General features: G+C 64.1%; 51 protein-coding genes (1 of these 51 cut by a window edge). 25 read left to right on the forward strand and 26 right to left on the reverse strand.

Annotated elements, in window-relative coordinates; translation table 11 throughout:
- Window positions 1-36: 36 nt before the first annotated feature.
- The 12 genes from AC1RKI_RS22495 to AC1RKI_RS22550 all read right to left on the reverse strand — a co-directional run bounded on the left by AC1RKI_RS22495 (window position 37) and on the right by AC1RKI_RS22550 (window position 16,389).
- Entirely contained in the window at window positions 37-555 is a 519-nt protein-coding gene (locus tag AC1RKI_RS22495; RefSeq protein WP_492797419.1) for a hypothetical protein, read from the reverse strand.
- 167 nt (window positions 556-722) lie between these two features.
- Window positions 723-2,483: a ShlB/FhaC/HecB family hemolysin secretion/activation protein gene (locus tag AC1RKI_RS22500; protein ID WP_492797417.1), complete on the reverse strand. Its 1,761-nt coding sequence runs from the start codon at window positions 2,481-2,483 to the stop codon at window positions 723-725.
- A 55-nt stretch (window positions 2,484-2,538) separates the two neighbouring features.
- Window positions 2,539-2,775 (reverse strand): hypothetical protein, encoded by a 237-nt coding sequence (locus tag AC1RKI_RS22505; RefSeq protein WP_492797415.1) that lies wholly within the window; start codon window positions 2,773-2,775, stop codon window positions 2,539-2,541.
- A gap of 111 nt (window positions 2,776-2,886) precedes the next feature.
- The gene (locus tag AC1RKI_RS22510; RefSeq protein WP_492797414.1) at window positions 2,887-3,345 is read right to left on the reverse strand and encodes a hypothetical protein; all 459 of its coding nucleotides are present in this window, start codon (window positions 3,343-3,345) and stop codon (window positions 2,887-2,889) included.
- Window positions 3,346-3,509: 164 nt separating this feature from the next.
- A complete protein-coding gene (locus tag AC1RKI_RS22515; RefSeq protein WP_084004321.1) occupies window positions 3,510-3,836 on the reverse strand; it encodes a colicin immunity protein in 327 nt (108 codons plus the stop codon).
- Window positions 3,837-3,931: 95 nt separating this feature from the next.
- Entirely contained in the window at window positions 3,932-4,180 is a 249-nt protein-coding gene (locus AC1RKI_RS22520; protein WP_061960118.1) for a hypothetical protein, read from the reverse strand.
- Window positions 4,177-5,373, reverse strand: coding sequence for a tRNase toxin domain-containing protein (locus tag AC1RKI_RS22525; RefSeq protein WP_492797411.1), 1,197 nt, complete (start codon window positions 5,371-5,373; stop codon window positions 4,177-4,179). The genes AC1RKI_RS22520 and AC1RKI_RS22525 overlap by 4 nt, the downstream gene beginning before the upstream one ends.
- Before the next feature lie 77 nt (window positions 5,374-5,450).
- The gene (locus AC1RKI_RS22530) at window positions 5,451-5,852 is read right to left on the reverse strand and encodes an imm11 family protein (RefSeq protein WP_490713313.1); all 402 of its coding nucleotides are present in this window, start codon (window positions 5,850-5,852) and stop codon (window positions 5,451-5,453) included.
- A gap of 173 nt (window positions 5,853-6,025) precedes the next feature.
- Entirely contained in the window at window positions 6,026-14,068 is an 8,043-nt protein-coding gene (locus AC1RKI_RS22535; RefSeq protein ID WP_492797409.1) for a hemagglutinin repeat-containing protein, read from the reverse strand.
- Window positions 14,069-14,376: 308 nt separating this feature from the next.
- Complete coding sequence (locus tag AC1RKI_RS22540) at window positions 14,377-14,988, reverse strand: hypothetical protein (protein ID WP_492797407.1); 612 nt, start codon at window positions 14,986-14,988, stop codon at window positions 14,377-14,379.
- 44 nt (window positions 14,989-15,032) lie between these two features.
- Window positions 15,033-15,617 carry a hypothetical protein gene (locus AC1RKI_RS22545; RefSeq protein WP_150979135.1) on the reverse strand — a complete coding sequence of 195 codons (585 nt, stop codon included), beginning with the start codon at window positions 15,615-15,617 and terminating at the stop codon, window positions 15,033-15,035.
- 121 nt (window positions 15,618-15,738) lie between these two features.
- Window positions 15,739-16,389: a hypothetical protein gene (locus AC1RKI_RS22550; RefSeq protein WP_490713309.1), complete on the reverse strand. Its 651-nt coding sequence runs from the start codon at window positions 16,387-16,389 to the stop codon at window positions 15,739-15,741.
- A 404-nt stretch (window positions 16,390-16,793) separates the two neighbouring features.
- Between AC1RKI_RS22550 and AC1RKI_RS22555 the strand changes: the two genes are divergently transcribed.
- From AC1RKI_RS22555 to AC1RKI_RS22565, 3 genes are all read left to right on the forward strand, one after another.
- Window positions 16,794-19,175 (forward strand): DNA polymerase II, encoded by a 2,382-nt coding sequence (locus tag AC1RKI_RS22555; RefSeq protein WP_492797405.1) that lies wholly within the window; start codon window positions 16,794-16,796, stop codon window positions 19,173-19,175.
- Between the two features lie 184 nt (window positions 19,176-19,359).
- Window positions 19,360-20,997: an MBL fold metallo-hydrolase gene (locus AC1RKI_RS22560; RefSeq protein ID WP_492797428.1), complete on the forward strand. Its 1,638-nt coding sequence runs from the start codon at window positions 19,360-19,362 to the stop codon at window positions 20,995-20,997.
- A 190-nt stretch (window positions 20,998-21,187) separates the two neighbouring features.
- Entirely contained in the window at window positions 21,188-21,631 is a 444-nt protein-coding gene (locus tag AC1RKI_RS22565; RefSeq protein WP_061960196.1) for a hypothetical protein, read from the forward strand.
- Window positions 21,632-21,716: 85 nt separating this feature from the next.
- Here AC1RKI_RS22565 and AC1RKI_RS22570 read toward each other — a convergent pair whose 3' ends face one another.
- Window positions 21,717-22,175 carry a hypothetical protein gene (locus AC1RKI_RS22570; protein ID WP_227459429.1) on the reverse strand — a complete coding sequence of 153 codons (459 nt, stop codon included), beginning with the start codon at window positions 22,173-22,175 and terminating at the stop codon, window positions 21,717-21,719.
- A gap of 330 nt (window positions 22,176-22,505) precedes the next feature.
- Between AC1RKI_RS22570 and AC1RKI_RS22575 the strand changes: the two genes are divergently transcribed.
- The 9 genes from AC1RKI_RS22575 to AC1RKI_RS22615 all read left to right on the forward strand — a co-directional run bounded on the left by AC1RKI_RS22575 (window position 22,506) and on the right by AC1RKI_RS22615 (window position 32,513).
- Window positions 22,506-22,670, forward strand: a complete 165-nt coding sequence (locus AC1RKI_RS22575; protein ID WP_167585507.1) for a hypothetical protein — start codon at window positions 22,506-22,508, stop codon at window positions 22,668-22,670.
- A 228-nt stretch (window positions 22,671-22,898) separates the two neighbouring features.
- Complete coding sequence (locus AC1RKI_RS22580) at window positions 22,899-24,191, forward strand: AI-2E family transporter (protein ID WP_223505737.1); 1,293 nt, start codon at window positions 22,899-22,901, stop codon at window positions 24,189-24,191.
- 260 nt (window positions 24,192-24,451) lie between these two features.
- Window positions 24,452-25,255 (forward strand): IclR family transcriptional regulator, encoded by an 804-nt coding sequence (locus AC1RKI_RS22585; RefSeq protein WP_492797402.1) that lies wholly within the window; start codon window positions 24,452-24,454, stop codon window positions 25,253-25,255.
- Between the two features lie 3 nt (window positions 25,256-25,258).
- Entirely contained in the window at window positions 25,259-26,317 is a 1,059-nt protein-coding gene (locus tag AC1RKI_RS22590) for a cyclase family protein (RefSeq protein ID WP_227459427.1), read from the forward strand.
- Window positions 26,318-26,399: 82 nt separating this feature from the next.
- A complete protein-coding gene (locus AC1RKI_RS22595) occupies window positions 26,400-27,638 on the forward strand; it encodes an ABC transporter substrate-binding protein (RefSeq protein ID WP_150979141.1) in 1,239 nt (412 codons plus the stop codon).
- The gene (locus AC1RKI_RS22600) at window positions 27,617-28,780 is read left to right on the forward strand and encodes a thiolase family protein (protein WP_223505739.1); all 1,164 of its coding nucleotides are present in this window, start codon (window positions 27,617-27,619) and stop codon (window positions 28,778-28,780) included. The genes AC1RKI_RS22595 and AC1RKI_RS22600 overlap by 22 nt, the downstream gene beginning before the upstream one ends.
- The gene (locus AC1RKI_RS22605) at window positions 28,777-29,130 is read left to right on the forward strand and encodes a Zn-ribbon domain-containing OB-fold protein (protein ID WP_492797399.1); all 354 of its coding nucleotides are present in this window, start codon (window positions 28,777-28,779) and stop codon (window positions 29,128-29,130) included. The genes AC1RKI_RS22600 and AC1RKI_RS22605 overlap by 4 nt, the downstream gene beginning before the upstream one ends.
- Before the next feature lie 27 nt (window positions 29,131-29,157).
- The gene (locus tag AC1RKI_RS22610) at window positions 29,158-31,254 is read left to right on the forward strand and encodes an acetate--CoA ligase family protein (protein ID WP_492797397.1); all 2,097 of its coding nucleotides are present in this window, start codon (window positions 29,158-29,160) and stop codon (window positions 31,252-31,254) included.
- Between the two features lie 143 nt (window positions 31,255-31,397).
- Entirely contained in the window at window positions 31,398-32,513 is a 1,116-nt protein-coding gene (locus AC1RKI_RS22615) for a porin (RefSeq protein ID WP_150979144.1), read from the forward strand.
- 224 nt (window positions 32,514-32,737) lie between these two features.
- Here AC1RKI_RS22615 and hglS read toward each other — a convergent pair whose 3' ends face one another.
- Window positions 32,738-34,105, reverse strand: a complete 1,368-nt coding sequence (hglS, locus tag AC1RKI_RS22620) for a 2-oxoadipate dioxygenase/decarboxylase HglS (protein ID WP_244787515.1) — start codon at window positions 34,103-34,105, stop codon at window positions 32,738-32,740.
- Window positions 34,106-34,261: 156 nt separating this feature from the next.
- Window positions 34,262-35,173: a LysR substrate-binding domain-containing protein gene (locus AC1RKI_RS22625; RefSeq protein WP_492797394.1), complete on the reverse strand. Its 912-nt coding sequence runs from the start codon at window positions 35,171-35,173 to the stop codon at window positions 34,262-34,264.
- Between the two features lie 220 nt (window positions 35,174-35,393).
- Between AC1RKI_RS22625 and AC1RKI_RS22630 the strand changes: the two genes are divergently transcribed.
- On the forward strand, window positions 35,394-35,723 hold the full coding sequence (locus AC1RKI_RS22630) for a CppA family protein (RefSeq protein ID WP_061957680.1): 330 nt from the start codon (window positions 35,394-35,396) through the stop codon (window positions 35,721-35,723).
- A gap of 113 nt (window positions 35,724-35,836) precedes the next feature.
- On the opposite strand, the gene AC1RKI_RS22635 is transcribed toward AC1RKI_RS22630, so the two are convergent.
- On the reverse strand, window positions 35,837-37,513 hold the full coding sequence (locus tag AC1RKI_RS22635) for a thiamine pyrophosphate-binding protein (protein ID WP_150979147.1): 1,677 nt from the start codon (window positions 37,511-37,513) through the stop codon (window positions 35,837-35,839).
- A 288-nt stretch (window positions 37,514-37,801) separates the two neighbouring features.
- Here AC1RKI_RS22635 and AC1RKI_RS22640 point away from each other — a divergent pair, with 288 nt between their 5' ends.
- The 5 genes from AC1RKI_RS22640 to AC1RKI_RS22660 are packed head-to-tail and all read left to right on the forward strand — an operon-like array spanning window position 37,802 to window position 42,559.
- Window positions 37,802-38,794 (forward strand): Bug family tripartite tricarboxylate transporter substrate binding protein, encoded by a 993-nt coding sequence (locus AC1RKI_RS22640; protein ID WP_061957682.1) that lies wholly within the window; start codon window positions 37,802-37,804, stop codon window positions 38,792-38,794.
- A 2-nt stretch (window positions 38,795-38,796) separates the two neighbouring features.
- A complete protein-coding gene (locus tag AC1RKI_RS22645) occupies window positions 38,797-39,891 on the forward strand; it encodes a malate/lactate/ureidoglycolate dehydrogenase (RefSeq protein WP_222156388.1) in 1,095 nt (364 codons plus the stop codon).
- Between the two features lie 14 nt (window positions 39,892-39,905).
- The gene (gene garL, locus AC1RKI_RS22650; RefSeq protein WP_150979150.1) at window positions 39,906-40,703 is read left to right on the forward strand and encodes a 2-dehydro-3-deoxyglucarate aldolase; all 798 of its coding nucleotides are present in this window, start codon (window positions 39,906-39,908) and stop codon (window positions 40,701-40,703) included.
- Between the two features lie 24 nt (window positions 40,704-40,727).
- A complete protein-coding gene (locus tag AC1RKI_RS22655) occupies window positions 40,728-41,624 on the forward strand; it encodes a 2-hydroxy-3-oxopropionate reductase (protein ID WP_061957685.1) in 897 nt (298 codons plus the stop codon).
- Entirely contained in the window at window positions 41,624-42,559 is a 936-nt protein-coding gene (locus AC1RKI_RS22660; RefSeq protein ID WP_061957686.1) for a LysR family transcriptional regulator, read from the forward strand. The genes AC1RKI_RS22655 and AC1RKI_RS22660 overlap by 1 nt, the downstream gene beginning before the upstream one ends.
- Window positions 42,560-42,743: 184 nt before the next feature.
- Here AC1RKI_RS22660 and AC1RKI_RS22665 read toward each other — a convergent pair whose 3' ends face one another.
- Window positions 42,744-43,082 carry a hypothetical protein gene (locus AC1RKI_RS22665; protein ID WP_061957687.1) on the reverse strand — a complete coding sequence of 113 codons (339 nt, stop codon included), beginning with the start codon at window positions 43,080-43,082 and terminating at the stop codon, window positions 42,744-42,746.
- A 325-nt stretch (window positions 43,083-43,407) separates the two neighbouring features.
- On the opposite strand from AC1RKI_RS22665, the gene AC1RKI_RS22670 reads away from it, so the two are divergent.
- A complete protein-coding gene (locus tag AC1RKI_RS22670) occupies window positions 43,408-43,893 on the forward strand; it encodes a GFA family protein (protein ID WP_244787523.1) in 486 nt (161 codons plus the stop codon).
- A 121-nt stretch (window positions 43,894-44,014) separates the two neighbouring features.
- A complete protein-coding gene (locus AC1RKI_RS22675) occupies window positions 44,015-45,343 on the forward strand; it encodes a PQQ-dependent sugar dehydrogenase (protein ID WP_244787525.1) in 1,329 nt (442 codons plus the stop codon).
- Between the two features lie 122 nt (window positions 45,344-45,465).
- Here AC1RKI_RS22675 and AC1RKI_RS22680 read toward each other — a convergent pair whose 3' ends face one another.
- Window positions 45,466-46,530, reverse strand: a complete 1,065-nt coding sequence (locus AC1RKI_RS22680) for a porin (RefSeq protein WP_150979152.1) — start codon at window positions 46,528-46,530, stop codon at window positions 45,466-45,468.
- 199 nt (window positions 46,531-46,729) lie between these two features.
- On the opposite strand from AC1RKI_RS22680, the gene AC1RKI_RS22685 reads away from it, so the two are divergent.
- Window positions 46,730-47,422 carry a response regulator gene (locus AC1RKI_RS22685; RefSeq protein WP_061957691.1) on the forward strand — a complete coding sequence of 231 codons (693 nt, stop codon included), beginning with the start codon at window positions 46,730-46,732 and terminating at the stop codon, window positions 47,420-47,422.
- Entirely contained in the window at window positions 47,419-48,807 is a 1,389-nt protein-coding gene (locus tag AC1RKI_RS22690; protein ID WP_492797389.1) for a sensor histidine kinase, read from the forward strand. The genes AC1RKI_RS22685 and AC1RKI_RS22690 overlap by 4 nt, the downstream gene beginning before the upstream one ends.
- Before the next feature lie 76 nt (window positions 48,808-48,883).
- Here the strand turns inward: AC1RKI_RS22690 and AC1RKI_RS22695 are convergent, their stop codons facing one another.
- Window positions 48,884-49,327 (reverse strand): MarR family winged helix-turn-helix transcriptional regulator, encoded by a 444-nt coding sequence (locus AC1RKI_RS22695; RefSeq protein ID WP_061957693.1) that lies wholly within the window; start codon window positions 49,325-49,327, stop codon window positions 48,884-48,886.
- A gap of 133 nt (window positions 49,328-49,460) precedes the next feature.
- Between AC1RKI_RS22695 and AC1RKI_RS22700 the strand changes: the two genes are divergently transcribed.
- Together AC1RKI_RS22700 and AC1RKI_RS22705 are read left to right on the forward strand one after the other, a co-directional pair.
- Window positions 49,461-51,008, forward strand: coding sequence for a DHA2 family efflux MFS transporter permease subunit (locus tag AC1RKI_RS22700; RefSeq protein ID WP_244787529.1), 1,548 nt, complete (start codon window positions 49,461-49,463; stop codon window positions 51,006-51,008).
- 41 nt (window positions 51,009-51,049) lie between these two features.
- Window positions 51,050-51,298: an FmdB family zinc ribbon protein gene (locus AC1RKI_RS22705; RefSeq protein WP_061957695.1), complete on the forward strand. Its 249-nt coding sequence runs from the start codon at window positions 51,050-51,052 to the stop codon at window positions 51,296-51,298.
- Window positions 51,299-51,348: 50 nt separating this feature from the next.
- On the opposite strand, the gene AC1RKI_RS22710 is transcribed toward AC1RKI_RS22705, so the two are convergent.
- Window positions 51,349-51,663: a helix-turn-helix domain-containing protein gene (locus tag AC1RKI_RS22710; protein WP_061957696.1), complete on the reverse strand. Its 315-nt coding sequence runs from the start codon at window positions 51,661-51,663 to the stop codon at window positions 51,349-51,351.
- The gene (locus tag AC1RKI_RS22715; protein WP_341249412.1) at window positions 51,641-52,003 is read right to left on the reverse strand and encodes a toxin; all 363 of its coding nucleotides are present in this window, start codon (window positions 52,001-52,003) and stop codon (window positions 51,641-51,643) included. Before AC1RKI_RS22715 ends, AC1RKI_RS22710 begins: the two co-directional genes overlap by 23 nt.
- 286 nt (window positions 52,004-52,289) lie before the next feature.
- On the opposite strand from AC1RKI_RS22715, the gene AC1RKI_RS22720 reads away from it, so the two are divergent.
- Complete coding sequence (locus AC1RKI_RS22720; RefSeq protein ID WP_150979158.1) at window positions 52,290-53,585, forward strand: Nramp family divalent metal transporter; 1,296 nt, start codon at window positions 52,290-52,292, stop codon at window positions 53,583-53,585.
- Window positions 53,586-53,658: 73 nt separating this feature from the next.
- Here the strand turns inward: AC1RKI_RS22720 and AC1RKI_RS22725 are convergent, their stop codons facing one another.
- The 5 genes from AC1RKI_RS22725 to AC1RKI_RS22745 form a co-directional block, all read right to left on the reverse strand.
- Entirely contained in the window at window positions 53,659-54,483 is an 825-nt protein-coding gene (locus AC1RKI_RS22725; protein WP_061957699.1) for a helix-turn-helix domain-containing protein, read from the reverse strand.
- Between the two features lie 15 nt (window positions 54,484-54,498).
- The gene (ku, locus tag AC1RKI_RS22730; RefSeq protein ID WP_227459415.1) at window positions 54,499-55,407 is read right to left on the reverse strand and encodes a non-homologous end joining protein Ku; all 909 of its coding nucleotides are present in this window, start codon (window positions 55,405-55,407) and stop codon (window positions 54,499-54,501) included.
- 152 nt (window positions 55,408-55,559) lie between these two features.
- Window positions 55,560-56,273 (reverse strand): LrgB family protein, encoded by a 714-nt coding sequence (locus AC1RKI_RS22735; RefSeq protein WP_244787536.1) that lies wholly within the window; start codon window positions 56,271-56,273, stop codon window positions 55,560-55,562.
- Window positions 56,270-56,665 carry a CidA/LrgA family protein gene (locus AC1RKI_RS22740; RefSeq protein ID WP_492880774.1) on the reverse strand — a complete coding sequence of 132 codons (396 nt, stop codon included), beginning with the start codon at window positions 56,663-56,665 and terminating at the stop codon, window positions 56,270-56,272. Before AC1RKI_RS22740 ends, AC1RKI_RS22735 begins: the two co-directional genes overlap by 4 nt.
- Window positions 56,666-56,878: 213 nt before the next feature.
- Window positions 56,879-57,508: the 3' portion of a LysR family transcriptional regulator gene (locus AC1RKI_RS22745; RefSeq protein WP_492797382.1), read on the reverse strand. It continues 315 nt past the right edge of the window; only the last 630 of its 945 coding nucleotides appear in the window; the start codon falls outside the window, past its right edge; the stop codon is at window positions 56,879-56,881.

Raw genomic sequence — 57,508 nt, forward strand, 5'->3', positions numbered from 1 at the left:
TCAGGTTCTGGCCAATCCCACGGACCGGCTTCCTGTTCAATAACTGAGGGGTGTTGCACTTCGCACTTGAAACCGCCGAGCAAAACGTTGGCTCTCCGCGTTAAAGGCCGCGGTGAAATGCCGGGTATATGCGTCATGCAGGACGGAAATCCGGCGATTGCAGATCAGGTAGTTGATTTTGGCGTTATAGGCGTGGTCACGCTGGATCCAGTCGCGCCGGATGCCGCCGTAATCGCCGAAGAACGGCTCGACGCGCGTCGGGTAGCGCGATAGCACGGTGCCATCGGGAAACGTGACGGGTTCCCCGACCAGGTAGTGCCAGATCTTTCCTTCAAAGAAAAAGCACGAGTGTCCGCGCCGCAGGCCGTCTGGCGCGCCATTGATCTGCACGATCACCCTGCCGCGCCGCACGTATTCCCAAAAATCCCCTTCGGTGGCCACGAGATGCCCGATACGCCCGGCAATCTCGCGGGAATCGTTCGCCACGTACCGTCGATCCTTGACAAAGGCGCGCCAGTTTTTCTGAATGAGGGTCGCGGCTTCAGTGGGTGTCATTGTGAGTGTGCATAAATTAGTCGATTGGCCACGCCCTTTGTGGGATCTGTCCAAGATAAGGGCGGCGCCTTGGGTGCGGGCGGGACCGGTGCGTCGCATGCTGTGGAGAACCGTAAAATCAAACAATGAAGTGCACAATGGCCCGCGATCAACGCCCCGCGTGATGATCAGTACTGGTAGACGACCTGCAGCCCCGCCGTGACGCTGGCGGTGTCGAACGACTCGGGCTTGTAGACGGGCATACCGAGGAAAACATCGTAGGACAGATTGCCCAGTTCCAATGCACCGACGCCACCGCGCAACCCCACCACGGCACCCGCCAGTTGCGTACCAACCTGCCCCGTGGTGGAGGGTCCATACACGCGGCCGTAGTCCAGTCCGACATACAGCGCATGCCCGCTGGCACCTAACGGTGCCTGCAACTCATTGCGCCAGTAGAAGCCCCGCTCGCCCGCCAGCGAATTCTCGCCATCGAAGCCGCGCACCGTGTATCGGCTGCCAATGCTCAGGTCGTCGACGAAGTACAGGCGATCGTTGGTGAACTGGCCGCGCACCGTCGTGACGTAGCGAAGGGCCTGATCGGCAACCTTGAAGGGCACCGAGAGGTTGGCATCGAGCACCATCATCCGATAGCGCCATGTGGGACCGCCGTCGGCCGCCAGCACGTCATCCTGTGCGCCAAATCCACCGGTGCCCTGCCGGAATGCCAGCGTGGCGTCGAGTTGGGACTGACCGAAATAGTGGCGATCGGTTACGCCGAATTCCAGGATCGTGTTATTGCGGCGCTGCTGCGGAATCTCGGTATCTTCGATAAAACTCTTGCCGAACCGGCGCGTCAGGCGCATCTGCACGCCGAACACATCATTCTGGCTGCGACGCAGTACGCGATGGAGCTTCAGGTCGACGTTCTCTGACTTGCCGCTCGAGACGAACGTTGTGTTAACGCCGGCAATCTGCTGGAAATAGTTGCTGCTATAGGCCGAAAGCGTCGCCGTCCAGTAGCCCCACGGCACCGAGTAGAAGCCATTCCACCCCTGCGTGCCGTGCGCCTTGTTGCTGAACATCAGGTCCTGGTTGTACCCGATATTGAGGATGTCATTCAGGCCGAGCGGATTGTCGACCCCGACGCTCACGTTGCCTTGCCATTTTCCCGTGGAGCGAGAGCCCGAATTGTCGATCGACGCAACGAGCGTCCAGGGCTTGTTGCGACGCACGGCAATCACCACGTCGCTCTGACCAGGCGTCGATGTGGGGACAATCTGCATGTCCACATCCTGGCTGGCCACACGCTTCATCTGCTCGAGCCCCTGCTCCAGATCGCGCAGATTCAGCAAGTCGCCCGGTCGGGCCGGAAACGCTGTTTTCCACGTGCCGCGGGAGTCCGGGTTGGTGAAACGCAGTTCGCCGATCACGCCAGGGATCAGCGTCAGTTGCAACGTGCCGGTACTCAGGTCCTGCTGCGGGAGCAGCAAGCGCGTCGTCACATAGCCACGACCGAGGATGGCCTGCGACGCACCTTTGAGAAGGATATCCAGCCCTTGCTTGCCGACGCACGCCGCTTGATAGCGGTCCAGCCATTGGCGCAAAAAGGCGAACGGATCCTGTGGCAAAGCCGATGCGCCCTGCGCACGAGACGCCGCGGGCAGGTTGTCAGGGACTTCGACGACGAACCGATCGATGCGGAAACACGGCGTTTCAGTGGGCAGCGACGGGTATTCGACTGGTCCGACCTCCTGCGCACGCAGCCCAGGGGATTGAACCGACTGCTGGCGCTCGCGGGCTTCCTGCTGCTGACGGGTGCGTTGGTCTTGTTCGATGCGGGTGGTCAGAGCCGAGACTGGCGCTGTTTGTGCGAATGCTGCGCGACTTGCAAGCAAAAGACTGGCAAAAAGCGGCCACAACCGTGTGGCCGGCGAATTATTTTTCATTTGTCTTGTGAAATGGCGATTCACCCCGGCGCGGAAGCCGGAGGATGCGGACGCGTTAGCTCACCAGGGTGAACCGTATCCCCGTAACGCCGTGCGAAATCAACAGATCGCGGATGCGCTCGGAGCATACGAGCCCGACCAACCAGCCTTTGACTCTAAATAGTTCGTGCCCTGCGGCTTTAGTAGGAACGATGCGCAGGGTGTTGATGCGATAGTCGCCCACTTTATCTGGCTGGCCGTCGTCTTCGGTCCAGCGCGGAAACATGGAGAACCCGGTCAGGTCCTCGTCCACGCAGTCGACAATTCCAGCACGTTGAGGATTTCATAGGGCTCATCTACACCTCAAGGCCAATTTTATAAAAAATGTTGGCGCTCATCTGTCCTGTCCACGAAATAATTGGCGCTAACATTGACGAAATTTGAGATGCGCAACCAAGTCATCGAATGAAACGTTTTGCGTACCGTCACTGCACCTTAACGTTGTACCGCCGTCATTGTTGGAAATAACCATGCCGGTATTACCAACCCATGCTTGCATGATTCCGTCGATTCGCCATACATTCCAGATTTTCAGCGTGTGCTCGGCCTTCCCGCTTACTTCGAAAGTAACCGTGTCAGGTGCTGTGTCTGTCCACAACACAAGATCCGTCAAGTGCTGATTCTCCACTTCGATTGACGCCTTCTCGATCCTTAAGCGGAGACCCTGAGTGGGCACTTTTTTTATGGCGAGGAACTGAATCTCACAGCGGAGATTTCCTGCATGCAGCGGAAGGAGAAAGATTTGCTCTACCATATCGTCTCCCCAAGCAATTGCCTGTCCCCTTGCTTGTTGGAATAACTGTGCGAGTGTTTTGGTAGTCACGATTTAATACACCGGTCTTCTGTACGGATCAACGGTAGCATGGTCCTGCGGCCAACGCGGGACGAAATCTTTGGCTCTCGCTGGGGTGATCGGTAGGCGGCAGCAACATCATGCCGAGAATTGTTGACGCAACAGAGCGCCACCGTTTCCGGAATTTGTCCCGTCTAACCTTCAAAACGCAGCGCCGTGATGACGAAGGTATCGTGTTCTGATTTTTCGTCATTGATGAAATCTCGGGCAGCTTTGTTATTGACCATCGCCACGTCACGACTCACGGGTGGATCTACGCCATCCCAAATACAATCGACTCTGGCCTCGAAGCCAGGATGGTGCCAGATGCCACCTTCAACGCGAGTGATGACAAGCCCACGAGCTCCCGCAGCGCGACAAATAGCTGTCGCTGAATCCGCAGACAGCTTCATAACGACGCTTCCGTCCAAATCAAAAAAGGATTCGGGTGATGCGTAACGACGTTGTGGATCAATCTTCATTTCGCTTTCTTGCCATCCTCGATCGTTAGAGATAAATAGCGTCGCAGGGTGCAAGGCGGGATTTCAACCGCAATAAGGCACTCCCGTTGCTCTTTCTATCTACGGCCATCGACTAGTGCTATTTCGGCCTGTACCAGTGCTTGTTTGAGCCATTCAAGCCCCACGTTTCGCACGATTGCTACCTCGTTTCCATCGCAGCCAGGGAATACAACCTTCAGATGCTTGATGCCATCATCTTGGCTCACGAGCGCAACAAACTTGCCATCGCTATAAATTTCGGCAATCAGCTCTGCGTAGTCAACATCGCTAGCGATCACAATTTCCAGCTTAGGGTCTTGCTTCATTTTATAGGGGGCTCCAAGAATCCACGGAAACGGCCATCTGCATCAAATCTAGCACCGCGGCCGTCTGGTGCGATCACGTCTATACCACCAAATCGGTTGTTGTCCTTAACAGTAGCACCTGGCGACTTCAATATCCCATCAAGTACTTCCTGGCCTTGGTCATTCATCTGTGACGGATTGCCCTTCGCTGAAGGGAAAGCGCTATCTGGCCTGCTTCCGTGTTTCTGGAGAGCCCGTCCTGCCGTAGTTATCTCGCCGCCACGATCGGCCGGGTCTACTTGCCGACCAGCATTCGAGAGGTCTTCCAGGGACCTACCACCAAGTTGGCTTGAACCCTTCTCAGCACTGTTGAAAATTGCCCCTAGCCCCTGCACGATCTGCAACGGGATGGAGATCGGCTTCTTTGTTGCGGTTACCACTGCATCGACATAATCCTGCGTGGGCTGCATGAACGGCTTGGTTACATTGTCCTTTGCCTTATTTGGCGCACCAGTCAGCGTGGCCTCGCTCGGATCCACGGGCATGCCAGGGGTCTGGAAAGGCTTCTGCTGCTCTCCGGGTATCCAAATCGGCGTAGGCGGCGGCAGCGCAAGTTGATTGTTCTCGATCTCGAACGTCGCCCCGTTCATCGCCGTGGCCGCATTCCCGCCCGTCGCACCCGCCACCCCGGCCACCAGACTCTGGATCGCGTTCTCCCTCGCCTGCTTCTGCTCCGCGGTCATGCCATCGGTCGGGCTCAGCAGCGAACCCAGCACCGATGCGGTGGCCGCACCCATCGCGCCGGCTCCGCAACTCTGGCTGGCCGCGGCGGCGCCCGCGCAACCGACGATCGCATGTAGCGCAGCGCGGGCGGTCTCAGCCTCGGGCGTACCCTTGCCGAGCGAATCCGCCAGTCCCTTGACCTCATTTGCCGCCAGCCCTTGCAGGTACCCCACCGCTGCGTTCTGCGCGAACTGGGCTGTCGATCCCGTCACGTTGCCACTGGCCGCCGCCGTCAGTGCCGTCATCACCTGACGGTACGTGCCGCCTTGCCCCCACTTTGCGAGGTCATCGGCCTGCTGTTGCAGGGCGGCGATCTGCTCGGGGGACGCGTTCGGATCCTTGGCCGCGGCTTCGACCGCCTTCTTGGCCGACTCCGCTTCGGTCGCCCGGTTGTTGAGGAAGATTCCCGATTCGCGCTGCAGCGCACCCACGATCTCGAAGTCCGCCTTGATCTCGCTGCCATTGAAGATGATTCGCCCCGGCGCGGAAGCCGCAGGATGCGGATGCGTTAGCTCACCAGGGTGAAGCGTATCCCCGTTACGCCGTGCGAGATCAACAAGTCGCGGATGCGCTCGGAGCATACGAGCCCGACCAACCAGCCTTTGGTACGAAAGAGTTCGTGCCCAGCAGCGCGCATCGGGTCGATGCGCAAGATGTCGATGCGATAGTCCCCCACTTTATCCGGTTGACCATCCTCTTCTGTCCAGCGCGGAAACATTGAAAAACCGCTACGAGCTTCGTCCACGCAATCGACAATGTCGAGCACGTTGAGGATCTCATATGTCTCGTCTACGCCCTCAATATCTACAGGTATGGCCTGCACAGTGCCCGCAGGAAGAGCAGCCAATAGCGCATCCATCAACGTTTTGTTCACAAAGTAATTACCGATCCCACCGAGCGAGAAGGACACGGGATGTCCGGGATGGTAGATCTTGCTTCGGAGTGGAATGCTGGTGTCCCATAGTTTGCCGATGCCAAAGCGGCCGGTAACAACCTTTTCGCCTCGACCATCAACAGGCTGAGCTATGTGCCATTGTCCTGGGCAGTTCCCATCAAGGCTAATCTTATAGAAATTTCTGCGACTCATTTTTTAGTTACCAAGTTATTTAAGGTGGTGCCTGGCGTATCAATTTCGATTTTGACCTTGTCCAATGCAAAATTCAGAGCCTGTCTATACTCGGGGGTGTTTTCCGGAATTCCACGTACGGCGCCCTCCAAACGTTTAAACACGGCGTCATGGTACTCCTGTGGGTGTGGCCCCTTGTGTCCCTCGACAAAGACCTTGTTTGCCTCGTCTTGCAGCGACATTCCCGCACCATCGAAGAGTTCTTGGAACTTGGGTGTCCATGGCCCACCCTTTGATGCATCGACGCAATTCTTGTCCGTACAAATATGATGGACCTGATTAATGATCGAATCATATTTGCTGTTGGCGGTCTCCGAGACCGGTGTAAAGATAATATCCTTTACCGTTTCGAAACCCTCAACCAGCGGCTGATAGAACGGCTTTGACTCAATATCCTTCGACTTGTCGGGCTTGCCCGTCAAGGTCGCCGTATTCGGATCCGCAGATTTGCCCGGCGTCTTGAAAGGCTTCTGCTGCTCTCCGGGTGTCCAAATCGGTGTAGGCGGCGGCAGCGCAAGTTGATTGTTCTCGATCTCAAACGTCGCCCCGTTCATCGCCGTGGCCGCGTTCCCGCCCGTCGCACCCGCCACCCCGGCCACCAGACTCTGAATCGCATTCTCCCGCGCCTGCTTCTGCTCCGCGGTCATGCCATCGGTCGGGCTCAGCAGCGAACCCAGCACCGATGCGGTGGCCGCACCCATCGCGCCGGCTCCGCAACTCTGGCTGGCCGCGGCGGCGCCCGCGCAACCGACGATCGCATGTAGCGCAGCGCGGGCGGTCTCAGCCTCGGGCGTGCCCTTGCCGAGCGAATCCGCCAGTCCCTTGACCTCATTTGCCGCCAGCCCTTGCAGGTACCCCACCGCTGCGTTCTGCGCGAACTGGGCTGTCGAACCCGTCACGTTGCCACTGGCCGCCGCCGTCAGTGCCGTCATCACCTGACGGTACGTGCCGCCTTGCCCCCACTTTGCGAGGTCATCGGCCTGCTGTTGCAGGGCGGCGATCTGCTCGGGGGACGCGTTCGGATCCTTGGCTGCGGCTTCGACCGCCTTCTTGGCCGACTCCGCTTCGGTCGCCCGATTGTTCAGGAAGATTCCCGATTCGCGCTGCAGCGCGCCCACGATCTCGAAGTCCGCCTTGATCTCGTTTGCATTGAAGATCGGGCTCAACGCATTCTCGGTGTTCGTCGTCTCGCGGTTCACGCCGGCCACCGTGTCCTCGGCGCTTTTGCCGGTCAGCTCCTGCTGCTTCGCATCGTCGCGGATCGTGATGTTGCCGTCGCTGATGCCGCTTTGCGTGGTGCTGCTGGCGTCGCCCGACGCCGCGGCCACCATCGGGGGCGCGAACGAGAAGCCCTCGCCAGCGCCGCCTGTGGTCGGCAGATCGGTGCCCGGCACGGCGCCGGACCCAGCCGTCGAAGCCTCGCCGCTTTGATTGACGCCGACGCCCGACTTGCCGCTGCTGCCGCCCGACGAATAGCCGCCACCCATCCCGATGCTGCTGGCGCTGTAATCGGCGTGGTTCTGGATGTCGTTGACGGTCAGGGTGTCGGTGGACAAGCTGTTCTTGTCCGCTGCCCCGCCCGCAATCACCGCGCCCGCGAGATCGGTATGGCCCTTGACGTCGATCTGATAGCCATCGCTGCCGGCCCGGATCGCGGTCTGTTCGCCAACGCTTGCGAAGTCGCTGTCCATCTTCTGCTGGCTGACGCTCGCGCTGCCCGAGAAACCATTACCGATCGTCACGCTGCCGCTGGTCGACCGGTCCTTGCTGGAATACGTGCTGGTGTCCTGCAGGCTCTCCATGTTCAGGTTGCCACCCACGTTGGCGACGACCTGATTACCGGACGCCACCGCGCCTTTGAGGTTGGTGTCCCCGCCCGATTCGATGGTGAGGGTGTTACCTGCCGTGGCGTGGGCGTTGGTCCACGACACGTCGTTGCCATCGGCATTCCGTCGGGCAGCGGCAGCATTGGCCGTCACGCCGAAGGCCGCGCCGTTGGAGCCGTAGCCGACGGCCACGCCCACGCCGCCGGACACGCTCTTGCTGGTGCTGTGCTGCTCGGCCGTGTTGACTGCGGCCTGGAGGTTGACCTGATTGTCGGCTTTGAGACGCAGGTCGTTGCCAGCGTCGATGTCGCTGCCGATGATGTTGAGGTTGCTGCCTTGACCGGCGCCCGTCGCCTGGATGCTCACGTTGCCGCCAGCGTTGACCTGGCTGCCACGGGCCGTCGTACTGGTCTGCGTTTGCGTGCTATCGCGCTTCGCGCTGCCCGCCGTGATGCTCAGGCTGATGCCGCCGGCGGCCTGCGGATCTTTGCTCACCGCATCGAAGGCGTTCTTGCCTGCCAGCCCGGTGGCCGCCCCGGCGAGCGCCTTCATGCGCGTATCGCTGGTCTGGCTTTGGGCCTGCGCCATCTGGGTGGCGGTCTGCGCCGCGGCAAGCACCGGATTCGACACGGCAATCGTCAGGCCGCTTTGCTTGAAGTGGGATTCCTGGTCGGAACGCCAGGAATCCGTGGCAGCCGTGATATCGACTGTCTTGGCGCGGATGTCCACGTCTCCTTGTAGTGCCGTCACGGCGCTGCCGGTCTGTGCATAGCCTTCGCCCGCACTCAGACTGACGTTTCCGTCGACGCTGCCGACCATGGAGCCCGTATGGGTGATGGACTGCTCAGACTGTGTCTGGTTGACCTGCTGTTTGCCGAACGTCACGGAAGCGCCGCCGCTCGAGAACATGCCCGACTTGCGGGTGTCCTGCGACGTGGTGCTCGAAGTCAAATTCTCTGCCGCGCCAATCACGAGATTGCGGTCGGCGTGCAGGGAAACGTCGCCACTGCCCGCGATGCTGGAACCCATCACGGTCAGATCCCGACCAGCGCTGGCGGCGATGCTGTCCGCCGATACGAGAGAGCCCACCGCGACGGATTGCTGCTGGCTTGTCTGCGTGGTCGTCTGCTCCTTGGACAGAAAGCCCGAGCGCCGCGTCTGGGACCATCCCTCGGAAGTGTGCTGTTCGGTGACGGTGCCGACGGTGACGTCGCCCGCTGCGGCGAGCGTGGCCGCGCCGCCATCACCGTTTGCGCTGCCCGTGGTGACCGATGAGCCGAGGATGGCGAGGTCGCCGACCTTGCCGCCGGCTGTACCGCCGACGTCGGTGGCCACAGGCGTGATGCCATTGGCTTGCAGTATCGTGCCGGCCACGGTTTGCCCGGCCCCCAACGTGGCATTGTTCCCCGCGTTTATCGAACTGCCACGCGCGGTCTCGTCGTGAGACAACTCCGTGAACTGAGACTGCTTGTTGCTGAACGCGCCCGCGTCGCGTGTGTGCGTGTCCAGGGACGCCGTGACCGTCGTGTTGCGCCCAGCCAACAGCGTTGCGTCTTCGCCGGCCAGGATCGCCGATCCACTCAGCGTGGCATCGCGGCCTGCGACGGCCGTGACATTGCCGCCGGCCTCGATGCTGCTGCCAACGCCGACCATGGTCAGGTCGTGCAGATAATCCTGCCCGCCGTGCGCGGAGGCATCCTGGGTGGTACCGGTTGCCACCGTACCGAGGTTCAGGTCGCGGCCGGCGCCGAGCAGCGCGTCCTTACCGGCACTCACGCTGCCGCCGTTCATCGAGATATCGCGTCCGGCAAGTACACCGACGTTGTTCGTGGCCGAGATCGAGGCGACCGCGCCGATGCCCGTGGCGCTGGCGCTGTTGCCGCTGGCCAGCGTGGTCGTATTGGCGATCGTCTGCGAGGCATTGATCACGTCCCGCCCAGCCGTGACGAGCGTATCCGTTCCGGTGATGCGCCCGCCGACGTTGCGCACGTCTTGCTGGGCTTGCACCACGATCGTTCCGGTGCCGCCGATCTGGCCACGGTTGACGATGTTGTGGCCCAGCACTTGGGTGGTCAGATCCCCCACCAGCTTGCCGCTGTTGGTGACGTCGCCCGACGCATTCAGGCTGACCTGGCTGCCGGTCACCAGCGCCCCGGAGCTTTGCAGGTCGACGGTGTGCGATGTCGCGAGATAGAGCTTCGGTATCAGCACGGTCTGCTGCGAGCCATCGGGCAGCGTCACATCCTGGCTGACCAGCCACACCATGTCGGTGCTGAGCTGTGCCATCTGATCGGCCGTCAGGCCGATTCCGGGTGTCAGATTGAAAGCGCTGGCATAGGCCACGCCGTTGTCCATCAACGCCCGGTACTCGGTCAGGTTGTCGCTGTAGCCCGCCAGGAAGGTGCGGCCGGTCAGTTGCGTGACCTGATCACGAATCAACTTCTCCTCGTAGAAGCCATCGCCCAGCCGCTTCTGCGTCTTCATGGGGTCCAGCCCCAGTTGGCCAAGCATGTAGTCGCTGGAGAGGAAGGTTCCGTATTGCGTGAAGCGCGGATCGGTGGCAATCAGGTACGTCGCGTCCGGTGCGCTCTGGTAGTGATACAGGTCGTTGTTGGGCAGCCGCAGGTTCGCGATGACGTCTTGCGCGCCTCCACCCGATACGCCGCTACCGGTGACGATCTCGCCCGAGCGGTTCACCGTCGTGATGTCGATCGTTTGCGCGCTGGTTTGCACCGTCTGGTTGGCCGACGCAATGGCCGGCAGCGCCATGACCGTGGTCGGCGCCTGTGGCGTCGACGGATACGCCACGTCCTGCCAGTCCTGGCTGCCGCCGGTGCGCTGATGCCAGTAGAACGTGGAGGTTTCCGCGGTACTTACCGTCTGCTGCAATGCGGTGCCGATATCCTGAACGGCGCCCTCTGCGGCAACCCGGATCAGGTCTTCGCCCGCGGCCATGATCGACGACTGGTTCAGAATGTTGCCGCCGCTGCTGTGGATGCGGATGCTGCCGCCGGCCTGGATCCTGGCCGGGTCCGAGGCGCTGATCAGTTGGTCGGTGGCCGTGGTGGTGACGGTGGTTCGGGCGATCTCGTTGTAGTCGTGCCCGAAGTTCTCCTGACGCACCTGATCCGGCCGGATGTGCTGGTTCGGGTCCCAATCCGGCCAGAAAGTAATGCTGTAGGTGCTGCCGTTGTCGGTGATCGACTGGTAGTACTGGGTCGGATGGGTAGCAATCGGGCGCGAGCAGATGCCCGTGCCGACATCGCAGTTGGGCGCCGCGGCGTACCCCACATACTGCTCGATCGGCGACTCAGTGAATGTCAGCGTCTGCTTGCCGATGTCCAACCCCGTGACGGTCGACTTGTCCACCGTCACCGTGATCGGTGCGCGCAAGGCTTCCGTCTGGGGCGTGCTGACCTGTGCGTTGCTGGCATTCCAGGTCCAACCGGGGAAGGTGATACTGGTGTGGTGGCTGAGTTCCCCGTCCGAGAGTCCGGCCTGCCAGATCGTCAGCGTCTGGCTGGTCGATGTGGGCGTCCCGGGCGCGGTCACGATGCTCGTGCGCGTATTGCTGACCTGCGTGGCCGCGATGTCGATATCGCCTTCGGCCTCGATGGTGGCCGACCTGTTCGTCAGGGCTTTCGTCTGATCTACCAGCAGGCCGGTATCGGGGTCTCGCCTGCCATCGCGGGCGATTTGCAGGTTGCCGGCACTGTAGAGCGTGGCGCCATCCAGATTCTGTACCGAATCGCTGGCGTAGACGTTCAGGTTCTGGACGGCAGCCATCAGGGCGCTGGCGCCATGGTTCATGACGTCCGTACCTTGCACGGTGACGTTGTTGCCAAGGATCGTGCCGGTGTTGATGATCGACGGACTGTTCGTGTAGACCGTATCGCCTTCGATGCGGCCCGCATTCGCGAGCGCGTTCGCAGCGGTGACCGTGGTCGTCGTGCCGTTCATATCCGCGCCGGCGGCGTTGACGACATCGGCCGCCTGGACGGTCAGCCCGCCGACTGCGGCTAGCGTGCCGGTGTTGGTCAGCGTGCCAGTCGCGGACACCAGCATGTCGCCATCGGCGCGCAGCCTGTTCGCGGCGTCGTTGCTGTAGTCGCCCACGATGGCCAGCGACAAATTACGCCCGGCCGCCATCTCGCCGCTGCCTGAGATGGCACCGGCCACGGCGACGTCCTGGTTGGCCCGGATCGCGCCGCTCAGGTTGTTCAGCGATGCGACATTCAGTTTTACGTCGGTGCCGCCGAGGATCTGGCCGCCCGTGTTATCGAGCGTCGCGCCGGCCTGGTCCAGCGTCAGGCCGTTGCCGCCGTAGAGCGACCCGCTGCGGTTGTCCACCGCGGTCGCAACGTCGAGATGCAACGCGCCGCCGGCGGCCAGCAGCGCGCCGGCCGTGCCGTCGGTATTGTTCGCGAGTGTTTGGGCGTGAACACTGACGTCGCCATTGCCACCCAGCCTGCCGGCGGTGTTGGTGAGCGTGGCGGAAGCCGTGACCGTGGTCGCGCCGTCGCCCGAATTGCCGATCACGCCGCGCGTGTTATCCACGCTGGCGCCGGCAACCGATAGGCTGCCGTGATCGCCGTTTGCCGCCAACATCCCATCGGTATTCGTGACGGCGCCGGTTGCGCTGACGGTCAGGTCGCCATGGGTCTGTGCCGACCCGCCGTTGTTGTCCAGCCAGCTACTGCTGATCGACAGGCCGGACTGGCCGTACAGATTGCCCTGGCGGTTGCTGATCGCGCCGGATGTCGCCACATCGAGCTGACCCCCGGCGACGATGGTGCCTGCGGCGTTGTCGAGCGACGTCGCATCAATCGTGGCATCGCCCAATGCGATGACCTGCCCGTGATTCGTCACTGTTCCGGCCGCGAGCCGCACATCGCCGTCGCCGCCGATGACACCACCGATGACGCCACTCGTCACGCCGTCCTGCGCGCCCGTGGCGATGGTGCCATCCGCGTTTACGCCGGCCACAATCGTCCCGGTCGAGAACACACTGTCGCCCATGACGTTGAGCCACTGCTGCGCGGCTAGCGTGCCGCTGTTCGACAGTGCGCCATCGGTGGTGACCGAAACGCCCTGCGTGCCGTACGTCGTGCCCGTGTTGTCGATCCCGTCGCGCGCGTAGGCAGCCACGTTGCCGCTCGCGTTGGCCTGCCCGGCCAGCACCAGCTTGCCTTGGGTGGTGAGCGTCAGGTCTCCGGCCTGTGCCGCAGCGACGCCACGCAGCGAGACGCCCACGCCATGCTCGGTCGAGGCCAGCAGGATCTTGTTGGCATACATCCCGCCAAGCTGCGCGACATCGATCCCCACCGTGGGCGTGGCAGCCGCGCCCGCAATCGGCGTCGCGCTCAAGCTGTTATGGCTGACCTGGTTGGCGCCCGCAATGACATTGAGCTGGTCCGCATACAGTGCGCCATTCGCCTGCACCGCCCGCGCAATCAGATCGACCTGATCGACGCGCGCGGCATTCAGGCCGTCGCCCTGGACCGTGATCTGGCCACCGGTGACGCGAAACGCGTCCAGGCTGCCGCTGCCCCCAAATGCGGGCACACCGGTGGTAAGCGTGGCGCGGCTGGTGTTGATGAAGCCAGCGCCGTCCACCAGAATCCCGTTGGGATTGGCCACGATCACTTCGCTGCGTGGCCCCGCCACCTCCAGATATCCCCGCAACTGACTCGGCAGCGTGCTCGTCACCTGGTTGACGATGATCCGTGCGGAGCCGCCGGGCAGCAGGTTCGGATTGCCGTTGATGTACCCAGCCTGTTGCGTCGCGGTGACGGTCGGCGAGTTATTGAGGATAACGCCCGCCCTGGGCACGTCGAACTGCGTGTAGGCGTTGGTCGATACGCCGGCGGCCGACGGCCGCGTGATATCGACCTGCGGCAGGCCGTTTCCCGTTTGGCCAATCGTGGGCCGATTTGCGCCCGCGTTGGGGTCCGCCACCACCTGCGCCCAGCCACTTGTTGGCAGGCCCAAAGCCATCCAGACCGCAAGCCCCATCGCAGGCCGCGCGAAGCGCACGGTGTGCGCTTCGCCGGTGGTCGTCGCGGCCGGGCTGCCGCCGTCGCGGCCCTTGCCTTGGCGAGTCGCCGACTCCTGGACCGCCATGAACATGCGGCGACGCCGGTTGAAAACGACTCGATAGCAACAGCGATTCATAGTCTCGGTCAGGTGCAGGGGACTGGGTGGCGCACGTTAACCGAGAAGGTGTCGATCAAAGGTTAATGAATCTCAAAGATCGTCAATTCGATTGATTCGGATATTTTCTATATGCGTGGGATAGTCCGACGTGATAAGCGCTGGACCAGAATGCGCCCGGGTCGCAAATATCGGTCGAGTTCCAATGCGAGCCATCTGAAGCCGCCTGCGGCCTCACACCCGAGCAGACTTCCCTGCCAGCGATGATCACATGCACCAACAAATGGCCAACCGATTTCTCTGAGCCCCTTTTCCCTTACATCGATGCATTACACCGGCTTGCGAATGGCCATTTGGAGAATCCGCATGAGAACATTTCGAACGAGGGTATTGCAGTTGTAATGAAAACCGTACGAAAACGGTGAGGCGATGAATTGTTCACGCTCGGCATGAAACGCGGGAAGAAAAAGCGGCGCATATTGTTCCCGCAGCGTGAAGAAGACGCCTTTGCCGACCAGGTACCTGACCTTCGCCGCGTAATGGGGATCGGTATCCACCGACCAGGCGTCATGGCAGCAAATCACCGAGTACAGGTCATTGCGCGGTCGATGAGCGATTGGGTATCGCGAAAAGTTGGACTGCCCGCGAGCCGTCATCAACGACCTGACACCAATCACGAGATGCCAGAACGCATCGTCGAATATAAAGGCCGAATGCCCATTAGTTGGGTCTCCAGATGCGCCATTGATGTAAAAGAGAACGCGTTTCTTCGACAGCGACGCGTAGTAATCGCTTTCGTCGACAACCGGATTGCCAAGACGCCGGGCAAGTGCCCTGGCATCATCTGGCGCATATCGCCGACCGGTTGCAAACGCGTGCCAACATCGCTGGATGCGTCTGGCCGATTCCGTCCGGACGATGTCTATCGAGGGATTCATCAAGAGATAGGAAAATCGACCGTGAGGTTAAAAATGGCGGGCCATTTTTACAGATTCGACATTGCCACCTTTTCCATGCGCAACAGCACGTTGCGGATGAGGGTATGGCAGTTGTAGTGCAGTCCGTAAGAATATGGTCCCGAGGTAAAACGCGTCACTTCTGCGAGAAAAAACGGCTTGAAATACGGCGTGTGTGCGTCGTCGAGAACCAGAACCCGATCGGCAGCCATGAGACGCGCAATCTTGCGTTTGAAGTTGACGCAGCGAAGCATGTGCTCCCGGCCACAGGAAATGCCTGCGTATGTGACTGAATTTGTGTCCCGCCTACTTTCATAACGAGCGAAATTGTCGCCGACCAGAGGTTCCAGAATCGACCGCGTGTTCAGCAGAAGCTCCCAGAACATGCCGTTGACGATAAAGCGGGAGTGGCCAAGGAAGGGGCTGGCGGCATCGCCATTGATCTGCACGACGATGCGTCCATTTGCCTGATACCTTTGGAAGTCATCCCAATCATGCACCGGAGTTCCTAGTCGCCCGGCAATTGCCATGCATTCTTCAACCACATGGCGGCTTTCTCTTGCAAAGACGCGCCAGGCCCGCTGGATGCGCATTGCGGCTTCCGATGGAATCATTATGTCGTAGCAAAAGAATAAAAGCGTTACTCTGCATGCCTTTGCTGTATTCCCGCATTGAGATGGTTCAAGTCAGCAACGAATCGGCGCGCCTAACTGACCATGGTTGGCCCGCGCCATCTCACCCCATCAGTACGGACAGCGCGTCCGCATCGGTATATACGCGCGGCTGCTGAGCTCGGGGCGCGGGGCTTTCGGCGGCAAGTTGCACCAGCCGCCTGAGCACGTTTCTAACGAGCGTATTGCAGTTGTAGTGCAGGCCATACGAATAAGGCATTGCGGTGAATTGCCCGACCTCAGCATAGAATGCTTGCCGAAAGAATCGCGTGTAGATGGCATCGAGCACGAAGAGATTGCCTTTCGTTCCCAGGTATTCGATCTTTTCCCTGAAAATGGTCATGTCAGGCACGCTTTCGCGCCCGGATACGATACCCGCAAATTCTCCCGCATGCGGGCGGTCGGCGCCGACCGGATAACGGGAAAACGCTCCGGCAACGCGTGCGGAAATTTCGCGGCGCGGCCCCAAAACAAGGCTCCACAAGACGTTCTGAAGCGCAAAGTAGGAATGACCGACCATTGGATTCTCGGCATTTCCATTGAAGACCAAAACGATTCTGTTTTGCCTCTGATAGCGGTAGAAATCATGCCAGCCACGAATGCGATGACCGATGCGCAGCGCAATGCCGCGACTTTCGCTTACAACATTTCTTCGATCGCTCGCAAATGAGCGCCAGGCTTTTTGAATGGAAATAGCGGCTTGCGTTTCGTTCATGGATTTCACCGATTTGGCTGTAAGGAAGGTGGTGGCGCGTGTGGCGTGGTACGTCCAGCATTCGGAACGTGGCAAAGTCAGAAGTTAGCATTGTCAAATGCCGCCCCTGTCCGTCTACATCAAGAATTCTGCAATTGGCACGCGATCGACGGAATGTTGAGTTTCATTATCCATGGATTTCGCCTTGCTTTGATGTGTCGCGCATATGCGATATTTTCGGAAATTAGATAGAGAAACATCAAACTATGCGCGGCGAAATACTGACGATCACACGTGTCTGTCGGTATGCAAATCAGCCCTCGGCGACGTTGACACGGCTGCCGGTAGCGGCGCGCGCCTAACCGGCCGCGCCATGGCCGATCCGCTAGAATCCACGCCAGAAACACATCCCGAGGTCTTGCAGCGTGGCACTTCAGCAGGGTTTTATCCTGACCCGACATTGGCGCGATACGCCCGCCGGCACGGAGGTCGAGTTCTGGCTCGCTACCGATGATGGCCCGCGCCGGGTGCGCCTGCCGGCCCAGACGTCGACCGCCTTCATTCCCGAAAGCCAGCGCGAAGTGGCGGAGGCGCTGTTGCGCGGCGAACGCAATGCGGCGCTTCGGCCGCTGCAACTGCAGGATTTCCAGCGTCGTCCCGTGCTCGGCCTCTACTGTCAGCAGCATCGGCAACTGATCCAGTTGGAAAAGACGCTGCGCGAGGCGGGCGTGGATGTCTACGAGGCCGATATCCGCCCACCCGAGCGCTATCTGATGGAGCGCTTCATTACCGCGCCGGTCTGGTTCGACGGCGATGCCGGCGCGGACGGCGTGCTGCGCAACGCGCAACTGAAACCGGCGGCGGACTATCGGCCACCGCTGCGTCTCGCGTCGCTCGACATCGAGACAAACGCGTTCGGCGACCTGTATTCGATTGCACTCGAGGGCTGTGGGCAGCGCCAGGTCTACATGCTCGGCCCTGCCCCACAGCGGGATCCGGCTCCGGCCGCGCCCGACACCGATTTCGCGCTCGCATACTGCGCATCGCGCCAGGAACTGATCGAGCGACTCAATGACTGGATGGCGTTGCACGATCCGGACGCGGTAATCGGCTGGAATCTGATCCAGTTCGACCTGCGTGTGCTGCGCGAGCATGCGCGTCAATATCAAATCCCGCTGAAGCTTGGCCGCGGGGGCGCGGAGATGGAATGGCGCGAGCACAACCGCCAGCAGCACTACTTCGCAGGGGCGCCGGGCCGCTGGATCATCGACGGCATCGAAGCGTTGCGCTCGGCGACGTGGAGTTTTCCGTCCTTCAGCCTGGAATCGGTGGCGCGTACGCTGCTGGGCGAAGGCAAGGCGATCGACAACCCCTATGACCGTATGGACGAGATCGATCGCATGTTTGCCGAAGACAAGCCCGCGTTGGCGCGCTACAACCTGCGCGACTGCGAACTGGTGACGCGCATCTTCGAGAAAACCGAGTTGCTGCCGTTCCTGCTGGAACGCGCCACCGTGACGGGCTTGCCGGCCGACCGCAACGGCGGATCGGTGGCCGCATTTACGCACCTGTACATGCCGCTGATGCATCGGCAGGGCTATGTGGCGCCCAATCTTGGCGACAAGGCGCCCGAGGCCAGCCCGGGCGGCTTCGTGATGGACTCGCGCCCCGGGCTGTACGAATCGGTGCTGGTGCTCGACTACAAGAGCCTGTATCCCTCGATCATTCGCACCTTCCTGATCGACCCGATCGGTCTGGTGGAAGGGCTCGCGCATCCCGACGACGCCGATTCGGTACCGGGGTTTCGCGGCGCCCGCTTCTCGCGCACCAAACATTGCCTGCCGTCGATCGTGGCGCGCGTATGGCAGGGCCGCGAGTCCGCCAAGCGCGACGGCAACAAGCCGCTGTCGCAGGCCCTCAAGATCATCATGAACGCCTTCTACGGCGTGCTCGGGTCGAGCGGATGCCGCTTCTTCGACGCAAGGCTGGCCTCGTCGATCACCATGCGTGGACACGAGATCATGCGCCAGACGCGTCAACTGATCGAAGCGCGCGGCTACGAAGTGATCTACGGCGATACCGATTCCACCTTCGTCTGGCTGCGCCGGGCGCGCGACGAAGGCGACGCCGCCAGCATCGGTCGCAGCCTGGTGGCGTATGTCAACGACTGGTGGCGCGATCATCTGTGGCAGACCTACGGGCTGGAGAGCGCGCTGGAGTTGCAGTTCGAAACGCACTTCCGGCGCTTCCTGATGCCGACCATTCGCGGCGCCGAACTCGGCAGCAAAAAGCGCTATGCGGGCCAGGTGATGCGCGCCGACGGCACCGTGGACATGGTCTTCAAGGGGCTGGAAACCGTGCGCACGGACTGGTCGCCCCTGGCGCAGCAGTTCCAGCAGACGCTGTACGAAAAGATCTTCAATCGCGCACCGTATCGCGATTACGTGCGCGACACGGTGCGCCGCACGCTGGCCGGCGAGTTGGACGACCTGCTGGTGTACCGCAAGCGTCTGCGACGCCAGCTCGACGAGTATCAGCGCAACGTGCCGCCCCATGTGCGCGCCGCCCGCATCGCCGATGCCTTCAACGACAGCCAGGGGCGTCCGCGCCAGTACCAGAACGGCGGCTGGATCAGCTACCTGATGACCGTCGCCGGCCCGCAGCCACTGGAAACACGCGCCGCGCCGATCGACTATGAACACTACGTCACACGCCAATTGCAGCCCATCGCCGACGCGATCCTGCCGTTCCTGGACGACGATTTCGAGACCTTGCTCACCGGGCAGATGGCGCTGTTTCCGCAATAGGACGGTCTGGCGGATTTTTGCTGCGATGCGGCAATGCGGCAACCCGCTACAATCGCCGACATTCGCCGATAAAGAATCCGAAGAGACTTCGTCCCGCCCCATGTCATCTGCCGCTTCTGCTTCCTCCACCACCCCGTCCGCCGCGCCGTCCGACAGTTCCGCCGCTCCGGTCCGCTCCAAAGCGATGCGTCACGCCGCCAGCATGCTGGTGCTGCGCGACGGCCCGCAAGGCATGGAAATCCTCATGATGCGCCGGCCGCAGCGCGAGGACGATCGCAGCGCGGGCGCCTTTGTTTTTCCTGGCGGTGTGCTCGATCCGCAGGACACCGCGCTGCATCCGTTGTGTGCGGGACTCGACGACGCGCAGGCCAGCGCGCGGCTCGGCGTGGCGTCGAATGGGCTCGATTACTACCTGTGCGCGGTCCGCGAAGCGTTCGAGGAAGCCAATCTGTTATTTGCGTACGATGCTGACGGGCGCATCGTCCGGCTCGACGAAGTCGATGCGCAGGTGCGCGAGCAACTGCGCGAGGCGGCGGGCTACGGCGGCAAGGGGCTGGCCCATGTGTGCGAGATGCTCGGCTTGAAGGTGGCGGCGGACCAGCTTGCCTACTGCGCTTACTGGCTGACGCCGCCGGGGCTGGCCAAGCGCTTTGATACGCGCTTCTTCATGGCGTTGCTGCCCGCCGGGCAGACGGCGATCCATGACGGCGTGGAAGCCGTGGAACACCGCTGGATGCGTCCGGTGGACGCGATCGATCCGGCCAATCGTCTCACTCTGGTCAACGCCACGCGCAAGATCCTGCAGTCGATTGCGCATTTCGAAACGGCGCAGGCCTGTATCGACTACGCGCGCCAGCAGCGCCATATCCCGCTGGTGATGCCGCGGCTTGCCGACGGCCCCCAGGGACAGCGGCCGGTGATGCCCGAGGAAGCGCCCTACGCCGAGATCGCTCGCATCGATCCCGATGGTGCCGGCCATGCGCGCTACACGCTGGAACCTGGGTTGGCGGTCCGGCTTTCTGAGCGCGTCTGGCGCGTTACGGCCAACAATGGCAATGCCATGACCGGCCCAGGAACCAACACGTATTTCGTAGCGGGCGCGGACAACCAGTGGGCCGTGATCGACCCCGGCCCCGACGACACCGCGCATTTCGACGCCGTGATGGCTGCTGCGCCGGGGCCGGTGAAATGGATCCTGGTCACGCATACCCATCTCGATCATTCGCCCGGATCGGTCCGCCTGCGCGAGGCCACTGCGGCGCCGGTATGGGGCCGCACCACCGCAGTCGTCGATCGGCAGGACCAGACGTTCCGGCCCGATCACACGCCCGCACATGGCGATCGCATCGCGCTCGGTCCGCACACCACGCTGCGCGTGATCCACACGCCCGGGCATGCGTCCAACCATCTGTGCTACCTGCTCGAAGAAGAGAAAACGCTGTTCACCGGCGACCACGTCATGCAGGGCTCGACCGTCGTCATCAATCCGCCCGATGGCGACATGCGCGCCTATCTGGCCTCGCTGCAGGCGCTGCTGTCGGAAGATCTGGAGTGGATCGCGCCCGGGCATGGCTTCCTGATGCCGCGGCCTCACGATGCGATCCGGCTGTTGATCCGTCATCGCCAGCAACGCGAGGCCAAGGTCATGAACGCGCTGCGCGCGCTGGCCCCCGCCGATATCGCCACGCTGCTGGCCAGCGTCTATGACGATGTGCCGCCGCGCATGCATCCCGTGGCGCAGCGCTCGCTGCTGGCGCATCTGCGCAAGCTGGAAGCCGATGGCGCGGCGCGGGACGTCGACGGAATCTGGGCGCTGCTCTGACGGTGCGGACGGACACCGGCGCCGGATGATCGAAGGGAAGCGAATCCGGCGTGCACCCTGCGTGCTATCGACTGGCCGACATGCCGCCAATGCCGCCATGCGCGCGGAAATATCTGGATACCTTGATCCGCTGGCAACGGCGCGCGCGGCTGCCTACAGTGATGGCATCCCGACTCCCCGGAGCGCCATCATGTGCCGACCGCTCGTCGCCCCGCTGTTGCTGCTGATGCTGACCGCCGCCGGCGCCGCGCACGCCGTCACCAAATGCCAGGGCGCGGGCGACACGCTCTATACGGCGGCGTCCTGCCCGGCCGGCTATCGGGACGTGACGTCTACCATGCGCGGCAACGTCACCACCGTCACCAAATCGGCCAGGGTAAAGAAGGACGAACAGGCGTATCTGGAAAACCGCGCGCAGATGTCCCGACAGATCCAGAACTGGGACACGCGCGACGAGGAAGTGGCATGGCGCGCGCAGAACGCCTTCTGGAACCAGTGCCGGGCACTCGAGTATCAGGCGCGGGCGTCGGAACGTGCGATGCAGCAGACCGAATACTGGAGCCGCGCCGACCGCTATCGCGACAATGTGCGCGCGTTGCGTGCGGAACAATACGAACTTGGCTGCTTCTACTGAGACTGAGGGCGCAGACCGGCCCCGGCCGTCGGGACGCCTGATTCCGATGCCCATGCCGATGCCGATGCCTGCGGCATGATCACGGTCACGTGCGCCACCGGTCGACGTCGCGCAGCGTGAGCACACGCCAGTGCGCTGCAGCATCGATCAGCAACAAGCGCGACTTGAGCTGTCGCTCGACGCGGTCCTGGACCGCGATATCGGCCGACACAGCTTGTTGGCCAAATCGTTGGTACGTACCGGTCAGCGTCGAGATCGCGACGCTGACGTTGGTGAAGTCCCCCACGTAGAACACCGATCCGTCCGGCGCCAGCAATTCGCGCACGTCGTAGGCTGTCCGCCAGGTGATGGAGGGAAGGTTCTCGAAGTAGATCTCCTGGAATGGGCTGCGGACAAACAGCGCGAGATTGTCGCCAAGGTTGGCGGTCGCTGGCGCCTGTGCGGCCGATGACGGACATTCCAGGATCAGTTCGAAGTGATTACGCGGCAGCGGCAGAAACCGTTGCGGGCCCGATCCGCAGCGGACGATCAGGTTCGGATACATGGGCAGGTCCTCTTGTCTTCGGCAAGTTGAAAGAGGCAAGACCATACTCCCACCTTGCCGGCCTGCCGCTTGATACGTATCAACGGCTGGGCCGCCGCATCCAGTCATGCCCAGCCCTGGCCCGATATTGGCCACCGGCATATCGCAGATCCTGCCGATATTAGTGACGCTTAGATCGGCATACAGAAAATTTCAGGCGCGATAGGTTGGGATCAACGTCTGCTGTCACATACAATCCGATCCCATCCGGCCCACCGCGTTTGTGGTTCTTGCTTCGATTTTTTGCAAACGTCGGTCCCTGCGGTCGCAACCCTCTCCTGTGACAGAACCATGCTGACTCTCACTGCGATCGTTGCGTATATGCTGGCCTGCATCGTGGCACTGGCTTTCGGTGCACGGTGGATGCTCAAGAACGACCCCCTGCTCAAACAGCACCAGCTGCTCGATGCGTCTTCAGGCCCGTGCGCGGACGATCCGCCCACGCTGACGCGTTGAATCACCCGCCAGTTCAGGTTTTTTCAGCTTTCCCAAAACGCCGGTTCACAAGACCGGCGTTTTGCATTCAAGCGCCCGCCACGCCGCAGGCTACGCGCGTTGCGCGTCTGTCCTACACGCCGACACGTTGCGCGCCGACACTTGGCGCCGCCGCTGCCCGCTATGCTCGGAGCAGGTCTATCCCTTCATCGAGCCCCCAAACCAGCGTTGTTAACTGCGCCGCGAGCCATGTCGATCGTCCCACCCTCTTCCGCCGCGCCGCACCCTGCAACGCCATCTCCGGGCGGCATGCCCAGCGCTGAACCGCCATTGGCGGCACAGGACAATCCCGCCGGCATTTCAGGCGCAGCGGTAAAAGCAGCTCTCGAAACCAGCGCGGCGCCTGCGGAACGATCGATCGCCTCGGCCGCCGCGCCGGTCACCATGCCCGACTACACACCGCCCGCCTGGACCGGGTCGATGCGCCGCGCCAGCATCGCGTTGGTGATACTGGCCACACTCGGCACCGTCTTCATGCTGCATCTGGCGCGTCCCGTCATCGTGCCGATCGTGCTGTCCGTCGTCATCGCCTATCTGTTGTCGCCGATGGTGAACCTGTTGCAGCGCCAGCACGTGCCGCGCGCGGTGGGCGCAACAGTGGTCATGTTGGGCGGACTGGCGCTGATGCTGTGCGCCATCTATCTGCTGCAAGGTCAGGTTGCGTCGATAGTCGACCGCCTTCCCGAGATCGCCAGCAAGCTGTCGCGTTCAGTGGGCGCGCTGCTCAGCGGCGACGACTCGATGCTGCAGAAAGTGCGGCGGGCCGCAACAATCCTTGGCGGCACCGGGCAGGCGCCCGTGCGTGGCGGCCCGATTGTGGTCGAGCGCCCGGCCGACAGCCTCAACACGATGCTGTGGGCCGGATCGATCGGCGTGTTCGCGATGATGGCGCAGGCCGTGGTAGTGCTGTTCCTGACATGGTTCCTGCTGCTGGCGGGCGACATCTTCAAGCGCAAGTTCATCAAGATGGCGGGCAAGACGATCAGCCAGAAGAAGATCAACGTGCATATGCTTGAGGAGATCAACCGGTCGATCCAGCGCTACATGCTGATGCTCCTGATCACCAACAGCGCGTTGGCCATCTGCACCTATGTGCTGCTCAAATTCCTGTCCATCGACAACGCCGGCGCGTGGGCTCTGGCCGCCGGAGCGCTGCACCTGGTGCCGTATTTCGGCGCGGTGCTGATTGCCATCTGCCTGGGCGTTGCCGCGTTCATGCAATTCGGCACGCTGGCGATTGCCGCGGCCGCGGCCGGTGGATCGCTGCTTGTTGCCACGCTGATCGGCAATGGCATGACGACCTGGATGACGGGCCGCATGGCCCGCATGAATGCCGTGGCCGTCTTTGTTGCGCTGCTGGTGTTCACGTGGCTATGGGGGGTGGCGGGAATGCTGCTGGCCATCCCGCTGGCGGTCATCATCAAAGTGGTGGCAGACCACGTCGAAGGTCTGGAAGTGCTCGCAGAATTTCTTGGCGAGTAATCCCCGCGATGGGCGTCGACCGGCGGCGCCACCTCATTCACCCTTCCCGTCCTCTCCTCCTCATCGCGCCGATCAGGCCACGCGCGTGACTTCCGCGTGTGCCATACGCGCGTGCGTGTCAAACCGGCCGCACGGATTTCATCCCGCAAAACTTTGATGCATCGCAGAATGACCGCGCGCGTCATATCGCCTATAAACCAACGGTTGCCGCGCACCCAAGTATTTCATGCGATGAAATTCGAACAGGGGGAGACGTATCCGTGACCGTCCAGAGCACATCGCTGCAGAAAGCCTGCCGGCTGCTGCGTGCGCTGTCCGATACGCGCCACGCGCGGCTCACCGATCTGGCCGCCGCCGCGCGCGTGGACAAGGCTTCGGCGCTGCGTCTGCTCGACACGCTGATGGCCGAAGGCATGGTCGAACGCGACCCCGAAACCAAGGCGTTTTCTCCCGGACGCGAATGGCTCACGCTGCAGGCCGCATCGCAGCGACGGCTTGACATGCGCCCGCTGGTGCGCCCCGCCCTGATCCGTCTGGCCAATACCTTCGAGGACACGGCGATTCTGTCGGTGCCGAGCGGATGGGAATCGGTATGCCTGGAGCTGCGGCTCGGCAGCTTCCCGATCCGCGCAAACTATCTCGATATCGGCAGCCGACGCCCGCTCGGCGTAGGCGCCGGCAGCCTCGCGCTGCTGGCCGCGCTGCCCGACGACGAGATCGACGCGGTGCTGGCGTGCATCGAGCCGTCGCTGAAGCGCTATCCGCTGATCGACGTGGCGATGCTGCGCCGCCATGTCGACGCCACGCGCGAACGCGGCTATGCGGTGCTGCTCGACGTGGTGGTCGAGCGCATGGGCGGCATCGGCATCGCGCTGCCCGGCCCCGATGGCTATCCGCTGGGCGCCATCAGCATTGCCGCGCTCAACGAGCGCATCGCCGAGCGCGAGCCGGCGCTGGCGCGCGCCCTGCGCCGCGAGGCCGACGCGGTCCGCGCGGCATGGCGCACGCCTGCAGCCGCGCCCGGCCGGCCCCAAAGACATTCCCAACCACCCGAGGAGGCATGAAGCATGCGCTGGAAGCAACGTCCGGAAGGCTCCAACTGGGGCGATTTCGGCCCTGACGATCAACTCGGGCGCGTCAACCTGATCGGCCCGGAACAGGTGGTCAAGGGCGCGCGAGAAATTCAGGCCGGCATCAGCTTCTGCCTGTCGATGCCGCTCGACTACCCCGGCGGCAACAAGCTCAATCCGCGCCGGCATCCGCCGCAGCTCCGCCCTACCTTTCGCGACGACATCCCGTACCTGAACTTCCCGCTGGCCAAGGTCAATCCAGCCGCCACCGACGTGATCAGCGACGATCAGGTGTTGCTGTGCCTGCAGTATTCGACGCAATGGGATTCGCTGGCGCATGTGGGCGCGCTGTTCGATGCCGATGGCGATGGGCGCGCCGAGCGCGTCTATTACAACGGCTTTCGCGCCAATACCGATGTGGTGGGCCCGGTGGACTACGCCGAGGACGATCACTTCGAGGCGCACGACTGCGGCCATGGCCATGCCAGCCACGCCGATGCACTCGGCATCGAGAATTTCGCCGTGAAAGGCATGCAGGGCCGCGGCGTGCTGGTGGATCTGGCCGATGTTTACGGCAACGATTTCCGCAACGTCGGCTACGACGACCTGATGCGCGCGATGCAAACGCATCGCGTGGAAGTCGAGCGCGGCGACATGCTGCTGCTGCGCACCGGCTTTGCCGAGGTGGTGCTGTCGATGCAGCGCAATCCCGACGAAAACGTGCTGCATCACAGCTGCTGCGCGCTGAACGGACGCGATGACCGGCTGCTGAACTGGATCACCGACGCGGGAATCGCCGCGCTGATCGCCGACAACTATGCCGTCGAGCGTTATCCGGCGCTGCCGCCCGCCGACGATGCGAAAACGCATCCGCTGCTGCCGCTGCACCATCACTGCCTGTTCAAGCTGGGGCTGCCGCTGGGCGAGCTCTGGTATCTGCGCGAACTGGCTGACTGGCTGCGCGCACACGGCCGCACGCGCTTCATGCTGACCGCCCCGCCGTTGCGCCTGCCCGGCGCGGTGGGGTCTCCGACCACGCCGATCGCCACCGTTTGACCATACCGAGGCCCGTCGCCGCCGCGGCATGCACGGCGGATCGAAACGGGCCACACATTCGAGCCACCATGGAGGAGACACCATGAAAAACAGCGTCATCCAGCACGTTTTGGGCGCCATCGCGGTTGCGGCGTCGCTCTGCGCAGCGGCACCGGCCAGCGCGCAGCCGAAGGGCGGCATCTCCGACGATATCGTCAAGATCGGCCTGCTGCTCGACATGAGCGGACTCTACGCCGATGTCACGGGCCGCGGCAGCGCAGCCGCCGCCCAGATGGCGATCGATGATTTCGGCGGCAAGGTGCTGGGCAAGAAAATCGAACTGGTGGTCGTCGATCACCAGAACAAGGCCGATATCGCCGCCAACAAGGCGCGCGAATGGTTTGATCAGGACAAGGTCGACGCGATCCTCGACGTGGCCGCGTCGGCGCCCGCGCTGGCCGTGCTGGACGTGGCAAAACAGAAGAACAAGATCGTGGTGTTCTCGGGCCCCGGCACCGAGCGCATCACCAACGACCTGTGCACGCCGGTATCGGTTCACTACGCCTACGACACCTACGCGCTGGCCAACACCACGGCCAAGGCGATGGTGCAGCGCGGCGGCAAGAGCTGGTTCTTCCTGACCGCCGACTATGCGTTCGGCCACACACTGCAGCAATCGGCCACGACGGTGGTGACCGAGGCGGGCGGCCAAGTGCTCGGGGCCGCCCGCCATCCGATCAACACCAGCGATTTCGCGTCCTATCTGCTGCAGGCGCAGGCGAGCCGCGCGCAAGTGGTGGGACTGGCCAACGCCGGTGGCGATACGGTCAACGCCATCAAGGCCGCTTCCGAATTCGGCCTGACCCGCAACGGTACGCAAAAGCTGGCGGGCCTGCTGCTGTACATCAACGATATCCACGCGATCGGCCTGAAAACCGCGCAGGGGCTGGTACTCACCGAAGCGTTCTACTGGGACATGAACGACGCCACGCGTGCGTGGTCGCGCAAGTATTTCGACAAGGTCAAGAAGATGCCCAACATGAGCCAGGCGGGCGTCTATTCGTCGGTCACGCATTACCTGAAGGCCGTACAGGCGGCCGGCACCGACGACACCGCGGCCGTAATGAAGCAGATGAAGTCGATGCCGATCAACGATTTCTTCGCCAAGAATGGCCGCATCCGCGAAGACGGGCGGATGGTGCACGACATGTACCTGTTCGAAGTGAAAAAGCCCGAAGAATCGAAGTATCCGTGGGACTACTACAAGCTGCTGGCCACCGTGCCCGGCGATCAGGCCTTCATGCCCGCGGCCAAATCGCAATGCCCGCTGCTGAAGAAATGAGCGACGGCGTCAGCTACGTGCGCGGCGTCGGCAACACGCGCTTTGGCCGGCTGCCGGGCAGCACTCCGCTCACGCTGATGGCGCAGGCCAGTGATGCGGCGCTCGATGACGCGCAACTGGGCCGCCGCGACATCGACGGCGTGCTGTGCGGCTACGCAACCACGTTGCCGCACCTGATGCTGGCCGACCGCTTCTGCGAGTTCGCGTCGCTGCAGCCGGCGTATGCGCACGGCATGGCGGGCGGCGGCGCCACGGGCGGGCTGATGGCGATGCTCGCGCACGATCTGGTGCGCGCGGGACGCTGCCGCCATGTGCTGGTCGTGGCCGGCGAAAACCGGCTGAGCGGCCAAAGCCGCGACCAGTCGATGCAGACGCTGGCGCAAGTCGGCGAGCCCGAGATCGAGGTGCCGAACGGCGCTTCCGTGCCGGCCTATTACGCGCTGCTGGCGTCGCGCTATCTGCACGAAGCGGGCATGGCCGCTGACGATCTTTCCGACTTTGCGGTGTTGATGCGTGCGCATGCGGCCGGGCATCCCGATGCGCACCTGCGCGAGCCGCTCGACATTGACGCGGCGCGCGCCGCGCGGCCCATCGCCAGCCCGCTGCGCCTGTCCGATTGCTGCCCGATTTCCGACGGCGCCGTGGCGATGGTGGTGTCCGCCGAAGCGGGCCCGGGCGTGCCGGTGCGCATCGCCGGCGCCGGACAGGCGCATCGCCATCAGCATCTCGGTGCGATCGACGATGTGATGCGCAGCGGCGCGGCAGATGCCGCCGCGCGCGCGCTGTCCGAGGCACGGCGCACGCTCGACGATATCGACTATCTGGCGATCTACGACTCGTTCACGATCACGCTGGTGATGCTGCTCGAAGAACTTGGCGTGGCGCCGCGCGGTCAAGCGGTGGCACGGCTGCGCAAGGGCGACTTTGCGGCCGATGGACTGCTGCCGCTGAACACACACGGCGGCCTGTTGGCATTCGGCCATTCCGGCGTAGCCGGCGGGCTTATGCATCTGGCCGAAGCGGCGCGCCAACTGGCTGGACGGGCCGGCTCGCGCCAGATCGCGGCGCGTCGGCGCGCACTGTTTCACGCAGATGGCGGCGTGCTGTCGTCGCACGTCAGCCTGGTACTGGAGACGCCATGAGCGGCCCATTTTCCGAAGGACTTGCCGCAGGCGCGCTGCGTTTCCAGTGCTGCGAGTCGTGCGGCGCGTGGCAGCCCCTGCAGCGCCATGCCTGCCGGGCATGCGGCAACACTCGGCTGATCTGGCGCGATGCCACAGGCATGGCCACTGTCTATGCAGTGACCGAAGTGTTCCGCGCGCCTACCGAGACATTCCAGGCGCTGGCGCCATACACGCTGGTGCTGGCCACGCTCGATGAAGGCCCGCGCGTGATGGGCCATGCCGAGCCCGGCATCGTCATCGGCCAGCGCGTACGCGCCGGATTTTTCGATGTCGACGGACAAATGCTGCTGCGGTTCACGCGCTCCTGACACATCCCCACTTTCCAACCTGACGCAATGACTTCCACGCTCTCCGCCCTGCTCTCGCCGCGTTCCGTCGCCATCGTCGGCGCTTCCGACAATATCCACAAGATCGGCGGCCGGCCGATCCACTACATGCAGCAGATGGGCTACGCCGGCACGATCTATCCCGTGAATCCGCAGCGCGACACGCTGCAGGGCCTGCGCTCGTATCCATCGCTGGACGCCCTGCCCGAGGCGCCCGATCTGGCGGTGATTGTCGTGGCCGGCGACGCGGCGGTGCAGGCGGTGGCCGATTGCGCGCGGCTTGGCGTGAATGCGGCGATCGTGATTGCGTCCGGATTCGGCGAGGCCGGCGAAGCCGGCAAGCGTCAGCAGGACGAGATGGTGCGCATTGCGCGCGACGCAAACCTGCGCATCGTCGGGCCGAACAGCCAGGGCCTGGCCAACTTCGGCAATGGTGCCATCGCGAGCTTCTCGACCATGTTCATCGAGATTGCGCCGCAGGACGGCCCAGTCGCGGTGGTCAGCCAGAGTGGCGGCACCGCGGCGCTGGTATATGGGCTGCTGCGACACCAGGGCATTGGCGTGCGCCACGTGCACGCCACCGGCAACCAGGCCGATGTCACCGTCAGTGAACTGGCGCTGGCCGTCGCACATGATCCCGATGTGCGATTGCTGCTGCTCTATCTGGAAACATTGAACGATCCCGACGTGCTGGCCGAAGCCGCTGCCGTGGCGCGTGCGCGCGGCGTGCCGGTGGTCGCCGTCAAGTCGGGACGCTCGCAGGCCGGCGCACGCGCCGCCGCGTCCCACACGGGCGCCATGGCCAACGAGGATCGCGCGGTGGACGCCTTTCTGGCGCGTCATGGCATCTGGCGCGTGGAAGACGCGCATGCGCTCGCGCGCTGCGCGCCGCTTTACCTGCGCGGCTGGCAGCCATCCGGGCGGCGGCTGGTGGTGGTCAGCAATTCGGGCGCAAGTTGCGTGATGGCGACCGACACCGCCGACACGCTAGGCATCGCCATGGCGCCGCTATCGGCCGCCACGCAATCGGCGCTGGCCGAGCGCCTGCCCGGCTTTGCCGCCACGGCCAATCCGGTCGACGTCACCGCCGCGCTGCTGACCAACAGCGGCTTGTTTGGCGACGTGCTGCCGGTGGTGGGCGCCGACGACTCGGCCGATCTGGTGCTGCTCGATATTCCCGTGGCGGGCATGGGCTATGACGTGCCCCGCTTTGCGCGCGACGCCGCGCAGTTTGCCGATCAGGCTGGCAAGCCGGTTGCGGTGGCCGCGTGGCAGGAATCGGTGGCCAGCGTGTTTCGCGCCGCCAATGTGCCGACGTTCTTCCACGCCGCCGATGCACTGGCAGCATTCGACCAGTTGACCGCACACCAGCAGTTGCTACGCGATAACGCCAGCGAGCCTGCGATGCCTGCGCGGCCCGCATCGTCGGCTTCGTCTCCCTCGTTGCCGGCGGCCGCGCTCACGCTCAGCGAAGCGGCCAGCCTGGCGCATCTGGCAGAGGCCGGCGTGCCGGTTGTCGAACATTATCTTTGCAAGACCGCCGACGAAGCAGTGGCCGCCTGGCAGCGTATCGGCGCCCCGGTGGCCGTCAAAGCCAGTTCTGCGGCCGTGCCGCACAAGAGCGAATTCGGGCTCGTGGCATTGCACTGCGACGATCGCGCAACCATCGTCGAGGCCTTTGCGCGACAGACGCAAACGCTGCAGTCGATGCATGCGCCATGCGAAGGCGTGATCGTCGCGCGCATGACGCGCGGGCGGCGCGAATGCATGGTCGGCGCGCACTGGGACCCTGTGTTCGGCGCGGTGCTGCTGGTGGGCGATGGCGGCAAGTATGTGGAAACCGTGCGTGACACGGCAGTGCTGCTGGCGCCCGCCACGCCCGCCGCCATCGAACGCGCGGTGCGACGCCTGCGCATGGCGCCACTGTTCGACGGCGTGCGCGGCGAAGCGCCGCTCGACGTGCGCGCACTCTGCGCGCTGGCCGCCCGCGTCGGCGATCTGGTGCACCACGCGCACGGCAAGATCCGCTCGGTCGATCTCAACCCGGTCATGCTCGGCGAATCGGGCGCGGTGGTGGTCGATGCGTTGATGGAGGTTGCAAGCTAGGACATTGTCCACACCGACAAACAAACTGTCAGGCGAATCGCTCTTCTTTGCTTCGAGGCCAGTCGTTACATTTCAGGCGCCGCACTGCGCCCGAGCCCGTTGGAGGCGCGCGTGCGCGCGTCTCAACATAAGGATAACGAAGCATGAAGACCCGTCTCGCCTGCCTGGCTACCACCGCCGCCACCTTTGTATTGCCTGCCCTGCCCGCAGTGGCGCAGGCCCAAAGCAACATCACGCTCTATGGCGTGGTGGACGCCGGTGTGGAATTCCTGACCCACGCGCCGAACACCGCTACTGGCGGCAGCAACAACGTCGTGCGCATGTCGGCAGGTAATCTGTCCACCTCGCGCTGGGGCCTGCGCGGCGCGGAAGACCTTGGCCAAGGGCTGAAGGCGGTCTTCACGCTGGAAAGCGGTTTCGATCTCGATACCGGCAGCCTGAACCAGGGTGGCCGCCTGTTCGGCCGCCAGGCGTTTGTCGGCCTGCAGAACCAGTACGGCACGCTGTCGCTGGGCCGCCACCAGACCGTGCTGTATGACTTCTCGGTGACCTATGATCCGATGGCGATCGCCACGCGCTATTCGGTGCTGATGCACGACAAGTGGATGTCGGGCCGCGCCGATAATTCGCTGAAACTCACCGGCCGCACCGGCGCGTTCTATTACGGCCTGTTCTACAGCACCGGCTACGACAGCAGCGCCGGTGGCGAAGTGCCGGGCGACTACAAGGCCGGCCGCAACTGGTCGGTCGCTGGCGGTTACGACTCGGGCCCGCTGTCGGCGCGCGTGGTGTATGACGAAGTGCGCGGCAGCACCATCGCCACCGATGACAACCGCGAGCGCCGCGCCACGCTGGGCGCGAGCTACGACTTTGGCCGGGGCCGCGCCTTCGCGGGCTATCGCTGGTATTACGGCGACTTCGCCAGCAGTTCGCTGCGCACCAACCTGTACTGGGTCGGCGCGACCTACCAGGTGACGCCGGCCATCGCCGTCACCGGCGCGGCCTACTACACCGATGTGCGCAACAGCAACGGCGATCCGTACAGCTTCGTGTTGTCTGGCACCTATGCCTTCTCGAAGCGCACCGATGTCTATGCGATTGCCGCCTACGCGCAGAATCGCAACGGCTCGGCGATGGGCCTGTCCGGCTTTGGCCCGTCGTTGAACCGCAGCGCCAGCACGCTGACGGCTACCTCCGAACAGGTGGGCGCGGGTCAAAGCCAGTTTGGCGCGATCATCGGCGTGCGCCATCGTTTCTAAGCGCGTCTGACGGTTTTCAACGGCGTCGCACAGCGGCGCCACGGCGACCGGTGATCGTGCGCGCAGCGCGGCGTATCGAACGCCGCCGCACGGCTCCACGACGAAGACTTTCCCTTCGTCTTTTCATGGGCCCGCGCGGGAGTCTTTCCCGGCGGGCCTCTTTCTTTTCCTGCGCATGTTCTGCGCGAGATGCGCGGCGGGCGGCGGGCGGCGGGCGGCGCCAATCAGGCGCGTGCGGTAATCCCAAGCGCCTGCAGCGCGGCGTCGAGCGATGCCTGTTGCGCGGCGGCGTACAGCGCGAGTTCGTCGCTGACGGTGGCGCCCAGTGCGCTTTCAAACGCGGCGCGATTTGGCGACGCCTGCAGGTCGTCGCGCCGTTCATTGCCCAGGTTCGACTGGAAAATACCTGCCGCGCTGACCGGCAGGAAATCCTCGTACGTGATCGGCTCGGCCACCAGTGCGCCGGCGGCGATCAGCGCCTCGACATCGTGCTCGCCCGGCGCGGCGGCATTGCCTGCCGTGTAGCGGTAATACGCCAGCCCCTGCTGCCGCAGCGCGTCATGAGTGTCGGGGAAATCGCGGAACACGTCGCCCAGCACCTGGCGGTAGGCATCGGCATTGGACCCGTCACCGGCCGGCTCGATCCGCTTGCGCACCTCGGCCAGCAGGCTGTCGTACAGTTGCCGGCCCTTTGGCGTAAGCGCCACGCCGCGCTGCTCGATCTCGCCAAAGCGCGCGGTGTGCGTGCCGGCTTCGCCGCCGTCGACAAAACTGACCGGCTCGCTGAGCGCCAGGAAGCTGGTCTGGCGCAGCAGAATCGGGCACTTGCGCGTGGGCGGCCCTTCCACCACAGCCTTTGGCCGGATACCGCGCGCGGGCATCTGCGCCTGCACCAGGTCGATATCGAGCGTGCGCGGCGTGAGGTGGTTGATATGCGGCCCCGGAAAGCAAACGATGTCGGCAATCAGCGGATGGGTCTTGCGCAGTTTCCAGTACAGGTCCGCGGTGACCGTCGACTTGCCGTGCCAGCGGAAGGTTTCCAACGCTTCGGCGACGAATTCCGCCGCGTCCGCCTGATCGAGCCCGCCCTGCTGTTCCGCACGTTCGATCAGCGCGATGCAGCCGGGCGTGAAGATCGAGCGCTGGCTCAGCACCTGTGCGGCGGCTTCGCGCAATGCCACGTCTTGGATCAGATCGAGGCGCAGCAGCGATGTAAAGACGCGGAACGGGTTGTCGGCAAGCCCGGCGGTGTCACGCGGTCGGAACGCGGTGGAATGCACCGGCACGCCCGCGACGGACAAATCGTAGTAGCCGACCGGAAACATGCCCATCACGGCAAACAGACGGCGGATGGTAGACAGCTCGGCCGGCGTGCCGACGCGGATGGCGCCATGGCGCTCCACTTCAAGGCGCGCCTCCTGCCCCGCCGCTCCCGCGGCCGCCGCGCCTACGCGGGCAATCACGTCAGCATTGACGTCGGCAACGAGCGACATCAGCGTGCCGTACTGCGGCACTTCGGCGCGATACATGTCGGACATGGCGCGTGAAAACTGCGCGCGGATCTGGCTTTGGGGCGTATGGGTCGAAGACATTGTGTTGACTGACTGCAGGGAATCGGCGCGCCGCGATCGCGGACAGCGGCAAAAACGAACGGCGCCAAGTTTCGCCTTGCCCGCTCGGGTGCGCAATTGATATTTTTTCCCGACTTGATGCAGTTCTGGCATCAAGCCGGGATTGTCGTCATCTCATCAGGATGCCGGCGCATCGTCCCGACATTGCCCGACCAGCCACGAAGCAAATCGTGCCAGCTTGGTTTCACCGGGCTTTTCCTGCCGATGGCTGAGGAAGTACGACCCGCTGCGCCCGGCCTCATGCGCGGCGGGAAAAGGCAGCGTCACCAACTGACCACTTTCCATTTCGGAACGAACCATCATTTCCGGCAGCACGGCCACACCGAGTCCGGCAATGGCGCCGCGCGTCACCATCGTGAACAGGTCGTAGCGCGGGCCCAGCCGCGCGCGCCGGCGCATGGCTTCGTCCTCGCCGCTGAACCAGTCGGGCCAGGCGTCGGGCCGGCTGGCCAGGTGCAACAGCGGCAGGCGCAGCAGATCCTCGCGGCGGCGCAGCTTGGCGTGAGCCAGCAGCGTGGGACTGCACACCGGAATCGACGGGCCCTCGTCGATCAAAGCGGCGCTCGGATGGCCATCCCAAGGTCGATCCCCGAAATAGATCGCCGCATCGTAGACGGAATCGCCAAAGTGGAATGGCTCGGGCCGCGCGTGGATATTGACCACGATACGCGGGCTGTCGATGCGGAAGCCGGCCAGCCGCGGGATCAGCCATTGCGTGGCAAAGGTGGGCACCACGGCCAGCTCGATCACTTCCATGCCGCCCGCGCGCGACGCCAGATCCTTGGTGGCGCGTTCGATGGCCTTTAGTTCGGCGCGAATTTCGCGCACATAACGGTCGCCTTCCGATGTCAGCACGACGCGCTGCCGGACGCGCTCGAAAAATCGCACGCCAAGGCGCGCTTCCAACGCCTGGATCTGGCGCGAAATGGCGCTCTCGGTGACATTGAGTTCGGCCGCGGCGCGCGTGAAGCTGCCAAGGCGCGCGGCGCATTCCAGCATCTGGAGGGCGATCAGACTGGGGAGTCGCATAAATCAGCGCAATTCAGTGCGTTCAATGCGCGGGCGAAGCGGGTCGAATATCTGGCGCGAATCGGTCGTACTGGCAGGCATGGCACGGCGGCGTGGATCGGAAACGGCTGGCATTGTGGCACCGACGCGCGCGGCTTGCCCGTCTTTCGCCCTTGAAAAATCCCGATTACTGTATATATTTACAGGTACTGTATGCATGAACAGTATTGGGAGTTTTCTGATGGAACACCTGATCCGTGTGCAAAACGAATATGACCGCCAGATCCTGGTCTGGCTGCGCGGCCGCATTGGCGACGCCGCGCTGGCATCGGCCGCGCGCCGGGCCGCCGCCGAAGGGAAAAAGCCTTATCTGTCAACGATTTGCCGGCTACTGAAGATCCGACCGCCAACGCGCCGGATGTTTGCCGAGGAGGCGCGCAAGACCCATCGCGCGGTGGGCGAGCGCTATCTGGCCCAGATCCGCCAGATCCTGAATCCACCCGATGCGGCGCGCCGGACCACGCCTCAAGACACCCTGAGGCAGGGATCGTTATTCCAGGCTGACCACTAGTGGCCACATCCCGCCGCTTGTGGGCCGTCTGCTGCCGCTGACGGGGCTCCTCGTCGGGTTTAGGGCGAATTATTGAAATCCCATAATTCGCCCTAAACCCGTCCGACGACCATTCAATGCGGCAGATCCGTCACACGCATTGCGGGCGTGATTTGTAGCGGATCGGTCATCAATTCGAGTACGGCGGGCTTGCCTGCCCGCTGGGCGCGCTCGAACGCTGCGGCGAAATCGTCGGTTTTCTCGACCCGTTCCGCCCATGCACCGCACGACTGTGCCATCGCGACGAAATCCGGGTTGACGATCGCCGTGCCGCTCTGGCGCCCTGGATAACGGCGCTCCTGATGCATGCGGATCGTGCCGTACATGCGATTGTTCACCAGGATCACGATCAGGTTGGCGCCATGCGCGGCGGCCGTGGCGATTTCCTGCGGGTACATCAGGAAGCAACCATCGCCCGCAAAACACACCACCGTCTTCTCGGGATGACGCAGCTTGGCGGCGATGGCCGCCGGCAGGCCGTACCCCATTGCGCCGCAGGTGGGCGCCAGTTCCGTGCGCGGCCGACGGTACGCATAGAAGCGATGCAGCCAGACCGTGTAGTTGCCCGCGCCATTGGTCAGCATCGCGTCGTCGGGCAGCGTCTGGTTCAGATGCGCCATGGCAGCCGCCATGTCGACGCCGGTCAGTTCCGCATGCGGCTTCGGCGGCGTCACAAACGCCTCGTGCTCGGCGCGCGCGCCGGCAGTCCATTCGCGCCATGGCAACGACGCGGGCGCGGGCAGCGACGCCAGCATCGCCGCACCCGGCGCAATCCCGGCGTGAATCGGCAATGCGGCCTGGTAGACGCGCCCCAGTTCCGCGCTGTCCGCATGAATATGCACGAGCTTCTGCTGCGGCAACGGCGCATCCAGCAGCGTGTAGCCATCGGTGGCGATGTCGCCCAGCCGCGTGCCGAAGGCCACGATCAGATCCGCCCCCTTGACCCGCGCCGCCAGCTTGGGGCTGACGCCCAGACTCAGATGGCCGACGTAATGCGGATCGCGGTTGTCGATCACGTCCTGGCGACGGAAGGCGCAAGCCACGGGCAAATCCCAGGCCTTCACGAACGCGGCGAAATCGCGGACCGCCTGGTCGGTCCAGTTGGCGCCACCGGCGATCACCAGTGGGCGCTGCGCAGCAGCCAGCGCGTCGGCCAGCGACTGCGCATCTTCGGCGCGCGGCGCGGCGGCTACGGCGCGATACGGCGCGGCATCTGCGCACGCGACGAGGCCGTCGAGCACATCCTCGGGCAGCGAGAGCACCACCGGCCCGGGCCGGCCCGACGTGGCGACCTGGAACGCGCGCGCGACCATCTCCGGGATGCGCGCGGGATCGTCGATCTCGGCCGCCCATTTGGCCATCGATCCGAACACCGCGGCGTAATCGACTTCCTGGAACGCCTCCCGGCCCTTGTGGCCGCGTGCGATCTGTCCCACGAACAGGATCATCGGCGTGGAGTCCTGCTGCGCGATATGCACGCCGATGCTGCCGTGCGTGGCGCCCGGTCCGCGCGTGACGAAGCAGATGCCCGGGCGGCCGGTCAGCTTGCCGTCGGCCTCGGCCATGTTGGCCGCTGCGCCTTCGTGTTTGCAGACGACGAGGTCGATGGCGGGCTGATCGTGCAGCGCGTCCAGGACATCGAGAAAGCTTTCGCCCGGCACGCAGAAGATGCGCTCGGCGCCATGGATGCGCAGTTGGTCGACAAGCACGCGCCCGCCAGTGCGGGCAGAAGATGCAACAGGGTCAGTCATGGCGATGTCCGGGAGGTTGGATGCGGCGGGTCGGCAAGCAATGTCTGCGATTGTTCCGTTTGACGCGCATGGCTGCGCGGTCTATCGTGCATTTCTGTTATGCAATTTCCGCAAGTCGGCGCGGCGGCTGTCCGTGTAGATTTGCACGCCAGGGCGCGACAAAAGACGCCCCGAGTCTGCCGCAGATCGCGCACGAGCCCGACAGGCAGAACCATAACCCAAGCGCAACGCCGCGTGCTGGCGCCATCCCGGCAACCAGCGGCGCGCCTGCGCAACCGGAGACATTGCATGCTTTTTCACCAACGCCTGATGCGGCCAATGCTGGCCGTGCTTTGTACTGGATGCATGGCGCTCGCGCCGCACGCGCAGGCCCAGGGCGATTCCTATCCCAGCAAGCCGATTACCTATGTGGTGCCATTCGCCGCGGGGGGCACCACCGACCTGCTCGGCCGCCTGATCGGACAGCGCCTGTCGCAAACGCTGGGACAGTCGGTGGTGGTGGAAAACCGTGCCGGGGCCGGCGGCAATATCGGATCCGACTACGTGGCCAAGGCTGCCCCGGACGGCTACACGATCCTGGGCGGCACCATCAGCTCGCATGCCATCAATGTGAGCCTGTATCCCAAGATGCCGTATGACCCGATCAAGAATTTCCAGCCGATCGCGCTGATCGGCACGCTGCCCAACGTGCTGGTAGTCAACGCCAGCAGTCCGTGGAAAAGCGTGCAGGACGTGATTGCCGCCGCCAAGGCCAAGCCTGGGTCCATCAACTTCGGATCGTCGGGCAATGGCACGTCGCAGCATCTGGCCGCCGAACTGTTTGCCAACATGGCCGGCCTGCGCATGACCCATGTGCCGTACAAGGGCAGCAGCCAGGCCGTGCAGGCGCTGCTGGGCAACCAGGTGGATCTGGTGTTCGAAAACAGCGTGGCGGCCATGCCGATGATCCAGTCCGGCAAGTTCCGCGCGCTGGCCACCACGGGCGCCAAGCGCGCCGCCGAATTGCCCGACGTGCCCACCATGGCGGAATCGGGCCTGAACGGCTACGAGATTGTGTCTTGGCAGGCCATCTTCGCGCCGGCCGGCACGCCCGCGCCGATCGTCAACCGGCTCTCCACCGAAATCGGCAAGATCATCCGCCAGCCCGACGTGCGCGCCAAGTTGGCGTCGATGGGAGTCGAGCCGTCGGGCATCGGGCCGGCCGAACTGGCCAGTTTCCAGAAAAGCGAAGTGGCCAAATGGGCAAACCTGATCAAGGTGGCCAATATTCACCTGGAGTGAGCATGAGTGAACATCGTATTCCGACCGCCGCGCTGCATCGCTGGGTGGTCGATCTCTGGCTGGCCGCGGGCTCCGAAGCGCGCGAGGCCGGGCTGACTGCCGACCATCTGGTGGGCGCCAACCTGTCCGGCCACGATTCGCATGGCGTGGGGATGATCCCGAAATACGTGCTGTCGTGGCAGGCCGACCAGTTGCAGCTCAACCAGCAGGTCAGCGTAGTGCATGAATCGGGCGGCATCGTCAGTCTCGACGGCAACCGAGGCATGGGCCAGGCGGTGACCGAGCAGGCCATGCGCATCGGTATCGAACGGGCACGCGAACACGGCGTGTGCGTGCTGGGGCTGCGCCGCTCGCACCATCTGGGGCGGGTCGGCCATTGGGCCGAGCAGGCGGCCGCGGCGGGCATGATCTCGATCCACTTCGTCAACGTGCTGTCAAAACCGATCGTCGCGCCGCATGGCGGCTACGATCCGCGCTTCGGCACCAATCCGTTCACGATCGCCGTGCCGCTGGCGGACCAGCCGCCGCTGGTGCTCGACTTTGCCACCAGTGCGATCGCGCTGGGCAAGGTACGGGTGGCCCACAACAAGGGCGTCGATGTGCCGCCCGGTTGCCTGATGGACCCGCACGGACACCCGACTGACGACCCGTCCGTGATGTTCCCGCATCCGGGCACGCCGCAAGGCGCGCTGCGCACGTTCGGCGAACACAAGGGTTATGTGCTGGCCGTCATGTGCGAACTGCTGGGCGCGGCCGTCACCGGCGGCCACACGATCCGCCCGGAAACGCTTACGCACGAGCACGCCGTGTGGAACAACATGCTGGCGATCATTTTCGATCCGGCCCGGATGGGCACCAGCACCACGTTCGGCCACGAGGTCGAGGCGTTTGTCGAATGGATGAAGGCGTCGCGCCTGCAGCCGGGCAACGACGCCATCCGCCTGCCGGGCGATCCCGAACGCGCGTGGCGCCGCGCCCGCGCGGAATTCATCCCGGTCGACAGCGGCACGCTGGCGCAGCTCGACGATGCCGCCGCGCGCGTGCTGCAATCGCGCGGCGCATCGCCGGGGCCGCTGTCCGCGCTGGCCGTCGATTGAAAAGGAACGCTTACATGACCATCTCCCCTACCCCTCACCTGCCGCAGATCACGCCGCTGCCCAACAAGTTTCGCGCCGACGTATTGGCGCGCAAACGCCTGATCGGCCTGTGGAGTTCACTCGGCCAGCCGGTGACCAGCGAGATCGTCGGGCTGGCCGGTTTCGACTGGCTGCTGCTCGACGGCGAACATTCGCCCAACGACGTGCTGACGTTCGCGCCGCAGCTGATGGCGCTGAAGGACAGCACCAGCGCGCCGGTAGTGCGTCCGCCGTGGAACGACGCGGTGATGCTCAAGCGCCTGCTCGACATCGGCTTCTACAACTTCCTGATTCCGTTTGTGGAATCGGCCGAAGAAGCGCGCCGCGCGGTGCGGGCCACCCGCTATCCGCCCGACGGCACGCGCGGCGTATCGGGTGCGCAGCGGCAAAACCGCTTTGGCACGCTGCCCGATTTCTTCAAGACGATCAACGACAACATCTGCGTGCTGGTGCAGATCGAAAGCCGCAAGGGCGTGGAAGCGGCGGACGAGATCTGCGCCGAGCCCGGCGTCGATGGCGTGTTCATCGGGCCGAACGATCTGGCCGCGGCATATGGCCATCTCGGCAATCCCAATCATCCCGATGTGCAGGCCGCGGTCCGGCAGATCTATGACGCCGCCAATCGCGCCGGCAAGGCCATCGGCACGCTGACGCCGGTCGAGGCCGACGCCCGGCGCTACCTCGACATGGGCGCGCACTTCGTGGCGGTCGGCATCGACCAGTTGCTATTGCGCGATGCCGCGCGCGCGTTGCGCGAGCGCTTCGCATCCTGAACCCCGCAGTAACCGGAAACAACCATGAGCAAAATCGGATTTATCGGACTGGGCGTGATGGGCAAGCCCATGGCGCAACATCTTCAGGCCGGCGGTCATACCGTGTTCGCCCATACGCGCAGCGGCGTGCCGCAGGACCTGCTCGACGCCGGCATGCAGTCGTGCAGCAGCGCCACGGAAGTGGCCAGGCAAGCAGACGTGGTGTTCCTGATGCTGCCCGATACGCCCGACGTGGCGCGCGTGCTTTTCGGTGACGACGGTGTGGCGGCGGGCCTGAGCCCGGGCAAGATCGTGGTCGACATGAGTTCGATCTCGCCGATCGACACGCGCGAGTTTGCCGTCAAGATCGAGCAGCTCGGCTGCGACTATGTCGATGCGCCCGTGTCGGGCGGCGAAGTGGGCGCCAAGGCCGCGACGCTGTCGATCATGGCCGGCGGCAAGCAGGACGTGTTCGACAAGGTGCTGCCGCTGCTGCAACTGATGGGCAAGAACATTACGCTGGTGGGCAACGTAGGCGACGGCCAGGTGGCGAAGGTGGCCAACCAGATCATCGTGGCCCTGACCATCGAAGCCGTCAGCGAGGCGCTGGTGCTGGCCGCCAAGGCCGGCGCCGACCCCGCACGCGTGCGCCAGGCGCTGATGGGTGGCTTTGCCAGTTCGAAGATCCTGGAAGTGCACGGCGAACGGATGATCAAGCGCACCTTCAATCCGGGATTCCGCATCGAACTGCACCAGAAGGACCTGAACCTGGCGTTGTCCACCGCGAAGTCGCTCGGTCTGGGTTTGCCGAATACCGCATCCACGCAGCAGCTGTTCAACGTGTGCGTCGCGCAGGGCGGCGCTGGTTGGGATCATTCCGGGCTGGTCAAGGCCATCGAGCATATGTCGGCCTTTGCCATCGGCGATACGCCGAAGGCCTGATGTCCGCGCTGAATTCCGACGATCTCGCGTGCTTTGTCTGCGTCGCCAGTACGCAGAGCATTTCGCGCGCGGCGCTCGAACTAGGCGCCGACCAGTCCACCGTCAGCAGGCAAATCGCCCGGCTGGAGGCGGCGCTCGATACGCGGCTGTTTCATCGCAGTGGACGCGGTGTGGTGCTGACGGAAGCTGGCACCACGCTGCTCGGCTACGCGCGTCAGGTAGCCGCCACGCTGTCGGAGGCGCGCGCCGCGGTGCGGGCATCGACCGCGCAGGGCCCTGCGCAACTGGTGATCGCCGCGCAGCCGACCATCGCCAATACCGCGTTCGCCGCCATCGGCACGGCGCTCAAGCAGCGCTTTCCGGCGACCAAACTGCGCTTTGTCGAGGGCCTGGCCAGCCCGGTGCTGGCGTGGCTGGCGGCTGGCGACATCGATGTGGCGCTGCTCTATCTGCCCGAGCAACAAGGCGCGCTCAAGGTGGACGTGCTGCTCGAAGAAGATCTCACGCTAGTAGCGCCCACGTCGTGGACCCATCTGGGGCCGACCTTCCCCGCGCGCCGGCTCGGCGAAGTGCCGCTGATCCTGCCGAGCACGTCCAACGGGCTGCGCGTGCTGACTGAATCGCTGGCCGCGCGCGTCGGCATCACGCTCAACATGGCGATGGAATGCGATGCGTCGAATACGGTGGCGATGCGGCTGGTGGAAGACGGTTGCGGCGCGACGCTGCTGCCGTTTGCCGCGGTGGCCGACCGCGTTGCGCAGGGACGGCTGTTATCGGCGCGTGTGGTCGAACCCGTGGTCACGCGACAGGTGGCGCTCACCACGGCGCGCAACCGGCCCGTGGTGCCGGAGCTGTGGGACATCATGCAAACGGTGCGGCAGTCGGTGCGCAACACGGTGATGTCTGGCGCGTGGCCCGGTGCGCGTCTGGTCTGACATCCCACGCAAACGAAACGGGCGCGCCGCATCGAGATGCGCGGCGCGCCCGTTTCAGCGCGACCAGGCTTCATGCGGGCCTGGTCTACCCGGCCGACCTTAAGCGATGCGTCGACGCCCGACCGGCGTGATGCCAGAGAGGCGACGGCGGACCGCAATCGGCCGTGTCGATGCCGATTACTGATTACTGCTTGGTCGTGCCTTGCTGCAATTCGACCTTTGCCGCCTCGTTGGCGGCCTTGTTGGCGTCCTTGCGCTCCTGCTTTGCGGCGCCCACTTCCTGCTTGTACTGGCCCTTTGCGGCGGCCTTCTCGGCCTTGTACTGGTCGCTGGCGGCCTTGCGTGCCTCGCGACGTTCCACCAGCGGATCCTTCGGCGGCTGGATCTGCGTGGTGCCCGGCGGCACCGCGGTCGAATCGGCCGGCGCGGTGGCCGGCGTTTGCGCAAAGGCCGTGGCGGAGATCAGGCCAGCGGTCAGCGCGCCGATCAGCGAAGTGGTGCGAATGATTCGATTTGTGGACATATGAGACCTCTCAGCTGTTGTTATGGAGAGAACCGGTGCGGGTGGCTCGGCCGTGTCGTCGGCCCCAGCCGCGCGATGCACTGGCGTTCATCGGCCAGGAAACAAGCATCGCATGCGTCATCCGCACACCGTGTTCCCGAGTTTAGTAGCGTTGTCGGGCCCCGCGTGCCGCATTCACACATCTCCTTACAAAAACTCCCGTGCGCTGACAGACAACGCCCGACAACGCCACAGTTTTGGCCGCCCACGGAGCCACAACGCGCTTGATTGCGCCCATTGCGTCGCCCACACTGGATCGCATCGACAACCCGATTCAGGAGTCGTTATGCATCTCGAAGGTTCGTGCCAATGCGGTGCGGTGCATTTCAGTCTGGAATCCGATTCGCCCTACCCGTACATGCACTGTCATTGCTCGATCTGCCGCAAGACCGGGGGCAGCGGCGGCTATGGCATCAATCTGGGCGGCGACGCCAAGACGTTGCGCGTCAGAGGCCAGAAGCACGTCGCGCAGTTCCACGCCGTGATCCGCGAGCCCGGCAAGCGGCCGGTGCGATCGAAGGCGCTGCGGCATTTCTGCCGGGAATGCGGCAGCCCGCTGTGGCTGTGGGACGCGCGCTGGCCCGAGCTGGTGCATCCCAATGCGAGCGCCATCGACACGCCGCTGCCCAAACCGCCGGAGGTAGTGGAAGCGGCGCTGAACTGGGTCGCGCCCTGGGTCGACGTGCCGCGCGGCAAAGGGCACGTCCATACCGATACGTGGCCCGAGGAGTCGCTGCACGAATGGCATGAACGTCACGGCCTGCTGTCGTGACAGACATCGTCGGACAGCCGCCGACATCGCCTTGCCTGCGCGCCGACAGACAGGGCACGTGCGGATTTCTATGCTCCAGTCACACAACTCGAACCACTCGAACCGGCATCTGGAGCCCGCGATGCGCCAATACCTGATCTATCCCCTGGCAACGCTGTTTTCGATCGCGGCGGTGACGCTGCTGGTCGGTTGCGGCGACTCCGCGAAACTGCCCGAGACGGCTGGTTTCGGCCCGACGCCCCAGTTGCCGGCGCCCAACAAAACAATGATTCCCACCGTGCATATTGCGCCGGCCAAGGGCTGGGACAACGGCAAGACGCCGGTGGCTGGCGAAGGCATGCGGGTGGCAGCTTTCGCCGACAAGCTCGATCATCCGCGCTGGCTCTACGTGCTGCCCAACGGCGACGTGCTGGTGGCGGAAACCAACGCCCCGCCCAAGCCCGAGGACAGCAAGGGCATTCGAGGCTGGGTCATGAAGAAGGTGATGAGCCGCGCTGGCGCGGGTACGCCCAGCGCCAACCGCATCACGCTGCTGCGCGATACCGACGGCGACGGCGTCGCAGATCAGCGCTCGGTGTTCCTGAAAGACCTGAACTCGCCATTCGGCATGGTGCTGGTCGACAACGATTTCTACGTGGCGAATACCGACGCAGTGGTGCGCTACCGCTACACACCGGGACAGGCCAGCATCACCGAGCCCGGCCAGAAACTTGTGGATCTGCCGGCCGGGCCGCTGAATCATCACTGGACCAAGAACATCATCGCCAGCCCCGACGGCAGCAAGCTGTACGTGACGGTCGGATCGAACAGCAACGCTGGCGAAAACGGCCTCGACAAGGAAGCGGGCCGGGCCGCGATATGGGAAGTAGACAGGCAGACCGGGCAGCACCGCGTGTATGCCAGCGGCCTGCGTAATCCAAACGGCATGGCCTGGGAGCCGACCACGCGCATGCTGTGGACATCGGTGAACGAGCGCGACGAGATCGGCAGCGATCTGGTGCCCGACTACATCACGTCGGTGCGCGACGGCGGCTTCTACGGCTGGCCTTTCAGTTACTACGGGCAGCACGTCGACGAGCGCGTGAAACCGCCCGCGCCCGACATGGTTGCCAAGGCCATCGTGCCCGACTACGCGGTGGGATCGCATACCGCCTCGATCGGCATGACCGGTGCGTCCGGCAACAGTCTGCCTGCGCGTTTTCACGACGGCATGTTCGTGAGCCAGCATGGCTCGTGGAATCGCAAGCCACGCGCGGGCTACAAGGTGATATTCGTGCCGTTCGACCAGGGCAAGCCCAAGGGTGCGCCGTTCGAGGTGCTCGGTGGATTTCTCGATGACGACGGCAACGCGCAGGGTCGTCCCGTCGGCGTGGCCGTCGACAAGCGCGGCGGCCTGCTGGTGGCCGACGATGTCGGCAATATGGTCTGGCGCGTCACGGGCGCCAACTGAATCGGCATCGAGCGCGACGGCGATCCAGGACGGATGCCGATGGGGCGTCGAAAGCAAAAAGCGGCGGCGCGAGCCCCTCGCGCCGCCGCAAGACCGCCCACCACGGCGGCCCGAAACAATGGTCAGAAGCGGTGCTGCAAGCCTGCCGTCACGCCGACCTGATTGTTGGCATAGCCAACGAAATCCCGCGAGACACTCACGTTCTGACCATTGCGCGCCTTGGCGTAACCTGCGGACAGATAGGCCATGGAGCGTTTGGAAAGATTGTATTGAGCGCGCACCGAGAACAGGATCGGATCCGCATCGGTGTCGCCCTTGATGTTCTGCTTGTAGACCGCGCCATACAACGTGAAGGCTGGCGTAAAGTCGTACGCTGCGCCCACCCAGTACAGATCGCTCAATTGCTTGGCCGCTGCCGTGGTGAAGGTCTTGCGATAGTTGCGGTAGCCAGCGTAGACCGACAGCGCGCCGAAATCGTAGCTTGCGCCAGCGTGGATACCCTGCACGTAATCGACCGAATCAGCCGGGGTGGTGCTGGTGCCCGCGCCCATCTGGCGATCCCACGTCAGCGCCGCGGCAAATTTGCCAGCGTTGTAGCCCAGGCCGAGGTCGTACTTGGAAGAACTTTTGAAGCTGCCCGGCACTTCGCCGAACGACATCGTGCCGCCCAGCTTGACCGGCCCGAACTGGCCGTCGTATCGCACGACATTGGCCGAGCGCGAGAACATGCCGTCCTTGCGGCCGCCCGTGGCGGTGGCAGACGTCGCCCACGAATAATTCGGCGCATAGCCCATCGGATCGAATGGCAGCATGAAGTCGTAGGTGGTGGTGAAATCGCGGCCCATGCGGATGCTGCCCAGCGTCTTGTCCTGCAGGCCCACCCAGGCGCGGCGGTCGAACAGCGTGTTGTCGGTATCGAGCTTGCCGGTGTCGATGGCGATGCCCGATTCGAGCGCGAAGATCGCCTGCCGGCCGCCGCCGAGGTCTTCCGTGCCGCGCAGGCCCCAGCGCGAAGTGTTCTTGCCGCCCGAGGTCATCTTGACCTGCGAGTTGCCGTTCGGGCCGGCATGGCTCACGTATTCGACACCTGCGTCCACCAGGCCGTACAGCGTCACGCTCGATTGCGCCGCCGCGCCGCCAGATACCGCGCATCCCAACACCGCCACAGCCACTGCCTTGCGATTCATCCCAGTCTCCTTGATTGGTTCTAGTTGTGAATGGGGCGGATGGTATGGGGCGCGCACTTTCAGTTCGCTTTCGAAGTGCCCTTCATTTCCGGCGTGGGGCATGCACCACGATTGGGAGTTTCCCTAGCTAGGCACGCCCTGCCCGTTGCAGGTATCACTCCTCGCGCGACATTTGCAGACCTGCCTTGCAGTAGCCCCCATGCGTATCCTCCTTGCCGAAGACAATCTCAGACTGGCCGAATCCCTCAAGGAATCGCTGAGCCAGAGCGGCTTCACGGTCGATTGCATGCACGACGGCGCCAGTGCCGACCATCTACTGACCACGCAGGACTACGCGCTGGCGATCCTCGACATCGGCATGCCGCGCCTGGACGGGCTGGAAGTGCTGCGCAGACTGCGCCAGCGTCGCAATCCGTTGCCGGTGTTGATCCTGACCGCGCATGGATCGGTCGAAGACCGCGTGCGGGGACTCGACCTCGGCGCTGACGACTATCTGGCCAAGCCGTTCGCACTGAGCGAGCTCGAAGCGCGCGCGCGGGCGTTGATTCGCCGCAGCCACGGCCACGATCGCACGGGCCTGCACTGCGGCCCATTGCACTACGACACGGTGAGTCGCGCTTTCACGTTGCATGGGGAATTGCTGCAGCTCACCGGCCGCGAGCGCGCCGTGCTGGAGGTACTGCTGCTGCGCGACGGCCGCGCGGTCAACAAGGCGGCCCTGTCGGAAAAGATCTTCGGCATCGACGAATCGGTCAACGCGGATGCCATCGAAATCTATGTGTATCGGCTGCGCAAGAAGCTGGAAGGCAGCGGCGTGGGCATCGTCACGCTGCGCGGCCTTGGCTATCTGCTCGAAGCACGCGACGCGGCCACGGTGGATCCGCATCCATGAAGTCCGGCAGCCTGCGGCTGCAACTGACGCTATGGTTGCTGCTGCCGCTGCTGGGGCTGCTGGCGCTGGACGCTTGGTTGACCGACCGCCGTGCGATGGCCGCCGCGCACCAGGCATTCGACCGCACGCTGGCCGCGTCGCTCAAAGCCATGCGCGAGGGCATCAGCCTGCGCGATGGGCGGGTTGAAGTGGAAGTGCCCTATCTGGCGTTGGAAGTCTTCGATGCCGAAGCCGGCTCGCGCATCTTCTACCAGATTCGCGACGAGCATGGCGCGACCATCACCGGCTACGAAAATCTGCCGATGCCGCCGCGGCAAGTGCGCGCGCTGTACCGCACGCAGTTCTACGACGCCGACTACCAGGGCATGCCCGTGCGCATGGCGTCGATGGCGCTGCCGCTGCACGATGTGCGATCCGCGCGCACGCAAATGGTATGGGTGCTGATTGCCGAATCGACCGAGCCGCGCGAGCGTCTCGCGTATGAGATTCTGATTGGCTCGCTGCAGCAGGAGCTGATACTGGTGACCCTGGCGCTGGCAATCGTCTGGTTTGGCGTGCGGCGCGGGCTACGGCCGCTGCACAAGTTGTCAGACGCAGTAGCCGCGCGCGGTCCCGACGATCTCGATCCGCTGGAAGACATGACGTTGCCCGTGGAAACCAAGCCGCTGGTATCGGCGGTGAACCAGTACGTCGGGCGGCTGCATCGGATGGTGCAAGGCCGCAAGCGATTCTTTGCCGACGCCGCGCACCAGTTGAAAACGCCGCTGGCGATCATCCAGGCCGAGTCGGAACTGGCGCTGCGTGAGAAGAACCTGCCCGGCGTTCGCGTCCATCTGCACAGGCTGCACGATTCGGTTCAGCTTGCCGCCCGGGAAGTGGCGCAGTTGTTGTCGCTGTCGCGGCTGGAGCCGGACAGCGGCTACGCGCCCGCCATGAGGCCACTGCGGATCGACCAGCTTGCGTCGTCGATCACGCTCGATTGGGCGCCGCTTGCGCGGCGCGATGGCGTCGACCTCGGTTTCGAAGGCGGTGCGCCGCTTGAGATCGACGGTCAGGCCGAATTGCTGCAGGAAATGCTCGGCAACCTGATCGACAACGCCATCCGCTATGCCGGCCGCGGCGCCGTCGTCACCGTGCGCGTGGACGGACATCGCCTGCTGGTTGAAGACAATGGCCCTGGCGTGGCGGCCTCCGAACGCGAATCGGTTTTCAAACGCTTCTATCGCGGCGCTGCCAGCGCCAATCGCGCCGGCAGCGGACTGGGCCTGTCGATTGTGCGCGAGATCGCGCGGCTGCATGGGGCCGCGGTGTCGCTACACGAGACGCGCGGCGGCGGGCTGACGGTCGAGATCGACTTTGACTCGAAGCGGGACGCGGTCGGCTGATACAAGCCTGATATCGGACGCTGCCGCATGCCTCGGCGCGGGGCAGCCCGGGACCGCACCGGGCTTCGGGCGACGTTCAACTGCCGGCGCCTTTCGACAGGTTGGCGCGGGCGCGCTGCAGGAAATCCAGGAACTGATCGGTCTCCGCGGCGCTGAAGCCGTTGAGCGCCTGGAGCGTGACTTCGTCGCCAACCTCGCGCGCGGCGTCCAGCGCCTGGTCGGCCTTGTCGGTCATGCGCACCATCCGTTCGCGCCGATCCAGCGGATTGGGGCGACGGGCGATCCATCCGCCCTCTTCCATGCGGTCCAGCAGCCGGCCTGCGGAAATCGGCGCTACTTCCATCAGATCGGCCAGGCAAACCTGATTCATCTCGCCGTGATACGACAAATAGGCGAGCGCCCGGTACTGCGCCCGGGTCAGGTCCAGCTTTGCACGCGAGAGTTCGTCGAAACGCTTGCCTGACAGGCGTCCAACGTCCGCCACCAGAAAGCCAAATCGCTTTTCAAGATCCTTTTCCATGCGCGCGATTATAGGGATTGGCGGCGTTCGCATACCTTCGGATCCCCGGAAATTATCGAAACACCGCACATCGCCTGTCGCGCATATAATAAGCACGCTTATCAATTAGTCGGCAATTCGTCCGAACCGCTCCATGTCCTCCGTGGTCCCCGCGCCCGCCCAGACCGCTGGCAAGCCGCTCAATCGCCCGATGATCACGCTTTCGATCATGCTGGCCACCTTGATCCAGACGCTCGACAGCACCATCGCCAATGTGGCGTTGCCGCATATGCAAGGCGCGCTGTCGGCGTCGCAGGATGAAATCACCTGGGTCCTGACCTCATATATCGTGGCCGCGGCCATTGCCACGCCGCTAACCGGCTGGCTGTCGGACCAGTTGGGCGTGAAGAAACTGCTGGCGATTTCGATTGGCGGCTTCACGATTGCATCGGCGTTGTGCGGCATGGCGGACTCGCTGACCCAGATCGTGGCCGCGCGGCTGTTGCAAGGGATTTTCGGCGCGGCGCTGGTGCCGTTGTCGCAATCGATCCTGCTCGATATCAATCCGCCTTCGCGACAGGGGCAGGCGATGGCGGTCTGGGGCATGGGCGTGATGGTCGGGCCGATCCTGGGGCCGACGCTCGGCGGGTGGCTGACTGACAGCTACAACTGGCGCTGGGTCTTTTTCATCAACGTGCCGATCGGCGCGTTTGCCTTGTTTGGAGTGCTGGCGACGCTGCCCAACCGCGCCCCGGCGCGGAGCATGAAGTTCGACGCTTTCGGCTTTGCCACGCTGAGCCTGGCGATCGGCGCGCTGCAGGCCATGCTCGATCGCGGCGAACAACTCGACTGGTTCGGGTCGCTCGAAATCCGCATCGAAGCGCTGCTTTGCGTGATCGCGTTTGCCTATTTCGTCGTGCATACGGCCACGGCCGGCGAACGTTCGTTCTTTCGCTCGGCGTTGCTGAAGGACCGCAATTTCGTCACCGGTGCGTGCTTTATCTTCGTGATCGGCGCGGTGATGTACGCCACGCGCGCGCTGCTGCCGCCGATGCTGCAGAACCTGATGGGCTATCCCGTCGCCACCACCGGGCTCGTGACCGCGCCCAGCGGCATCGGCACCATGATCTCGATGATGCTGGCCGGCCGGCTGCTGCGACATGTAGACGCCCGGTTGCTGCTGTTGTCAGGATTTCTGATATCGGCCTTCGCGCTGTGGCAGATGATGGGTTACACGATCGTGCTGTCGGTCTCGGACATCGTCTGGCCCGGCGTGATCCAGGGCTTTGGGCTGGGGCTGGTGTTCGTGCCGCTTTCGGCGCTGACGTTTTCCACGCTGCAACCGGCGTTGCGCGCCGATGGCACCGCCACCTACAGCCTGATGCGCAATATCGGCAGCAGCATCGGCATTTCGCTGATCCAGACCATGATGACGCGCAACACGCAAGTGGCGCACAGCGATCTGGTCACTCACGTCAATCCCTACAATCCGGCACTGCAGTCGATGCTCGCGCAGGGATCGCGCATCGACCTTGCGCTGCTCGGCCGCACCATCGACCAGCAGGCGGCAATGATCGCGTACCTGAACGACTTCAAGGCGATGTTCATCGCCACGCTGGTGGTCGTGCCGCTGATCCTGCTGATCCGGCCGGCGCCGCGGCACGACGGTGACGATACGCTGGCGCACGCCGCGATGGATTGAGCTAAGCTTGCCGGCAACATCGATTTGTCTCTGGAGCGGCGATGCCGACCTACGACTATCGCTGCGCTAGCTGCGGCGACTTTTCTGAATTGCGACCGATGGCCCGACGCGACGAGCCGGCTGCCTGCCCGACCTGTGGCGGCACGGCCGCGCGTGCACTGGTGGCGGCCCCCGGGCTTGCGGGCACAAGCGCCGGCGGCGACACCGCCAGCCATGGCTCGGCCTGCGCTTGCTGCGGCCCGGTCAAACTGGCCGGCCGCGCCAGCAGCCCCGGCTGGGGCAATCGCTGAAGCCGCCTTTCCAGCACGACCCACCGCGACCAAAGCGCCCAACGGCCCGATCATGCCAGCGAAGCCAGGCGCTGAATCGTCTCCGGATATTTCTGCACCAGCCGTATCAGCAGGGTCGCCTGCGCATTCGGTTTTGCCCTGCCCTGCTCCCAGTTCTCCAGCGTCCTGGGATTGATGCGCAGGTACATCGCAAACACCGGCCGCGACATGTTCAGTTTGTCCCGCAAATCCACCAGTTCCTGGGCGGCCACCGCTTCCAGATCGGCCACCTTCACCTTGTGCGACCGCAGCGTGACCTTGCGCTGGCGCTCGTCTGCAAGCGCCTCGAATCCTTCTACCAGTTCACCGAATACATCCCGCGTCATTTGATTGCCTCGCTTTCAATTCGAACGCCAGGAGTTGCCCCAGCTGCCGCCGCTGCGCGCCAGTGAGGTCATCCTGCTTGTCCTTGTCATAGAGCGTGAAGAGCCAGAACTGGGCGCCGCCCAGCCAGTAGTAATAGATCACGCGCAGCCCGCCGCGCTTTCCCTTGTGCCGCCGCTCGTCGACGTAGCGCAGTTTGCGCAGCCCGCCGGCGCCCGGTATCACGTCACCCGCCTCCGGATGCATCACCAGCATCGCCTGCAGACGCCGAAATGCGTCGTCATCCAGAAACGTTTCCCGATGCCGCTCGAACGGCGGCAGCTCAATAAACTCGGCATGCATAGTGTACGTTCGTTACGTACCCTTTGAAAAGGGACTGAGGTGGTTTGGTGTAGTTGCGACCTCGGCAGATCGCAACGGGCCATCCAGTCTATGTGCATAACGGTCCATAAAGTGATTCCATCTGTGCCTAATTTCATAACTTTTGTGTCCGAATGCGAAAAAGTCGGCGCCCGAGTACGATGACGGCAAATGGAGGCGGTAAATAAATCTAATTGGGAATTATTCTCAACAACGATCTAGAATCCAGCAGACAGGCTGCCTTGCCTCCTCCACCGAACCGCCAACCATGCCGCCGCCGATCGAATCAGCCACCCTCCCCGCCGCGCCGCCCGCGCGTCGATCGCGTCTCGCCTTTCTTGGAGCGGGGGCGCTGGTCGCCGTGGGCTACATGGACCCCGGCAACTGGGCGACGGCAATCGCTGGCGGGGCCAAATTTGGCTACAGCTTGCTGAGCGTGATTGCCCTGTCCAGCCTGGTGGCGATGCTGCTGCAATGGATCGCGGCGCGCGTCGGCGTGGTCACCGGGCGCGATCTGGCGCAGCTTTGCCGCGAGCGCTTTTCCCGGCGCACGGCGTTGGCGCTTTGGATCGCCAGCGAAATCGCGATCATTGCGTGCGATGTCGCGGAAATCGTCGGCAGCGCCGTGGCTTTGCAGTTGCTGTTCCACGTCAAGCTGTGGGTTGGCGTGCTGATTGCGGCAGTGGTGACTATCGTGATGCTGGCGGTGCAGCGCTACGGCCAGCGCAAGATGGAAGCGATGGTTGCCGGATTGATCCTGCTGGTGGCGCTGTGCTTTGTCGCCCAGTTGGCGATGGCCCAGCCGCAATGGTCCGATGTGGTGGGCGGCTTCGCGCCCTCGCCGGAACTGGTGCGCAACGCCGGCATGCTGTGGCTGGCGGCCGGTATCGTCGGCGCCACGGTCATGCCGCACAACCTGTACCTGCATTCGTCGCTGGTGCGCCGCTTCACACCGCCTCCGGGCAGCCGCGTGGCACGCCGCCATTCGCTCGGCGAGACGCTGCGCGGCATGAACCTGGACACTTTCGGCTCGCTCGGCTTTGCCTTCCTGATCAACGCCGCGCTGCTGATCCTCGCGGCTTCCGCGTTTCACGCCAACGGATTCACCGACGTGGAAGATCTGGCCGACGCGCATCGGCTGCTGGCGCCGCTGCTGCATTCCGATCTGGCAAGCGTGCTGTTTGCCGTAGCGCTGCTGGCGTGCGGACTCAATTCGACGCTGACCGGCACGCTGGCCGGGCAGGCAGTCATGGAGGGATTTCTTGCCCTGCGCATCTCGCGCATGCGGCGCGCCCTGCTGACGCGCGCCGTCGCCATCGTGCCAGCGTTGGCCGCCGTGTGGGCCTTTGGCGAACATGGATCGGCCAGCCTGCTCGTTGCCAGCCAGGTGGTACTCAGCCTCACGCTGCCGCTGGCCGTGGTACCGCTGATCATGTTTGGCGCCGATCGCAAGTTGATGGGCGTCTGGCGGGTGCGCGGCGCGCCGCTGCTGCTGGCGGGCGCGTCCGCCGTGATCATCATCCTGTTGAACGGCGCACTGCTGTGGCAGCTCGCGGCTGGGTGATGTCCGGGGCTCTCGCGGGGCGTCGTGCGATCGCGCAGGATCGGCTGGCGCCAAACGACGGCCATGTCGCGTGTCAGATCACCGGTTCGAGCTTGCGGTACTGGTTGTAATGCCGGATGGCCCGATGCGGATCGCCAAGCGCTTCGTGCAGACGTGCGGCATTGTAGTGCGCATCGGCAAAATCCGGCGCCAGCGCGATGCAGGCGTGATAGCTATCGAGCGCCTCGCGGTCGGCTCCGGCGTCTTCCAGCGCAACGCCGAGGTTGAAATGGAGCAGCGGCTGCGCGGGCAGATAGCTGAGCGCGGCCCGATACGCGTCGATGGCCTCGGCGATTCTGCCGTGGTCGCACAGCAGGCAGCCCAGGTTGAGCCATGCGTCGAGAAAATCCGGCGCCTGCGACACCGCATTGCGATAGGCAGCTTCCGCGTGATCGGGCCGATCGTGCTCCAGCGCAACGCCGCGCGCGAACCACTCGCCGGCATCGACTGAAGCATTGTGTCTGTCCGCGTGGCGCAGCGTCACCACGTCGCCCGGTGCGCGGGCCGGCGCGGCGTCGTCCAGATCGAGCATGAACTGCCCGGAATCGATCTGCCAGCGACCGTGCCGGTCCTGCACCGCGACGTCGCCGCCTATCGCCGTCACGCGCATGCCGGTCGGCGGACGCCCGTCGCCCAGGCCTTGCAGGCGGCGTAGCGAGCGCGTGATATGGCGCGTGGGAATGCGCGCCTCGCGCAGCGACTGCGCGGTGCGCAACAGCACCACATCCTGGAAACTGAAACGATATTCGCGCCGCGCGCCACGCCGCGGCGAAATCACGCCCGCCGCAATCAGGGCGGTGATCACCGTACGCGAGATGCCCAGCAGCGCCTGGACTTCCCGCATCGAATAGGCTTGCATTGTCGCGCCGGCCTCCTACTTGCGCGCCGCGCGCTTCGGGGCTTCGGTGGGCGCCGACGCGGCGCGCCGCGCGGTCTTGCGCGCCGGGGCTTCCGCGGCCACCTTCGGTGCCGCCTTGCCCGCGCTCTTGGCCGCGGGCTGACGCTTGTTGGCGCCGATGCTCTTGCGCAACGCCTCCATCAGGTCGATCACCTCACCGCCGGTCGCGGGTGGCGCTTCGGCGGCCACCGTGATCTTCTTGCCGGCGATCTTCTTGTCGATCTGCTCGAGAATGCGTTGCTTTTCCTCGTCGGTGTAGGCCGATGCATCGTAGCCGTCCACCGAGTTCTGCTCGATCAGTTGCTGGGCCAGCTTCAGTTCGGCGGGCTGCACGTCGGTGCGTTCGACGTGAAGATCGGCCATGTCCCGCACTTCATCGGCATAGAGCAATTGCTGCAGGATCAGGCCATCGTCGCCGACGCGGATCTGCACCATGTATTGCTTGCCCTTCCATGCCCACTTGGCCAGCGCGCAGGTGCCCGTTTCCCGCATCGCCTCGGCCAGCAGGTTGTAGGGCTTGGCGCCGCGCTTGTCCGGGCCCAGGTAATAAGCCTTGTCGAAGTAGATCGGATCGATCGCGCCCACCGGCATGAACGACAGGATGTCGATGGTCTGCGCGGCGGCGTCTTCCAGCGCCTTCAGTTCGTCGGGCGTGAAGGTCACGTAGCGGTCTTTCTCGAACTCGTAGCCCTTGACCATGTCGGCGCGCTCCACCACCACGTCTTCCTTCAGACACACGTACTGCTGGCGCAGCCGCGACCCGCAGCCTTTGTGCAGCAGGTTGAAGCTGATCGAAGACTTGCTTTCCGTGGCGGAAAACACCTTCACCGGGATCGATACGAGCCCGAAACTGATCGATAGCGAGGCAATGGAACGTGCGGCCATGACGGCATCCTCCGCAAAGGCGACGGTCGATGTCAGAAAAGTCTAGTCCGCGAGGCGCGTCCTCCGCCAGCAAAGTCGAGAGAATGCGCTGCACGCGACACCCCACGCCACTTCCTGTGCCGGGGCCGCCACGCCAGGCGTGGCGCGCGTGCTCAACCGATCAGCGCCGTGATCCAGTTGGTCAGCGCCGGGCCCGCGATGACCATCAGGATGCCGGCCAGCACCATCGTGAGGCTGGCCACGACGCCTTCCTCGGTGTGGCGCTGGCGCGCGCGGGCCGTGCCGAAGCCGTGCGCCGCGGCGCCCAGCGATGCGCCCTGCGCCACCGGCGAGCGCAGCCTCAGCAGTGCCAGCACTGTGTCGCCCACGATCATGCCGACCAGACCCGTCATCACCGTAAACAACGAGACCAGATCGGCCGATCCGCCAGTGCGGGAGACCACGGCCACGGCAAACGGCGTGGAGACCGAACGCGCCATCAGGCTGCGCGTGATCTCGGTATTGAAATGAAACGCTTGCGCCAGCAGTCGCGCGCTGACCATCGCCACCAGCGTGCCAGCCACCACGCCAAGCGCCAGCGCCAGCCAGTGCCGGCGCACGATCGCGCGATGCTCGTAGATCGGTACCGCAAACGCGATGGTGGCAGGCCCCAGCAGCCAGACCATCCAGCGCGTATCGGCCACATAGGCCGCATAGGGAATATGGGCCGCCAGCAGCAAGGCTATCGTCAGCGCCGGCACGACGATGGCGGGCGAAAGCCAGATGCGCGGTCGGCGCAGATAGAACGGCTTGATCGCGAAATACAGTGCGACCGTCCAGGCCAGACAGAAGAGCGACGCCAGCGGCGTTCCTGGATGCGCGATCATGACTGCCCCTGCTCGTCTGCGGCGTCCCGCCATTGCGTGATGCGGCGCTCCAGGCGGCAGCCCGCATGCACGGCCAGCGCGGTGGCGGCCATGACGAGAATCGTGCCCACGCCAACGGCGATGGTCAGTTGCACGCCTTCGGCGCGAAACAGCGGCAGATAGTTGACCACCGCCACCACACAGGGGATGAAGAACAGCACCAGTTCACCGAGCAGCCAGTCCGACCCCGACTTGACCCAGCCGATGTCAGCCTTGCCCGACAACAACAGGCTGAGCACCGCCAGCATGCCAAGCACGCCGGGGGAAATCGACCAGCCCAGACTGCGGGTCAGCCAGTCGGCGCAGAACCAGACGCCCAGCAGTGCGCCCACTTGTGCGACGGTCCGGGCCAACTGGCGCCATGCGTGGGAACGGAGAAAGAATGGTGAACGAGCGGAAGCGGCGGGGGCAGTCACGGCACGATACGCCGCGTGGGGCGCGGCGTCAGGAAACGACGATGCCGATAATTATTAGCCCGATTTACGCACAGCGACAGCCCGAAAATCCGCATCGGTTGTGCATCGATGCACAACCTGGCGCCGTCCAGGCTATCGTGCCGGCTGGCTTTATCCGTTCATGAACAACGACGTACTGGCATCCACCTGTTCGGCGATGAAGTTGGCCACGGCGCGCACGTGCGCGGCCTTCCAGTGGTCTTCATGCACATGCATATGGAACGTGCGCGTGACTTCCACCTGATCGGGCAGCACTGGCGTTAGCGTCGGAAATGCCGCCGCAACATACGCCGGAATAATGCACAGGCACTGACCCGACAAGGTCGAATGCACCTGCGTCAGCAGGTTGGTGCTGCGCACGCGCGCGTGATAGTTGACACCGATGGCGCTGGGAAAGCTCAGTTCCGGCGAGAACAGATGTTCCTCGACGTAGCCGACGAACGGATGCCGGGCCAGATCCTCCTTGGTGCGAATCCGCTCCGCCTGCTTCAGATATGACTTGGTGCCGTACACGAACATCCGGTAGTCAGTCAGCCGGCGCGATGCCACGCGCAGATGCTCGGTGCCGGACAGGCCGATCGCGATATCGGCTTCGCGCCGGGTCAGGCTGAACAGGCGGGCCGCCGCAAAGATTTCCACTTCGAGCCGAGGATGCTGCGCCGTCAACGCATGGATGCGCGGTGCCAGAAACATGCTGCCGAACCCATCAGGCGCGCCGACACGCACGATCCCGGCGATGTC

The organism is Cupriavidus sp. GW822-FHT06G04 (assembly GCF_058799075.1).

Excerpts from the sequence above, each read along its gene's own strand:
- AC1RKI_RS22700 (WP_244787529.1), top strand. The coding sequence starts at position 49,461 with ATGTCCTCCGTGGTCCCCGCGCCCGCCCAGACCGCTGGCAAGCCGCTC.
- AC1RKI_RS22500 (WP_492797417.1), bottom strand. The coding sequence starts at position 2,483 with ATGAAAAATAATTCGCCGGCCACACGGTTGTGGCCGCTTTTTGCCAGT.
- AC1RKI_RS22725 (WP_061957699.1), bottom strand. The coding sequence starts at position 54,483 with ATGCAAGCCTATTCGATGCGGGAAGTCCAGGCGCTGCTGGGCATCTCG.
- AC1RKI_RS22655 (WP_061957685.1), top strand. The coding sequence starts at position 40,728 with ATGAGCAAAATCGGATTTATCGGACTGGGCGTGATGGGCAAGCCCATG.
- AC1RKI_RS22705 (WP_061957695.1), top strand. The coding sequence starts at position 51,050 with ATGCCGACCTACGACTATCGCTGCGCTAGCTGCGGCGACTTTTCTGAA.
- AC1RKI_RS22550 (WP_490713309.1), bottom strand. The coding sequence starts at position 16,389 with ATGAACGAAACGCAAGCCGCTATTTCCATTCAAAAAGCCTGGCGCTCA.
- AC1RKI_RS22720 (WP_150979158.1), top strand. The coding sequence starts at position 52,290 with ATGCCGCCGCCGATCGAATCAGCCACCCTCCCCGCCGCGCCGCCCGCG.
- AC1RKI_RS22545 (WP_150979135.1), bottom strand. The coding sequence starts at position 15,617 with ATGATTCCATCGGAAGCCGCAATGCGCATCCAGCGGGCCTGGCGCGTC.
- AC1RKI_RS22635 (WP_150979147.1), bottom strand. The coding sequence starts at position 37,513 with ATGACTGACCCTGTTGCATCTTCTGCCCGCACTGGCGGGCGCGTGCTT.
- AC1RKI_RS22495 (WP_492797419.1), bottom strand. The coding sequence starts at position 555 with ATGACACCCACTGAAGCCGCGACCCTCATTCAGAAAAACTGGCGCGCC.
- AC1RKI_RS22580 (WP_223505737.1), top strand. The coding sequence starts at position 22,899 with ATGTCGATCGTCCCACCCTCTTCCGCCGCGCCGCACCCTGCAACGCCA.
- AC1RKI_RS22675 (WP_244787525.1), top strand. The coding sequence starts at position 44,015 with ATGCGCCAATACCTGATCTATCCCCTGGCAACGCTGTTTTCGATCGCG.
- AC1RKI_RS22665 (WP_061957687.1), bottom strand. The coding sequence starts at position 43,082 with ATGTCCACAAATCGAATCATTCGCACCACTTCGCTGATCGGCGCGCTG.
- AC1RKI_RS22640 (WP_061957682.1), top strand. The coding sequence starts at position 37,802 with ATGCTTTTTCACCAACGCCTGATGCGGCCAATGCTGGCCGTGCTTTGT.
- AC1RKI_RS22715 (WP_341249412.1), bottom strand. The coding sequence starts at position 52,003 with ATGCATGCCGAGTTTATTGAGCTGCCGCCGTTCGAGCGGCATCGGGAA.
- AC1RKI_RS22625 (WP_492797394.1), bottom strand. The coding sequence starts at position 35,173 with ATGCGACTCCCCAGTCTGATCGCCCTCCAGATGCTGGAATGCGCCGCG.
- AC1RKI_RS22595 (WP_150979141.1), top strand. The coding sequence starts at position 26,400 with ATGAAAAACAGCGTCATCCAGCACGTTTTGGGCGCCATCGCGGTTGCG.
- AC1RKI_RS22615 (WP_150979144.1), top strand. The coding sequence starts at position 31,398 with ATGAAGACCCGTCTCGCCTGCCTGGCTACCACCGCCGCCACCTTTGTA.
- AC1RKI_RS22685 (WP_061957691.1), top strand. The coding sequence starts at position 46,730 with ATGCGTATCCTCCTTGCCGAAGACAATCTCAGACTGGCCGAATCCCTC.
- AC1RKI_RS22610 (WP_492797397.1), top strand. The coding sequence starts at position 29,158 with ATGACTTCCACGCTCTCCGCCCTGCTCTCGCCGCGTTCCGTCGCCATC.
- AC1RKI_RS22575 (WP_167585507.1), top strand. The coding sequence starts at position 22,506 with ATGCTGACTCTCACTGCGATCGTTGCGTATATGCTGGCCTGCATCGTG.
- AC1RKI_RS22645 (WP_222156388.1), top strand. The coding sequence starts at position 38,797 with ATGAGTGAACATCGTATTCCGACCGCCGCGCTGCATCGCTGGGTGGTC.
- AC1RKI_RS22710 (WP_061957696.1), bottom strand. The coding sequence starts at position 51,663 with ATGACGCGGGATGTATTCGGTGAACTGGTAGAAGGATTCGAGGCGCTT.
- ku (WP_227459415.1), bottom strand. The coding sequence starts at position 55,407 with ATGGCCGCACGTTCCATTGCCTCGCTATCGATCAGTTTCGGGCTCGTA.
- AC1RKI_RS22630 (WP_061957680.1), top strand. The coding sequence starts at position 35,394 with ATGGAACACCTGATCCGTGTGCAAAACGAATATGACCGCCAGATCCTG.
- garL (WP_150979150.1), top strand. The coding sequence starts at position 39,906 with ATGACCATCTCCCCTACCCCTCACCTGCCGCAGATCACGCCGCTGCCC.
- AC1RKI_RS22535 (WP_492797409.1), bottom strand. The coding sequence starts at position 14,068 with ATGAATCGCTGTTGCTATCGAGTCGTTTTCAACCGGCGTCGCCGCATG.
- AC1RKI_RS22590 (WP_227459427.1), top strand. The coding sequence starts at position 25,259 with ATGCGCTGGAAGCAACGTCCGGAAGGCTCCAACTGGGGCGATTTCGGC.
- AC1RKI_RS22690 (WP_492797389.1), top strand. The coding sequence starts at position 47,419 with ATGAAGTCCGGCAGCCTGCGGCTGCAACTGACGCTATGGTTGCTGCTG.
- AC1RKI_RS22735 (WP_244787536.1), bottom strand. The coding sequence starts at position 56,273 with ATGATCGCGCATCCAGGAACGCCGCTGGCGTCGCTCTTCTGTCTGGCC.
- AC1RKI_RS22600 (WP_223505739.1), top strand. The coding sequence starts at position 27,617 with ATGCCCGCTGCTGAAGAAATGAGCGACGGCGTCAGCTACGTGCGCGGC.
- AC1RKI_RS22680 (WP_150979152.1), bottom strand. The coding sequence starts at position 46,530 with ATGAATCGCAAGGCAGTGGCTGTGGCGGTGTTGGGATGCGCGGTATCT.
- AC1RKI_RS22565 (WP_061960196.1), top strand. The coding sequence starts at position 21,188 with ATGTGCCGACCGCTCGTCGCCCCGCTGTTGCTGCTGATGCTGACCGCC.
- AC1RKI_RS22560 (WP_492797428.1), top strand. The coding sequence starts at position 19,360 with ATGCGTCACGCCGCCAGCATGCTGGTGCTGCGCGACGGCCCGCAAGGC.
- hglS (WP_244787515.1), bottom strand. The coding sequence starts at position 34,105 with ATGTCTTCGACCCATACGCCCCAAAGCCAGATCCGCGCGCAGTTTTCA.
- AC1RKI_RS22660 (WP_061957686.1), top strand. The coding sequence starts at position 41,624 with ATGTCCGCGCTGAATTCCGACGATCTCGCGTGCTTTGTCTGCGTCGCC.
- AC1RKI_RS22515 (WP_084004321.1), bottom strand. The coding sequence starts at position 3,836 with ATGAAGATTGATCCACAACGTCGTTACGCATCACCCGAATCCTTTTTT.
- AC1RKI_RS22670 (WP_244787523.1), top strand. The coding sequence starts at position 43,408 with ATGCATCTCGAAGGTTCGTGCCAATGCGGTGCGGTGCATTTCAGTCTG.
- AC1RKI_RS22605 (WP_492797399.1), top strand. The coding sequence starts at position 28,777 with ATGAGCGGCCCATTTTCCGAAGGACTTGCCGCAGGCGCGCTGCGTTTC.
- AC1RKI_RS22520 (WP_061960118.1), bottom strand. The coding sequence starts at position 4,180 with ATGAAGCAAGACCCTAAGCTGGAAATTGTGATCGCTAGCGATGTTGAC.
- AC1RKI_RS22570 (WP_227459429.1), bottom strand. The coding sequence starts at position 22,175 with ATGTATCCGAACCTGATCGTCCGCTGCGGATCGGGCCCGCAACGGTTT.
- AC1RKI_RS22695 (WP_061957693.1), bottom strand. The coding sequence starts at position 49,327 with ATGGAAAAGGATCTTGAAAAGCGATTTGGCTTTCTGGTGGCGGACGTT.